Source organism: Enterobacter sp. 5-4, assembly GCF_000612205.1.
Classification (GTDB): domain Bacteria; phylum Pseudomonadota; class Gammaproteobacteria; order Enterobacterales; family Enterobacteriaceae; genus Enterobacter; species Enterobacter roggenkampii.
The window spans coordinates 1-56369 of sequence record NZ_JFHW01000024.1 but is presented as its reverse complement, the minus strand read 5'-3'; the positions used below and the strand labels follow the sequence as shown (position 1 = coordinate 56369).

The 56369-nt window shown below is 56.4% G+C and carries 59 protein-coding genes and 1 tRNA gene (1 of these 60 running past the window's edge); 46 read left to right on the top strand and 14 right to left on the bottom strand.

The features are described 5' to 3' along the window. The 6 genes from tssF to AA74_RS0115750 all read left to right on the top strand — a co-directional run. Window positions 1–243: the end of a type VI secretion system baseplate subunit TssF gene (gene tssF, locus AA74_RS0115775; protein WP_025912752.1), read on the top strand. 1512 nt of this gene lie to the left of the window's left edge; 243 of the gene's 1755 nt are visible here — the last part of the coding sequence; the start codon falls outside the window, past its left edge; its stop codon occupies window positions 241–243. Beyond that, entirely contained in the window at window positions 207–1292 is a 1086-nt protein-coding gene (gene tssG / locus AA74_RS0115770; RefSeq protein WP_025912751.1) for a type VI secretion system baseplate subunit TssG, read from the top strand. Before tssF ends, tssG begins: the two co-directional genes overlap by 37 nt. Then, a complete protein-coding gene (gene tssJ, locus AA74_RS0115765; RefSeq protein ID WP_025912750.1) occupies window positions 1270–1815 on the top strand; it encodes a type VI secretion system lipoprotein TssJ in 546 nt (181 codons plus the stop codon). Before tssG ends, tssJ begins: the two co-directional genes overlap by 23 nt. Next, window positions 1815–2270: a type VI secretion system baseplate subunit TssE gene (gene tssE, locus AA74_RS0115760; RefSeq protein ID WP_025912749.1), complete on the top strand. Its 456-nt coding sequence runs from the start codon at window positions 1815–1817 to the stop codon at window positions 2268–2270. The genes tssJ and tssE overlap by 1 nt, the downstream gene beginning before the upstream one ends. Window positions 2271–2284: 14 nt before the next feature. Beyond that, on the top strand, window positions 2285–2755 hold the full coding sequence (locus AA74_RS0115755) for a hypothetical protein (RefSeq protein WP_025912748.1): 471 nt from the start codon (window positions 2285–2287) through the stop codon (window positions 2753–2755). 104 nt (window positions 2756–2859) lie between these two features. Continuing rightward, entirely contained in the window at window positions 2860–4191 is a 1332-nt protein-coding gene (locus AA74_RS0115750; protein WP_025912747.1) for a VasL domain-containing protein, read from the top strand. Window positions 4192–4231: 40 nt separating this feature from the next. Here AA74_RS0115750 and AA74_RS0115745 read toward each other — a convergent pair. Both AA74_RS0115745 and AA74_RS0115740 read right to left on the bottom strand, forming a co-directional pair. Then, window positions 4232–4303 (bottom strand) — tRNA-Arg (locus AA74_RS0115745). Window positions 4304–4378: 75 nt separating this feature from the next. After that, window positions 4379–5308, bottom strand: coding sequence for a formate/nitrite transporter family protein (locus AA74_RS0115740; RefSeq protein ID WP_008502620.1), 930 nt, complete (start codon window positions 5306–5308; stop codon window positions 4379–4381). 315 nt (window positions 5309–5623) lie between these two features. Here AA74_RS0115740 and mlaA point away from each other — a divergent pair, with 315 nt between their 5' ends. Continuing rightward, complete coding sequence (mlaA, locus tag AA74_RS0115735; RefSeq protein ID WP_008502619.1) at window positions 5624–6376, top strand: phospholipid-binding lipoprotein MlaA; 753 nt, start codon at window positions 5624–5626, stop codon at window positions 6374–6376. Between the two features lie 44 nt (window positions 6377–6420). Here the strand turns inward: mlaA and fadL are convergent, their stop codons facing one another. Then, window positions 6421–7704 (bottom strand): long-chain fatty acid transporter FadL, encoded by a 1284-nt coding sequence (gene fadL / locus AA74_RS0115730; RefSeq protein ID WP_008502618.1) that lies wholly within the window; start codon window positions 7702–7704, stop codon window positions 6421–6423. 372 nt (window positions 7705–8076) lie between these two features. On the opposite strand from fadL, the gene AA74_RS0115725 reads away from it, so the two are divergent. The 4 genes from AA74_RS0115725 (at window position 8077) to sixA (ending at window position 12792) form a co-directional block, all read left to right on the top strand. After that, window positions 8077–8361: a YfcZ/YiiS family protein gene (locus tag AA74_RS0115725; RefSeq protein ID WP_023294142.1), complete on the top strand. Its 285-nt coding sequence runs from the start codon at window positions 8077–8079 to the stop codon at window positions 8359–8361. Window positions 8362–8639: 278 nt separating this feature from the next. After that, window positions 8640–9950 carry an acetyl-CoA C-acyltransferase FadI gene (gene fadI, locus AA74_RS0115720; RefSeq protein WP_021241580.1) on the top strand — a complete coding sequence of 437 codons (1311 nt, stop codon included), beginning with the start codon at window positions 8640–8642 and terminating at the stop codon, window positions 9948–9950. Beyond that, window positions 9950–12097, top strand: a complete 2148-nt coding sequence (gene fadJ, locus AA74_RS0115715) for a fatty acid oxidation complex subunit alpha FadJ (protein WP_025912746.1) — start codon at window positions 9950–9952, stop codon at window positions 12095–12097. The genes fadI and fadJ overlap by 1 nt, the downstream gene beginning before the upstream one ends. A 209-nt stretch (window positions 12098–12306) precedes the next feature. Beyond that, complete coding sequence (gene sixA, locus AA74_RS0115710; protein WP_014884683.1) at window positions 12307–12792, top strand: phosphohistidine phosphatase SixA; 486 nt, start codon at window positions 12307–12309, stop codon at window positions 12790–12792. Between the two features lie 46 nt (window positions 12793–12838). Here sixA and smrB read toward each other — a convergent pair whose 3' ends face one another. After that, window positions 12839–13390 (bottom strand): endonuclease SmrB, encoded by a 552-nt coding sequence (gene smrB, locus AA74_RS0115705; RefSeq protein WP_008502613.1) that lies wholly within the window; start codon window positions 13388–13390, stop codon window positions 12839–12841. A 145-nt stretch (window positions 13391–13535) separates the two neighbouring features. On the opposite strand from smrB, the gene prmB reads away from it, so the two are divergent. The 6 genes from prmB to AA74_RS0115675 are packed head-to-tail and all read left to right on the top strand — an operon-like array spanning window position 13536 to window position 18084. Then, on the top strand, window positions 13536–14468 hold the full coding sequence (gene prmB / locus AA74_RS0115700) for a 50S ribosomal protein L3 N(5)-glutamine methyltransferase (RefSeq protein WP_008502612.1): 933 nt from the start codon (window positions 13536–13538) through the stop codon (window positions 14466–14468). 60 nt (window positions 14469–14528) lie between these two features. Continuing rightward, window positions 14529–15614 (top strand): chorismate synthase, encoded by a 1086-nt coding sequence (aroC, locus tag AA74_RS0115695; RefSeq protein WP_025912745.1) that lies wholly within the window; start codon window positions 14529–14531, stop codon window positions 15612–15614. 2 nt (window positions 15615–15616) lie between these two features. Further along, window positions 15617–16441 carry a penicillin-insensitive murein endopeptidase gene (gene mepA, locus AA74_RS0115690; RefSeq protein WP_025912744.1) on the top strand — a complete coding sequence of 275 codons (825 nt, stop codon included), beginning with the start codon at window positions 15617–15619 and terminating at the stop codon, window positions 16439–16441. Beyond that, complete coding sequence (locus tag AA74_RS0115685; protein ID WP_025912743.1) at window positions 16441–17250, top strand: sulfite exporter TauE/SafE family protein; 810 nt, start codon at window positions 16441–16443, stop codon at window positions 17248–17250. The genes mepA and AA74_RS0115685 overlap by 1 nt, the downstream gene beginning before the upstream one ends. Then, entirely contained in the window at window positions 17250–17795 is a 546-nt protein-coding gene (locus AA74_RS0115680; RefSeq protein WP_008502608.1) for an elongation factor P hydroxylase, read from the top strand. Before AA74_RS0115685 ends, AA74_RS0115680 begins: the two co-directional genes overlap by 1 nt. Window positions 17796–17808: 13 nt before the next feature. Beyond that, on the top strand, window positions 17809–18084 hold the full coding sequence (locus AA74_RS0115675) for a YfcL family protein (RefSeq protein WP_008502607.1): 276 nt from the start codon (window positions 17809–17811) through the stop codon (window positions 18082–18084). A gap of 97 nt (window positions 18085–18181) precedes the next feature. Here the strand turns inward: AA74_RS0115675 and mnmC are convergent, their stop codons facing one another. Next, the gene (mnmC, locus tag AA74_RS0115670; RefSeq protein WP_025912742.1) at window positions 18182–20179 is read right to left on the bottom strand and encodes a bifunctional tRNA (5-methylaminomethyl-2-thiouridine)(34)-methyltransferase MnmD/FAD-dependent 5-carboxymethylaminomethyl-2-thiouridine(34) oxidoreductase MnmC; all 1998 of its coding nucleotides are present in this window, start codon (window positions 20177–20179) and stop codon (window positions 18182–18184) included. A 158-nt stretch (window positions 20180–20337) separates the two neighbouring features. On the opposite strand from mnmC, the gene fabB reads away from it, so the two are divergent. Both fabB and AA74_RS0115660 read left to right on the top strand, forming a co-directional pair. Then, entirely contained in the window at window positions 20338–21555 is a 1218-nt protein-coding gene (fabB, locus tag AA74_RS0115665; protein WP_008502605.1) for a beta-ketoacyl-ACP synthase I, read from the top strand. Between the two features lie 207 nt (window positions 21556–21762). Then, complete coding sequence (locus AA74_RS0115660; RefSeq protein ID WP_025912741.1) at window positions 21763–22941, top strand: MFS transporter; 1179 nt, start codon at window positions 21763–21765, stop codon at window positions 22939–22941. A gap of 90 nt (window positions 22942–23031) precedes the next feature. Here AA74_RS0115660 and flk read toward each other — a convergent pair whose 3' ends face one another. After that, window positions 23032–24036, bottom strand: coding sequence for a flagella biosynthesis regulator Flk (gene flk / locus AA74_RS0115655; RefSeq protein WP_008502603.1), 1005 nt, complete (start codon window positions 24034–24036; stop codon window positions 23032–23034). A gap of 113 nt (window positions 24037–24149) precedes the next feature. On the opposite strand from flk, the gene pdxB reads away from it, so the two are divergent. From pdxB to hisP, 15 genes are all read left to right on the top strand, one after another. Continuing rightward, window positions 24150–25286: a 4-phosphoerythronate dehydrogenase PdxB gene (gene pdxB / locus AA74_RS0115650; RefSeq protein WP_025912740.1), complete on the top strand. Its 1137-nt coding sequence runs from the start codon at window positions 24150–24152 to the stop codon at window positions 25284–25286. 67 nt (window positions 25287–25353) lie between these two features. Continuing rightward, entirely contained in the window at window positions 25354–26367 is a 1014-nt protein-coding gene (locus AA74_RS0115645) for an aspartate-semialdehyde dehydrogenase (RefSeq protein WP_023325776.1), read from the top strand. Then, window positions 26367–27179: a tRNA pseudouridine(38-40) synthase TruA gene (gene truA / locus AA74_RS0115640; protein ID WP_021241572.1), complete on the top strand. Its 813-nt coding sequence runs from the start codon at window positions 26367–26369 to the stop codon at window positions 27177–27179. The genes AA74_RS0115645 and truA overlap by 1 nt, the downstream gene beginning before the upstream one ends. A gap of 28 nt (window positions 27180–27207) precedes the next feature. After that, entirely contained in the window at window positions 27208–27867 is a 660-nt protein-coding gene (locus tag AA74_RS0115635; protein ID WP_008502599.1) for a DedA family protein, read from the top strand. A gap of 154 nt (window positions 27868–28021) precedes the next feature. Then, a complete protein-coding gene (accD, locus tag AA74_RS0115630) occupies window positions 28022–28927 on the top strand; it encodes an acetyl-CoA carboxylase, carboxyltransferase subunit beta (protein WP_008502598.1) in 906 nt (301 codons plus the stop codon). 70 nt (window positions 28928–28997) lie between these two features. Beyond that, on the top strand, window positions 28998–30266 hold the full coding sequence (gene folC, locus AA74_RS0115625) for a bifunctional tetrahydrofolate synthase/dihydrofolate synthase (RefSeq protein WP_023344599.1): 1269 nt from the start codon (window positions 28998–29000) through the stop codon (window positions 30264–30266). Continuing rightward, on the top strand, window positions 30256–30954 hold the full coding sequence (gene dedD / locus AA74_RS0115620) for a cell division protein DedD (protein WP_008502596.1): 699 nt from the start codon (window positions 30256–30258) through the stop codon (window positions 30952–30954). The genes folC and dedD overlap by 11 nt, the downstream gene beginning before the upstream one ends. A gap of 165 nt (window positions 30955–31119) precedes the next feature. Continuing rightward, entirely contained in the window at window positions 31120–31608 is a 489-nt protein-coding gene (cvpA, locus tag AA74_RS0115615) for a colicin V production protein (protein ID WP_000262116.1), read from the top strand. Window positions 31609–31641: 33 nt separating this feature from the next. After that, window positions 31642–33159 carry an amidophosphoribosyltransferase gene (purF, locus tag AA74_RS0115610; RefSeq protein ID WP_021241570.1) on the top strand — a complete coding sequence of 506 codons (1518 nt, stop codon included), beginning with the start codon at window positions 31642–31644 and terminating at the stop codon, window positions 33157–33159. Between the two features lie 89 nt (window positions 33160–33248). Further along, window positions 33249–33818 carry a UbiX family flavin prenyltransferase gene (locus tag AA74_RS0115605; protein WP_025912739.1) on the top strand — a complete coding sequence of 190 codons (570 nt, stop codon included), beginning with the start codon at window positions 33249–33251 and terminating at the stop codon, window positions 33816–33818. Window positions 33819–34109: 291 nt separating this feature from the next. After that, window positions 34110–34892, top strand: coding sequence for a lysine/arginine/ornithine ABC transporter substrate-binding protein ArgT (argT, locus tag AA74_RS0115600; protein ID WP_008502593.1), 783 nt, complete (start codon window positions 34110–34112; stop codon window positions 34890–34892). A 226-nt stretch (window positions 34893–35118) separates the two neighbouring features. After that, window positions 35119–35901 (top strand): histidine ABC transporter substrate-binding protein HisJ, encoded by a 783-nt coding sequence (hisJ, locus tag AA74_RS0115595; protein ID WP_008502592.1) that lies wholly within the window; start codon window positions 35119–35121, stop codon window positions 35899–35901. 88 nt (window positions 35902–35989) lie between these two features. Further along, on the top strand, window positions 35990–36676 hold the full coding sequence (locus AA74_RS0115590) for a histidine ABC transporter permease HisQ (RefSeq protein ID WP_008502591.1): 687 nt from the start codon (window positions 35990–35992) through the stop codon (window positions 36674–36676). Continuing rightward, a complete protein-coding gene (locus AA74_RS0115585; protein ID WP_025912738.1) occupies window positions 36673–37389 on the top strand; it encodes an ABC transporter permease in 717 nt (238 codons plus the stop codon). The genes AA74_RS0115590 and AA74_RS0115585 overlap by 4 nt, the downstream gene beginning before the upstream one ends. 8 nt (window positions 37390–37397) lie before the next feature. Then, the gene (gene hisP, locus AA74_RS0115580; RefSeq protein ID WP_014832781.1) at window positions 37398–38171 is read left to right on the top strand and encodes a histidine ABC transporter ATP-binding protein HisP; all 774 of its coding nucleotides are present in this window, start codon (window positions 37398–37400) and stop codon (window positions 38169–38171) included. Between the two features lie 98 nt (window positions 38172–38269). Here the strand turns inward: hisP and AA74_RS0115575 are convergent, their stop codons facing one another. From AA74_RS0115575 to yfcG, 4 genes are all read right to left on the bottom strand, one after another. Further along, on the bottom strand, window positions 38270–38779 hold the full coding sequence (locus tag AA74_RS0115575; protein WP_025912737.1) for a GNAT family N-acetyltransferase: 510 nt from the start codon (window positions 38777–38779) through the stop codon (window positions 38270–38272). A gap of 44 nt (window positions 38780–38823) precedes the next feature. Further along, window positions 38824–39717 carry a TIGR01777 family oxidoreductase gene (locus tag AA74_RS0115570; protein WP_021241567.1) on the bottom strand — a complete coding sequence of 298 codons (894 nt, stop codon included), beginning with the start codon at window positions 39715–39717 and terminating at the stop codon, window positions 38824–38826. A 13-nt stretch (window positions 39718–39730) separates the two neighbouring features. After that, a complete protein-coding gene (folX, locus tag AA74_RS0115565) occupies window positions 39731–40099 on the bottom strand; it encodes a dihydroneopterin triphosphate 2'-epimerase (protein WP_008502586.1) in 369 nt (122 codons plus the stop codon). A gap of 75 nt (window positions 40100–40174) precedes the next feature. Then, window positions 40175–40804 carry a GSH-dependent disulfide bond oxidoreductase gene (gene yfcG / locus AA74_RS0115560; RefSeq protein WP_008502585.1) on the bottom strand — a complete coding sequence of 210 codons (630 nt, stop codon included), beginning with the start codon at window positions 40802–40804 and terminating at the stop codon, window positions 40175–40177. A 140-nt stretch (window positions 40805–40944) separates the two neighbouring features. On the opposite strand from yfcG, the gene yfcF reads away from it, so the two are divergent. The 3 genes from yfcF to yfcD are packed head-to-tail and all read left to right on the top strand — an operon-like array spanning window position 40945 to window position 42807. Next, entirely contained in the window at window positions 40945–41589 is a 645-nt protein-coding gene (gene yfcF / locus AA74_RS0115555) for a glutathione transferase (protein ID WP_023325772.1), read from the top strand. 56 nt (window positions 41590–41645) lie between these two features. Further along, window positions 41646–42197 carry a phosphodiesterase gene (gene yfcE / locus AA74_RS0115550; RefSeq protein WP_023325771.1) on the top strand — a complete coding sequence of 184 codons (552 nt, stop codon included), beginning with the start codon at window positions 41646–41648 and terminating at the stop codon, window positions 42195–42197. Between the two features lie 55 nt (window positions 42198–42252). Next, complete coding sequence (gene yfcD / locus AA74_RS0115545; protein ID WP_008502582.1) at window positions 42253–42807, top strand: NUDIX hydrolase YfcD; 555 nt, start codon at window positions 42253–42255, stop codon at window positions 42805–42807. A gap of 3 nt (window positions 42808–42810) precedes the next feature. Here the strand turns inward: yfcD and AA74_RS0115540 are convergent, their stop codons facing one another. Beyond that, window positions 42811–43830 carry a LacI family DNA-binding transcriptional regulator gene (locus AA74_RS0115540; RefSeq protein WP_021241565.1) on the bottom strand — a complete coding sequence of 340 codons (1020 nt, stop codon included), beginning with the start codon at window positions 43828–43830 and terminating at the stop codon, window positions 42811–42813. 234 nt (window positions 43831–44064) lie between these two features. Here AA74_RS0115540 and AA74_RS0115535 point away from each other — a divergent pair, with 234 nt between their 5' ends. From AA74_RS0115535 to AA74_RS0115515, 5 genes are all read left to right on the top strand, one after another. Further along, window positions 44065–44508: a PTS sugar transporter subunit IIA gene (locus AA74_RS0115535; RefSeq protein WP_025912735.1), complete on the top strand. Its 444-nt coding sequence runs from the start codon at window positions 44065–44067 to the stop codon at window positions 44506–44508. 80 nt (window positions 44509–44588) lie between these two features. Then, the gene (locus tag AA74_RS0115530) at window positions 44589–44861 is read left to right on the top strand and encodes a PTS sugar transporter subunit IIB (RefSeq protein WP_003861447.1); all 273 of its coding nucleotides are present in this window, start codon (window positions 44589–44591) and stop codon (window positions 44859–44861) included. Between the two features lie 21 nt (window positions 44862–44882). After that, on the top strand, window positions 44883–46274 hold the full coding sequence (locus tag AA74_RS0115525; RefSeq protein ID WP_023336412.1) for a PTS ascorbate transporter subunit IIC: 1392 nt from the start codon (window positions 44883–44885) through the stop codon (window positions 46272–46274). Further along, on the top strand, window positions 46271–47101 hold the full coding sequence (locus tag AA74_RS0115520) for a transketolase (protein WP_025912734.1): 831 nt from the start codon (window positions 46271–46273) through the stop codon (window positions 47099–47101). The genes AA74_RS0115525 and AA74_RS0115520 overlap by 4 nt, the downstream gene beginning before the upstream one ends. After that, complete coding sequence (locus AA74_RS0115515; RefSeq protein WP_025912733.1) at window positions 47094–48047, top strand: transketolase family protein; 954 nt, start codon at window positions 47094–47096, stop codon at window positions 48045–48047. The genes AA74_RS0115520 and AA74_RS0115515 overlap by 8 nt, the downstream gene beginning before the upstream one ends. A gap of 111 nt (window positions 48048–48158) precedes the next feature. Here the strand turns inward: AA74_RS0115515 and pta are convergent, their stop codons facing one another. Together pta and ackA are read right to left on the bottom strand one after the other, a co-directional pair. After that, window positions 48159–50300: a phosphate acetyltransferase gene (gene pta / locus AA74_RS0115510; RefSeq protein ID WP_023294122.1), complete on the bottom strand. Its 2142-nt coding sequence runs from the start codon at window positions 50298–50300 to the stop codon at window positions 48159–48161. 76 nt (window positions 50301–50376) lie between these two features. Beyond that, window positions 50377–51579, bottom strand: coding sequence for an acetate kinase (gene ackA / locus AA74_RS0115505; protein ID WP_008502876.1), 1203 nt, complete (start codon window positions 51577–51579; stop codon window positions 50377–50379). A 337-nt stretch (window positions 51580–51916) separates the two neighbouring features. Here ackA and yfbV point away from each other — a divergent pair, with 337 nt between their 5' ends. The 4 genes from yfbV (at window position 51917) to AA74_RS0115485 (ending at window position 55537) form a co-directional block, all read left to right on the top strand. Further along, window positions 51917–52372, top strand: coding sequence for a terminus macrodomain insulation protein YfbV (gene yfbV, locus AA74_RS0115500; RefSeq protein WP_008502875.1), 456 nt, complete (start codon window positions 51917–51919; stop codon window positions 52370–52372). Window positions 52373–52463: 91 nt separating this feature from the next. After that, window positions 52464–52958 (top strand): YfbU family protein, encoded by a 495-nt coding sequence (locus AA74_RS0115495; protein WP_008502874.1) that lies wholly within the window; start codon window positions 52464–52466, stop codon window positions 52956–52958. Between the two features lie 11 nt (window positions 52959–52969). Beyond that, on the top strand, window positions 52970–53629 hold the full coding sequence (locus AA74_RS0115490) for a sugar phosphatase (RefSeq protein ID WP_021241560.1): 660 nt from the start codon (window positions 52970–52972) through the stop codon (window positions 53627–53629). A gap of 75 nt (window positions 53630–53704) precedes the next feature. Further along, window positions 53705–55537, top strand: a complete 1833-nt coding sequence (locus AA74_RS0115485; protein ID WP_023344589.1) for an SLC13 family permease — start codon at window positions 53705–53707, stop codon at window positions 55535–55537. A gap of 80 nt (window positions 55538–55617) precedes the next feature. Here AA74_RS0115485 and yfbR read toward each other — a convergent pair whose 3' ends face one another. Then, window positions 55618–56217, bottom strand: coding sequence for a 5'-deoxynucleotidase (gene yfbR, locus AA74_RS0115480; RefSeq protein WP_023344588.1), 600 nt, complete (start codon window positions 56215–56217; stop codon window positions 55618–55620). Window positions 56218–56369: the final 152 nt, after the last annotated feature.

Sequence of the window (56369 nt, the reverse complement as noted above, 5' to 3'; positions counted from 1 at the left end):
AAGCACAGTGAAACGGAACGCTTTGAGCAGGGATATCTGGTGCGCGGGGTGCAGATTGAGGTGACGCTTGAGAGCAACGGCTTTGCCGGGCGCGGCGATATCTGTCTGTTCGGCGAGATGCTGAGCCGCTTCTTTGCACTGTACACCGATATCTATCTGTTTAACCGCCTGATTATTATTCTGCAACCGACCGGAGAGCGCCTGGAATGGGAAGAGAAGCACAACCGCCGCATTCCCGGCTGACCCCGCGGCTGGAGGCCGAGCTTCACCGCATCAACTTTTATCGTTTATGCCAGCTACTGGAGAAGCGCCATCCGGACAGGCCGCTGATGGGCTCTACCAGCCATCCGGCGGATGACCCGGTACGCTTTGCGCCGCACCCTGGAATGGGGTTCCCGGCCAGTGAACTGAAGGCTGTCGAGTATGACGAGGATGATGACAGCAGACCACCGCTTATCCGCACGACCTTTATGGGGATGTACGGTGTTGATTCGCCTCTACCGACCGCCTATCTCGATGACATTTCCCAGCGCCGGGAAGGACATGAGGCGCTGCAGGGGTTTCTGGATATTTTCAGTCATCGCATCCTGACGCAGTTTTACCGCGTCTGGCGTAAATACTCGTATCCGGCCACGTTTGAGCCAGGGGGAACTGACTCCATTTCGCAGTCGCTGCTGGGTCTGGTGGGGCTGGGCATACCGGGCACCGCGAACCATATAGCCACGCCAGTGTCCCGCTTTCTGGCGCTACTGGGTGTGCTGCAGCAGCCGGGCAAAACTCAGGAAGGGATGCAGGCACTGGTGCGCCTGCTGGCCCCCGATACGACGGTGCAGGTGAGTCCGTATTGTCTCCGGCCTGTAGAGATTGACAGGCCGCTGGGTTTTTACGGTGACGAAGAGTTTCTGCTTGATGGCAATACGCCTCTGGGTGACGAAGCGATGGATGCCAGCAGTCAACTGCTGATTGCGCTCACGACGGATAACGAACAGGAAGCGCAGGGCTGGAAACCGGACGGTCTGTTGTATCAGGACTTTCTGGTGATGCTGCGGGTTTATCTCGGGTGGCGTTTTAAGGCAAAAATTACTCTGACCACCCGGACCTGCCTGCTGGCTGCGCCGCCGCTCGGTGAAGGTCGCTTCTGGCTGGGGATGAATGGCGTGCTGGGCGCGGAAGACGAATATCTCCTGGACGATATCCCGCAGACCTTCACGACGGAACTGGGCTATTACACCGGCCTGCAGCCCTCAACACCACAACAAGGAAACCGACGTGTTACGTACAAATTCAATTAAGACTTCGCGCTGGCTGCTACCGCTGCTGGCATTCAGCCTGACAGGCTGCGGGGTGACGCAGAGCATCACCGATGGCACTAAATCGGCGTTTAACGCCGTGTTCTACAAAAAAATCAAGGTGCTGCACCTCGATTTCACCGCTCGTGAGGCGCTGAACACCGACTCCCGTGAAAGTAACTCGCTGTCTCAGCCGGTGGTGATAAGGATTTACCAGCTCAAAGACCGCAAAACCTTTGATAAGACGGTGTATCAGCAGTTGCTTCAGGATGATAGCACCATTCTGAAAGACGACATGCTGGCCAGTCGTGATGTCGTGGTGAAACCGGGTGGCGATGCAAACCTTGATATGCCAATGGAAGAAAAGGCGCAGTTTGTCGCGGTGGTAGGGCTCTTCCGCCATCCGGATATGGACAACAACGCCTGGAAGCAGGTTATCAAACGCAGTGACCTGGATCCGGATAAACCACGTATCCTGGAAGCAGGTGATAACTCTCTGACGCTACAGCCGCTTAAGGAAGACTGATGCCCTACGGACATAACGCGCCTTCGCTGTATGAAATGTTAACGGGAAATTTTACAGGCGGACTCAACCTTAGTCAGGTCAGTGAAGAAAATCAGGTCATCCTCTCGGTGCTGGATAACATGCAGCGCGTTCTCAACTGTCGTGCCGGTACGCTGTCGCACCTGCCAGACTACGGGCTGCCGGATATGACCAAAATTCTGCAGGGTATGCCGGGAACGGCCCATGAGCTGATGGGCACATTATCTGCCGTCCTGCTCAAGTATGAACCCCGCCTGAAAAAAATAACCGTTGTCCTGCTGGAACAGAACGTCCCCGGCGAACTGCGTTATGCCATTGACGCTGAACTTAAAGGGATTGGTCTGGTGCGCTACGGGACTGAGTTTATGCCCGAAGGACGGGTCCTGTTGAGGCATCTCAGGCAACAACAATATCTCGATACGACCCTCCGTATATAAGGTTTGATAACATCATGTCAGTAAAATCACAGTTCCTGAAAAAGTTGCAGGCACGACAACCTGCACCAGTTCCTGCCATCAGCAAGAGTCAGGCTGATATTGCAGAGTTTCGCCAGCGGATGGCTCAGCTTCAGGAGCAAATGGACGCGTGGCTGACGGATACGGGACTGAATGTGGAGCCACTGACCGTATCCGTTCCGGATCTGCTGGTGGAGGGCGGAGCTTTTGAAATTTCCGGTATTGTTCTGCGTTATGACAGCCGGGCGGTCAACTTTATGCCGATCTTTCTGTATGGACAGGGCGTCGCTGGTTGTGTCGAGGTGACTTTCTGTTCCGGAGATAAGGTGATTTCTCAAGGACGCCTGTTCATGCGGGTGGGGAGCGCAAATGGCTGGATCTTTACTCCCCCTGATACCTCATCCCGATCCGGACAACTATTTGATGAAGGTGTGTTTTTCGGTCTGATTTTAGCGCTGCTGCCATAGCGATAACATTCATTCCTTTAATGCGTCATTGCATTTTAAATCGCCAAATAGCCCTACAGATCAACTAACGAAATTAACCGAAACGGATATGCAGGCCCTCCAGGATGACCACACATATAACGTTAAAAACCGGCGGCGACCCGCGCACGCTGCCAGATTACGCCGCCCTCCGCGATGAGCTCAGCAAGCTGACGCATCCTGCTCGCCCGGATGTAAACTGGCAATATGTCGAAAAACGCTCTCTCTCTCTGTTCGAACAGAACGGTGTGGAGTTGCAGACTGCAGCCTGGTACACCCTTGCCCGTATTCACCTGTCTGGATTAGCAGGCCTGAACGAAGGGCTGGCGATTCTGGAGGCCCTGATTAGCCATCAGTGGGACGTTTTCTGGCCTAAGACATTACACGCTCGTATGGAAATCCTTAGCGGCTTGAGCCAGCGCCTGCAGCAGCACATGCGTATGCTTCCACTCAACAAAAGCCATCTTAGTGAGCTTTATCGTGCTGAAGAATTGCTTACCCGACTGAGTGCCGTGCTACAGCGTCTTGAGCTGAAACACCTAAGCCAGTTCGATACGTTACGAACAATGATACGTTCGAATGCTGAACGGCTGGAAAGCAGTAATGACGCATCAGATCTGAATGCACTCATGATGCCCGGTTGCGAAATACCTCAGGAAAGGGCAGAGCCGGTTGACGAAGTGAAATGGGTCTATGTTGTGCAGCCGGAGAATCAGCCTGATGCAGAGGGTTTTACGACAGCGCACGGGGCGGTCAGACCATGGAAACCCTTTGTCGCCGGAATGTGTTCTATGCTGGTGGTCAGCCTCGCCGCGGCGTGGGGAGGGGGCTTTCTGTCCAGACCCGATCCCTTAACGATTCAGGCTAATGCATCTCTGGCGCCGTTACCTGAAGTGCTTACACCTGTTCAGCAAGACGCGTTAGCACAGCAAGGTACTTTACCGTCCACATTTATCACAGAAACGCAGCAGCAGCTTGCCCGACTGGATAAGCTGCCTCCTGACTGGAATATTTCCTACAGCCTTCAGTTGTTAGCGCAACTCCAGACAGTGCGGCCGGAGGAGGCGAAGCCGCTCACCTCACAGTGGCAGCAAAAATTTAACGCGGCAGCGTTGCCTGTCGACGCTATGAACAGTTGGTATGAAGGAATGATGAAGCTTCAGCAACTGAGTCATCGGCTGAGCAGTCTGGATGAGCAAAAAGGAAAATATATCACGGTGAGTGAGCTTAAATCGGTGGTTTTTTCGACTATACAGTCATTTAACCAAACAATACCGGCTGAAGAACAACTCCGACGCCTGTCACAGCATCCAGCCGGAGATGCGCTTCCTGAAGCCGAAAAGACCCAGCTGGAATTGCGCCTAAGACAGCTTGCTGCGCGTTACGCTCAAATAAAACAGGATTCTTCTGCTCAGTGAATTCTGGCGATAGACAGGTGAATGCGCGCGAAGGTCAAAGTGTCCCCTGCAGGAATCGAACCTGCAACTAGCCCTTAGGAGGGGCTCGTTATATCCATTTAACTAAGGGGACGAGGCGGCACGAGTATAGCGTCATTTACACTTTGCGTTAAGCGCATCGCCGCCTGACTGCTCAAAGAGTCACCATTCAGGACGATTTTTTTGTCGATTTATCATCATTTTCCCGCGCTTTAAGCTCCGCTTTGCGTTTGTTCGACATGTCGTTACGGATTTGGGCATGGCTTAACAGCGCGAAGATAAACGTTCCGCCGCAGATGTTTCCTGCTAGTGTCGGTAAGGCGAACGGCCAGAAAAAGTCGCTCCAGTGAAGCGTACCGTTAAAGACCAGATACAGTATTTCTACGGTACCGACCACAATATGCGTGGTGTCAGCCAGCGCAATCAGCCAGGTCATCAATATGATCACCACAATTTTGGCGCTCCCTGCTGAAGGAAACATCCAGACCATCGTGGCGATAATCCAGCCAGAGATGATGGCATTAGAGAACATTTCGATCGGGGTGTTTTTCATCACATCCATGCCGATTTTTACAAATGCGTCCCGGGTGGGTTCATCAAAGATCGGCATGTACTCAAACGCCCAGGCCGCGATGCCCGTGCCGATGATATTACCCAGCAGGACGACGCTCCACAGACGCATCAATAAACCGAAATTGCCGAGGGTAGGGTTTTGCATCACCGGCAGAACGGCGGTCACCGTGTTTTCGGTAAACAGCTGCTGGCGGGCCATGATGACAATCACAAAGCCGAAGGTATAGCCGAGATTCTCGAGTAAAAAACCGCCCGGCACACCTTCCAGCTGAACATGAAATATCCCTTTGGCGAGCAGAGACGCGCCCATTGAGAGCCCTGCGGCGATAGCTGACCAGAAGAGGGCCATGGCATCGCGCTCCATCTCTTTTTCACCGTCCTGGCGGATATGCTCATGGATGGCCATCGCGCGGGAAGGGAGGCGATCTTCATCAATTTCTATTTTCTCGCCACGCGCTTTCTCCTCGCTTTCAATTTCAAGTTCCTCATCGCTCTCGCCAATTTTTTCTTCGCCCACTTCTTTCATATCTGCTCCCGGAGGTTGATCTTTCTGTTAAGCGTAGCGGCTTTTATCGGGATGCCTGTGGGGATGCTCTTAAATTGGCGGCAATGACAACAAAGGTGATACATCTCTTTCAAAGACATTATAAAATTGCCAGCGAAACGAATTCCAAAAGCCAGGCTATGCTGAGATCAGAGTCACGGTGATTACTGCCCGTAATTGTGCTCATAGACATCGGTAAACGTGCTGTTACAATCGCTTGCACGTTTACAGACGGAGCATCAACGGCTCCGTTACGGATGGCAATCAACGATAGCCATACTGAACAGGGAGATATTTATGAAACTTCGGCTGTCGGCGCTTGCGCTTGGCGCGACGATGCTTGTGGGCTGCGCCAGCTCCGGGGAGCAAACGGGACGCTCCGATCCTCTCGAAGGATTTAACCGCTCCATGTATAACTTCAACTACAACGTGCTGGACCCGTATGTGGTGCGCCCGGTGGCCGTGGCATGGCGCGATTATGTTCCCCAGCCCGCGCGTAACGGGTTAAGTAACTTTACCAGCAACCTCGAAGAGCCTGCGGTAATGGTGAACTACTTCCTGCAGGGCGACCCGTATCAGGGGATGGTGCACTTTACCCGCTTCTTCCTTAACTCTATTCTGGGTATGGGCGGCTTTATTGACGTGGCAGGCATGGCGAATCCGAAACTGCAGCGTGAGCAGCCGCACCGTTTCGGCAGCACAATGGGACATTATGGCGTCGGGTACGGTCCGTACATGCAATTACCGTTCTACGGCAGTTTCACCCTTCGTGATGACGGCGGCGATATGGTTGATACGCTGTATCCGGTTCTGTCGTGGCTGACCTGGCCGCTGTCGGTGGGTAAATGGACGGTGGAAGGGATAGAAACCCGTGCGCAACTGCTCGACTCTGATGGCTTACTGCGCCAGTCTTCTGACCCGTATATTATGGTGCGAGAAGCGTACTTCCAGAATCATGACTTTATTGCTAACGGCGGTAAGCTGAAACCGGAAGAGAATCCAAACGCGAAGGCGATCGAGAACGAACTAAAAGATATCGATTCGGAGTAAATAAAAAAGGTGAGCAATGCTCACCTTTTTCAATTCCTGCGCGATTAGAACGCGTAGTTGAAGTTCGTACCGAACAGCCAGGCTTTACCTTCAGAGGTAAACTCGTAAGGGCCTTCCTGGAACGTCACTTTCTGACCGTGCATATAAGATACGCCCGCATCGATAGATGCATTCTCGTTGAACGCATAAGTCGCGCCTGCACTTATCCAGAAGCGGTCCTGATCCGGAATGGAAATGGAACGCTTGTCTGCCGGAACCGGGCTGTCGTCAAATGCGATACCGGAGCGGAAAGTCCAGTTTTTATCGTAGTAGTAGGTGGTACCCAACGCAATACGATAAGCGTCGTGGAAGCTTTCGTCCTTATAGAACAGCGTTTGACCATTGCTTCCGGTCGCTTTCAGCTCCTGGAACTGGCTCCAGCTGGTATAGGCCAGGCTGTAGTGGATCGCCCATTGCGGTGCAACGCGGTTATAACCGGAGACTTCCCACATTTCTGGCAAATGCAGTGACAGCGAACCTGGAACGGTCTGGTTTGACGTTCCCCAAGGAATGGTGGTACCCGCACCAGGAACCACGTTGTTCACAGGCTTCAGGATGCCGCTCTTGTAATCGCCGTCGAAGTCAATTTTCACTTCGGAGCGATAGGTCAGGCCCCAACGGTTGTTTTTGTCCAGCTCGTACAGGATACCGGCGTTCCAGCCATAGCCCCACTCATCACCTTCAAGGCTGGCAATTTTGTTGCTGTTTTTTGGCAGGCGAGCAGTTTGCTCCCCGGAGTAACGTTCAATTTTGGCATCGGCGTAGACGGCATCAAAGCCCAGACCAAAGCTCCAGTTGTCGTTCAGGCGATAAGCACCACTCAGGTTCAGGTTCAGCGTAGTAAGGTCTGTTTTACCGCCGTATTCACCAGCCGGGTAGTTGCTATTGAACTCGGTAGCAAGCCCGTAGTTAGAGGTTACGGATGCTCCCCAGCCAAACTGTTCATTGATAGGCGCAACGAAGTGCAGGTTAGGGACCCATGCTGTTGGGGCAATATTGTCCGCTTTAAGGCTCGCACCCGTGTAAGGCGACTTGCCAGAAATGTTGACATCAGGATCGATATAAACCGCACCGGCAGAGAAGGTCGGACGATCAAACATCATGATCAATGCGGGGTTACGACTTGCGTTACCCGCATCATCAGCAATAGCGCCTTCCCCTGAATACGCGCGGCCAAGGCCAGAGGAAGAAAATTCGTTTAACTGAAAGCCCGCTGACCATGCGGAAGTGGAGACGAGTGCCACTGCGACTGCCAGCGCAGTCTTGTTGAACAGGGTTTTCTGGCTCATGACCATAACCTCATTGAGTTATTTTTATTCAATAATTGTTACATACCGTAACAGGAGCGCGAAGTGTAGGGTCTGAGGTATGACAGACAAATCAGACCAGTGGCCAGAGTATAGGTCCGACCAGCCTGAATGTTGCAAGTTTGTTTATTAATATTTTCAAACATGTTTCGTGAAACGAGATCTGGTTGGCAAAATTGTGACCATCGCGACTCACCCAAAAGGGTGGTTTTTGTTTTAGATCATTTTTTAGTGTGATATTGGTCACTTATCCGATTTTGCGCCATTAACGGCTGGAGAGAGCCCGCGCCGGGGCGTAAAATATCAGCATCGTGTTTATCTCGCGCGCTGCGCGAATACAGAGGAAATTGAGCTATGAGTAAATGCAGTGCTGATGAAACCCCGGTTTGCTGCTGTATGGATGTTGGCACCATCATGGACAACTCCGATTGCACCGCGTCTTACAGCCGTGTGTTCACCAACCGCGCCGAAGCGGAAGAGACCCTGGCCGCGCTGAGCAAGCGTGCGCGTGATGTTGAATCCGATCCGTGTGAAATCAAGTCGACCTTTACCGAAGTGGAAGGCGGCGTGAAGCTAGACATCGACTTTGTTTTTGCCTGCGAAGCTGAAACGCTGATTTTCCAGCTGGGTCTGCGTTAATTTCTGCGGCCTGATGCCCTCACTCCGACCCTCTCCCACGGGAGAGGGCGTAAGCATTAAAAACGGTAACCTACGGGTTACCGTTTTGCTTTTACCTTGCGCACCCGGCAACATACCGCACAAATGCCCCTGCCATACAGGGGCATTTTCTTTTTCTTCTCTGTGTTTTAGCTCGCACTTTTTCGTTTCCCCGATTGGCTGAATGTAAAAAAATGGTTAAGACTATTATCAGGTCAGACCACTTAGTGTTTGCGAAAAATTTTTTACAGGGGAGTGTTATGAGTCAGGCATTACCGCTTATTACCCGTCAGGGCGATCGCATTGCCATAGTCAGTGGATTGCGCACGCCATTTGCGCGTCAGGCAACGGCGTTTCATGGCATACCGGCCGTCGACCTGGGGAAAATGGTAGTGGGGGAGATGCTGGCTCGCAGCGAAATTCCGCCGGAGGTCATCGAACAGCTGGTCTTCGGTCAGGTCGTGCAGATGCCTGAAGCCCCCAACATTGCGCGGGAAATCGTCCTCGGTACCGGGATGAATGTTCATACCGACGCCTACAGCGTCAGCCGCGCCTGCGCAACCAGCTTCCAGGCCGTGGCTAACGTCGCCGAAAGCCTGATGGCGGGCACCATTCGCGCCGGGATAGCGGGGGGAGCGGACTCCTCTTCGGTACTGCCAATTGGGGTCAGTAAAAAGCTGGCGCGCATCCTGGTGGATGCCAACAAAGCCCGTACGACGGGTCAGAAACTCAAACTCTTCTCGCGTTTACGTCTGCGCGACCTGATGCCTGTACCTCCTGCCGTCGCGGAATACTCCACCGGCCTGCGCATGGGCGACACCGCCGAGCAGATGGCCAAAACCTACGGCATTACTCGTGAACAGCAGGATGCGCTGGCGCATCGTTCACATCAGCTTGCGGCAAAAGCCTGGTCGGAAGGCAAGCTGACCGATGAGGTCATGACCGCCTATATTCCGCCCTATCGCGAACCGCTTGCGGAAGATAACAATATTCGTGGCACGTCAACGCTGGCGGATTACGCCAAACTGCGCCCGGCGTTTGACCGCAAGCACGGCACCGTGACGGCGGCGAACAGTACGCCGCTGACGGACGGGGCTGCCGCCGTGATCCTGATGACCGAATCCCGTGCAAAAGAGCTGGGCATTACTCCCCTGGGCTATTTACGCAGCTACGCCTTCACCGCCATTGACGTCTGGCAGGACATGCTGTTGGGTCCGGCATGGTCCACGCCGCTGGCGCTGGATCGCGCGGGGCTGACGCTGGCTGATTTAACCCTGATTGATATGCACGAAGCGTTTGCCGCGCAAACCCTGGCAAACGTCCAGCTGCTGGCAAGCGAGCGTTTCGCACGTGATGTGCTGGGCCGCGCGCATGCCACGGGTGAAGTGGATCAGAGTAAATTCAACGTGCTGGGTGGCTCTATCGCCTACGGTCATCCGTTTGCCGCTACAGGGGCGAGGATGATCACGCAAACATTACATGAACTCCGTCGCCGTGGCGGTGGGTTTGGCCTTGTTACCGCCTGTGCGGCGGGCGGCCTTGGCGCAGCAATGGTTCTGGAGGCTGAATAATGGATATGCCATCTGCATTTAATCTGACGGTTCGCCTCGATAACGTGGCCGTTATCACTATTGATGTGCCTGATGAAAAGATGAATACCCTGAAGGCCGAATTTGGTGTTCAGGTGCGCGCGATGCTAAAGCAGATCCGCGAGAACAAAGCCATTCGCGGCCTGGTGTTTATCTCTGCCAAACCCGACAACTTTATCGCCGGGGCGGATATCAACATGATTGCCCGGGCGCAAAGCGCGCTGGAAGCCGAAGAGCTGGCGCGTCAGGGCCAGCAGGTGATGTCGGAGATCAACAGTCTCCCAATCCCGGTCATCGCAGCGATCCACGGTGCGTGTCTGGGCGGTGGGCTGGAGCTGGCGCTGGCCTGCCACAGCCGCATCTGTACCGACGATGCGAAAACCATTCTGGGCCTGCCGGAAGTGCAGCTGGGCCTGCTGCCAGGTTCTGGCGGAACGCAGCGTCTGCCGCGGCTGGTGGGCGTCAGCACGGCGCTGGAGATGATCTTAACCGGTAAACAGCTGCGTGCCCGTCAGGCGCTGAAAGCCGGTCTGGTCGATGACGTCGTGCCGCAGTCTATTTTGCTGGAGGCCGCCGTTGAGCTTGCGCTGAAAGGGCGTCAGGCAAAACGTCCTCTGCCGGTTCGCGAGCGCGTGCTGGCCGGTCCGCTGGGGAGAACGCTCCTGTTCAATATGGTGGGCAAAAAGACCGAACAAAAAACCAAAGGCAATTACCCGGCGGCAAAGCGGATCCTCGACGTGATCGAAACCGGGCTGTCGCAGGGCAGCAGCAGCGGCTATGCCGCGGAGGCCAAAGCCTTTGGCGAACTGGCGATGACGCCGCAGTCACAGGCGCTGCGCAGCATCTTCTTCGCCAGCACAGAGGTGAAAAAAGACCCGGGCAGCGAGGCATCGCCTGCGCCGCTGCGTGCCATTGGCGTACTGGGTGGGGGGCTCATGGGCGGCGGTATCGCTTTTGTTACCGCCAGCAAAGGCAAATTGCCGGTACGCATCAAAGACATTAACCCTAAGGGAATCAACCACGCGCTGCAGTACAGCTGGCAGAACCTTGATCAAAAGGTCAAACGCCGCCATATCAAGGCAAGCGAGCGTGATAAAAACCTGGCGACGATCTCCGGTACGACGGATTACAGCGGTTTTGCGCACCGCGATCTGGTGATTGAAGCCGTGTTTGAAGATCTGGCGCTTAAGCAGCAGATGGTGGCAGACGTTGAGCAGCATTGCGCCCCGCATACTATTTTTGCCTCCAACACGTCGTCATTACCGATTGGCGATATCGCGGCGAAAGCCGCGCGTCCGGAGCAGGTGATCGGGCTGCACTTCTTTAGCCCGGTAGAAAAAATGCCGCTGGTGGAAGTTATTCCACACGCGACCACCAGTCCGCAAACCATCGCCACGGTAGTCAAACTTGCGAAGAAGCAGGGTAAAACGCCGATCGTGGTCGCAGATAAAGCCGGCTTCTACGTCAACCGTATTCTGGCGCCCTATATTAATGAAGCCATGCGGCTGCTGACGGAAGGGGAGAAGATCGAACACGTCGACGAGGCGCTGGTAAAGTTTGGTTTCCCCGTTGGCCCAATCCAACTTTTGGATGAGGTGGGAATAGACACCGGCACTAAAATTATACCTGTGCTGGAGGCGGCTTATGGCGATCGTTTTAGCCCGCCTGCAAACATTGTTTCTGCAATTTTGAAGGACGATCGCAAAGGCAGAAAAAATGACCGCGGTTTCTATCTTTACGGCGCGAAAGGGCGTAAAAGCAAGAAACAGGTCGACCCTTCGGTTTATGGGCTTATTTCGACCACCGGTCAGGGAAAACTGTCTGCCGTTCAGTGCGCTGAACGTTGCGTGATGATGATGCTCAATGAAGCGGCGCGCTGCTTTGGTGAGCAGGTGATCAAGAGCGCACGCGATGGCGACATCGGCGCGGTATTTGGTATTGGTTTTCCGCCGTTCCTTGGCGGCCCGTTCCGTTACATGGATACACTCGGCGCGGGTGAAGTGGTTGCCATTTTGCAACGTCTGGCCTCGCAATATGGCCCACGGTTTACACCGTGTGACGAATTATTGCAGATGGCGGAACGGGGCCAGACATTTTGGCCTGCACGGGAAACTGATTTCGTAAACTGAAGTCAAAGAAGGGTAAATCCTGAGGTGAATGAACCTGTTCTGGCGATTTTGTAAACAGAGATTGACTATACTTACGCCATTGAGGTAAAAAACAGCGTTTCATTCATCGAATGGATCAGGCACAATGCCCGGCCATCGGGTTTTCTACCTCTTAGCATTTATCGCGGGTAGTTAACGCCGGTGATTCTGGTTAACAAAAGCGGTGCAATATGCAAGTTTTCATCATGCGTCACGGCGACGCGGCACTCGATGCCGCCAGTGACTCAGTACGTCCTTTAACCGTCTGTGGCTGCGACGAATCCCGTCTGATGGCAACCTGGCTTAAAGGTCAAAAAGTGGACATTGAACGCGTTCTTGTGAGTCCGTTCCTGCGTGCAGAACAGACGCTGGATGTGGTAGGGGAGTGTATGAACCTGCCGTCCAGTGTGGATGTTCTCCCCGAACTGACACCATGCGGTGATGTCGGCCTTGTCAGCGCTTATCTTCAGGCGCTGTGCAATGAAGGTGTCGCTTCCGCACTGGTCATTTCCCACCTGCCGCTGGTCGGCTATCTGGTATCTGAGCTGTGCCCGGGCGAAACGCCGCCTATGTTCACCACTTCCGCGATTGCCAACGTCACCCTCGACGAAACCGGCAAAGGGGTCTTCAACTGGCAAATGAGCCCGTGCAACCTGAAGATGGCAAAAGCGATCTGACGTGACGTGTGACAGGGCGGGGTGCTATATCTTTCCCGCCCTTCTGTCAGGGCAACTCTGGCGGCTGCCACTCCTCAACTTCAATCAACACCAGCAAGGCGGCATCTCCGCCGTACTCTTTCGGTGCCTGATGAAACGCCATTACGTGTGGGTGCTGAGCCAGCCACAGCGGCGTCTGTTGCTTGAGGATATGTTTCCCGTGGCCATGCATCACGCAGGCGCAAAAAACATGTTCGCGGCGACAGGCGGCAATCAACGCCCCCAGCTCCTGTTTCGCCTGCATTTGCGTTAAGCCGTGCAGATCCAGAAACAGCTCCGGCGAATAATCTCCCCGGCGTAACTTTTTCAGTTCGAAATGGCTGACGTCCTCGCGCACGTATTTCACAGCGCCCTGGGTATTAAGCAGCGGCTGAAACTCGTCTGAAAAGTAGTGGCTGTTATCGGCCTGCTCCTGCAGCAGCCGCTTGACCGGGACTTCGCTGATTTTTTTACGCTGCGGGCGATGAACAATCGTGTCCTGCGCGATTTTCCGCGTCCCGGTCATCAGCTGTCGGAAGAGCGCCTGATCCTCCTCGCTGAGCGATGTTTTCTTTTTCATTCGTCATTCTCATCTCGTATTTCCGATAGTGTACCCGACTAAACGCATTTTTTAACCTCAAGCGGTACGCGTCATTGCTGATTTATCGCCGTCTTCATGGCAAACTAGCCGCCGAAAATTATGCGAGCATGCCCTGGAGGAGAGAGTGGATAAAATATTTGTCGATGAAGCAGTAAACGAGCTGCATACCATACAGGACATGTTGCGCTGGTCGGTTAGCCGCTTCAGCGCCGCCAATATCTGGTACGGACACGGTACCGACAACCCGTGGGATGAAGCCGTGCAGCTGGTGCTGCCGTCCCTCTACCTTCCGCTGGATATTCCGGAAGACATGCGCACCGCGCGCCTGACCTCGAGCGAAAAACACCGCATCGTTGAGCGCGTAATCCGTCGCGTGAACGAGCGTATTCCGGTCGCCTACCTGACCAACAAAGCCTGGTTCTGCGGCCACGAGTTCTATGTCGATGAACGCGTGCTGGTGCCGCGCTCGCCGATTGGTGAGCTGATCAACAACCACTTTGAAGGCCTGATCGGCCATCAGCCGCAGCACATTCTGGATATGTGTACCGGGAGCGGCTGTATCGCCATTGCCTGCGCTTACGCCTTCCCGGAAGCGGAAGTGGACGCGGTTGATATCTCCACCGACGCGCTGGCCGTGACCGAGCACAACATAGAAGAGCACGGCCTGATCCATCACGTTACGCCAATTCGCTCTGACCTGTTCCGCGATCTGCCGACGCTGCAGTACGATCTGATCGTCACCAATCCGCCGTACGTCGATGCGGAAGACATGTCCGATCTGCCGAACGAATACCGCCACGAGCCGGAGCTGGGTCTGGCGTCAGGCTCTGACGGCCTGAAGCTGACCCGCCGCATTCTGGCCTGCGCGCCAGATTATCTGACCGACGACGGCGTTCTGATTTGTGAAGTGGGCAACAGCATGGTACATCTGATAGAGCAGTATCCGGATGTGCCGTTCACCTGGCTTGAGTTCGACAACGGCGGTGACGGCGTCTTTATGCTGACCAAAGCGCAGCTGCTCGACGCGCGCGAACACTTCAGCATCTATAAAGATTAATCCAGCGGGCTTCGGCCCGTTTCACAACGCTCAAACACAAACAACAACATCGGAGCCGTGATGGCAGGAAACAGTATTGGACAGGTATTCCGCGTGACCACCTTTGGCGAGTCGCACGGGCTGGCGCTGGGCTGTATCGTTGATGGCGTACCGCCAGGCATCGAACTGACCGAAGCCGATTTGCAGCATGACCTCGACCGTCGTCGTCCGGGCACCTCTCGCTACACCACGCAGCGTCGCGAGCCGGACCAGGTCAAAATTCTCTCCGGCGTCTTTGAAGGCCGTACCACCGGCACCAGCATTGGCCTGCTAATTGAAAACACCGATCAGCGCTCCCAGGACTACGGCACCATCAAGGACGTGTTCCGTCCAGGCCATGCCGACTACACCTACGAACAAAAGTACGGCTTCCGCGACTATCGCGGCGGCGGACGTTCCTCCGCGCGTGAAACCGCGATGCGCGTGGCGGCTGGCGCCATTGCTAAGAAATACCTGCAGCAGAAATTTGGCATCGTGATCCGCGGCTGTCTGACCCAGATGGGCGACATTCCGCTGGCGATCAAAGACTGGGATCAGGTCGAGCAAAACCCGTTCTTCTGTGCGGATGCCGACAAGCTGGACGCGCTGGACGAACTGATGCGCGGTCTGAAAAAAGAGGGCGACTCCATTGGGGCGAAAGTCACCGTCGTGGCCGACGGCGTCCCGCCAGGCTGGGGCGAGCCGGTATTTGACCGTCTCGATGCCGACATCGCGCACGCACTGATGAGCATCAACGCGGTGAAGGGCGTTGAGATTGGCGACGGTTTTGACGTGGTATCCCTGCGCGGCAGCCAGAATCGCGACGAAATCACGAAAGCGGGCTTCCAGAGCAACCACGCGGGCGGCATTCTGGGCGGGATCAGCAGCGGGCAGCAGATTATTGCCAATATCGCGCTGAAACCAACTTCAAGCATTACCGTGCCGGGCCACACGATTAACCGCGATGGCGAAGAAGTTGAGATGATCACTAAAGGACGTCACGATCCGTGCGTGGGGATCCGCGCGGTGCCGATCGCAGAAGCGATGCTGGCGATCGTGCTGATGGATCACTACCTGCGCCAGCGCGCGCAGAATGCGGATGTGACGACCACCATTCCACGCTGGTAAACATGAAAAAAACCGCAATTGCTCTGCTGGCGCTGCTTGCCAGTGGAGCCAGTCTGGCCGCCACGCCGTGGCAAAAAATCACCCATCCGGTGGCGGGGAGCGCGCAGTCCATCGGCGCCTTTTCCAACGGCTGTATCGTGGGGGCTCAGGAACTTCCGCTGCAATCGGATACCTATCAGGTGATGCGTACCGACCAGCGTCGTTACTTCGGCCACCCGGATCTGGTGCTGTTCATCCAGCGGCTGGGAAACCAGGTGCATAATCTGGGGTTGGGCACGATGCTGATCGGCGATATGGGGATGCCTGCGGGCGGGCGTTTTAACGGTGGACACGCCAGTCACCAGACCGGACTGGATGTCGATATCTTCCTGCAGCTGCCTAAAGCACGCTGGAGTTCAGCCCAGTTGCTGAAACCGCAGGCGCTGGATCTGGTGTCGAGCGGCGGTAAGCGCGTTGTGCCCTCACTGTGGACGCCGGATATCTTCAGCCTGATTAAGCTGGCGGCAAAAGATAACGACGTTACGCGGATCTTCGTCAACCCGGCTATCAAGCAACAGCTCTGCCTCGATGAGGGAACCGATCGCGACTGGTTGCGCAAAGTGCGCCCGTGGTTCCAGCATCGTGCGCACATGCACGTTCGTCTGCGCTGCCCGGCGAACAGCCTGGAATGCGAAGATCAGCCGCTACCGCCGCCAGGCGATGGTTGTGGTGCGGAACTGCAAAGCTGGTTTGAACCGGCAAAACCTGGAACCTCTAAGCCTGAGAAGAAGACACCGCCTCCGTTGCCGCCTTCCTGCCAGGCGCTACTGGATGAGCATGTACTTTAATGGATAATTTCGTCAATCTGTTTATGGTGTCACCGCTGCTGCTGGTGGTGCTGTTCTTTGTGGCTATGCTGGCCGGTTTTATTGATGCCCTTGCGGGCGGCGGCGGGCTATTAACCGTACCCGCGCTGCTGGCGGCGGGCATGAGCCCGGCGCAGGCGCTTGCCACCAACAAGCTGCAGGCCTGCGGCGGCTCGCTCTCAGCGTCGCTCTATTTTATCCGCCGCAAGGTGGTGAGCCTGGCCGACCAGAAGCTCAATATCCTGATGACCTTTATCGGCTCCACGTCGGGCGCGCTGCTGGTTCAGCACGTGCAGTCGGATATTTTGCGCCAGATCCTGCCGGTTCTGGTCATCTGCATCGGGCTTTATTTCCTGCTGATGCCGAAGCTCGGCGAGGAAGACCGTCAGCGTCGTCTGCACGGCCTGCCGTTTGCGCTGATTGCCGGGGGCTGCGTCGGTTTTTACGACGGTTTCTTCGGCCCGGGGGCAGGCTCGTTTTACGCGCTGGCGTTCGTGACGCTGGCCGGGTTTAACCTCGCCAAATCGACCGCCCATGCCAAAGTGCTCAACGCGACCTCGAACGTCGGCGGCCTGCTGCTGTTTATCATTGGCGGCAAGGTCATCTGGGCAACCGGGTTTGTGATGATGGCAGGGCAGTTCCTGGGCGCACGCGCGGGCTCGCGTCTGGTATTAAGCAAAGGGCAAAAGCTGATCCGGCCGATGATCGTTATCGTCTCGGCCGTGATGAGCGCCAAACTTCTTTATGACAGCCATGGACAGGAGATCCTCACCTGGTTGGGGATGCACTAATGAACAGTACGCATAAATATGAACAGCTGATTGAGATCTTTGACGGCTGTTTTGCTGACGATTTTAATACCCGTCTGATTAAAGGCGACGACGAACCGATCTATCTTCCTGCTGATGACGAGGTTCCGTATAACCGCATCGTCTTTGCGCACGGCTTTTACGCCAGCGGTTTGCACGAAATTTCGCACTGGTGCATCGCCGGAAAAGCGCGTCGCGAGCTGGTGGACTTCGGTTACTGGTATTGCCCGGACGGGCGAGACGCCGCGACGCAGGGGCAGTTTGAGGATGTAGAAGTGAAGCCGCAGGCGCTGGAATGGCTGTTCTGCGTGGCGGCGGGTTTCCCGTTCAACGTCAGCTGCGACAACCTCGAAGGCGACTTCGAGCCAGACCGTATTGTCTTCCAGCGCCGCGTGCATGCGCAGGTGATGGAATACCTTGAGAAAGGCATCCCGGCACGTCCGGCGCGCCTGATCGAGGCCTTACAGAATTATTACCACACGCCGGCGATTGCGGCGGAAAGCTTCCCTTGGCCGGAAGATCTTTAACAGAGGAAAGAAGATGATCGCAGAATTTGAATCACGCATTCTGGCGTTAATTGATGACATGGTGGAACACGCCAGCGATGATGAGCTGTTCGCCAGCGGTTATCTGCGTGGTCACCTGACGCTCGCGGTAGCCGAGCTGGAAGCAGGTGACGATCACTCTGCCGACGCTGTTCATGAGGAAGTGACCCGCAGTCTGGAGAAAGCCATTCAGGCCGGGGAGCTCTCTCCGCGCGACCAGTCACTGGTGCTGGGCATGTGGGACAACCTGTTCCAGCAGGCTAAACGCTAAGTCATCGTTTTTCGCCCGGTGGCGCTGCGCTTACCGGGCCTACTAATTTTCCCTCTCCCTGTGGGAGAGGGTTAGGGTGAGGGCACCAGGCCGCACCTTACTTAATCATTTTCCCCTTCAGCAGTTTCCTTACCCACAAGCGATTCGGATTCAGTCCCGCAAGCGTAACCCTGTCCAGCGGAATTGGCTCGTCGCTCATTTGCGCGGCTAATACTTCAGCCAGCAGCGGCGCAGAGCACAGCCCACGGGAACCCAGCCCGCCGAGCATAAACAGCTCCGGATACACCGGTGCGGCCACCGCCGTTTCCTTGTTTTCAGCCAGATCTTCATAGGCCGCAAGCGTCGCGTCATAGTCCGGCGCGTTGCCCGCCATCGGCAGATGATCGCGGGTGGCACAGCGCACGCCGCAGCGCGCGTCACCCTCGCTAACGTCGACCTCTTTCGCCCACGCCGCATCCGGGAAACAGTCAATCAGGCGCTGGCGGTTTTGCGCCTGATCCGCTTCGCTATAGCGCATATCCGTTTCGCCACGATGATAGCTGGCCCCGATGCAGTGATGGCCGTTAGACGGATTTTGCGGTGTCAGATAGCCGTCATAGCACAGCACCTGGCGCAGTTTGCCGAGCGCAGGCGCGGTGGGGATATGGCTTACCTGGCCGCCGACCGGATAAACCGGCAACGCTGCCGTCTGGATAAACTGGCTGATGTGATGCCCGTTGGCCAGCACAACGCTGGCATGGCTCGCCTCCTTGCCATCAGCAAAACGCAGATCCCAGCGTTCTGTCCGGCTGAGCGATTCCACCTTGTGGGCATACCGCACCGTCAGCCCTTGCGACTGCGCCAGGGCAATGACCGCCGCGGTCAGTTCGGCCGGGCACAGCCAGCCGCCGAGCGGGTACTGAATGCCCCCACACCCGGTTTCTACGCCAGCGGTGTCCGCCACCTCCTGAGTACTTACCGCGCGGGCAATCTCCTCCGGCAGGCCCAGCGACAGCATCTGCGCGATCTTCTGCTGGCTCTTCTCATCCCAGCCGAGCTGCGTCACGCCACACCAGTCGTGGTCGAATGCCACTGGCAGCGCGTCGTACAAGCGGCGGGCGAAGGTAAAGGCCGCGGGGAAAAACTGGAACAGGGCCGGATCGTGTGCGCTTAAAAGTGGATAGAGCGCCCCCTGACGGTTGCCGGATGCGCCGCTGGCGGGCGCGTCGTCAGCGCAGTAGAGCGTGACCTGCCAGCCACGATGGAGAAGGGCGAGCGAGAGCAGGGCGCTGGCGATCCCGCCGCCAACGATCGCCACGTCGCGCGATGCGCTGGCGCGGCGCGCAAACCAGGGCGTCTGAGCGGGGATCTCCAGCGTCTGCTCCATCCTGCCGACCAGCATGTCGCGCTTGCGGCCAAAGCCTTTGGTCTTCTGCATGGTAAAGCCCGCCTCCTGCAGCCCACGGCGGACAAAGCCCGCCGAGGTGAAGGTGGCAAGGGTAGCCCCAGGGCGCGCCAGCCGCGCCATCGCGTTAAACAGATGCTGGCTCCACATGTCCGGGTTTTTGGCAGGGGCAAAACCGTCCAGAAACCACGCGTCGACCTTCTGATTCATCGAATCATCGAGCCTGTCGGTCAGGTCGTTGATGTCGCCGAGCCATAAGTCCAGCATGACGCGTCCACCGTCCAGAATCAGACGGTGACAGCCGCCGATGTGGGGCGGCCACTGCGCCTGAAGCTGTTCTGCCCAGGGCGCAAGCTCCGGCCAGCGCTGGTGGGCAAGCCGCAGATCGTGCGCGGTGAGCGGGAATTTTTCGAAACTGATGAAATGTAATCTTTGTAGCGTAGCCTCAGGGTGAGCAGCGTGGAACTGATTAAACGCCTGCCAGAGGGTTAAAAAATTCAGACCGGTGCCGAATCCACTTTCCGCGACCACAAACAGGCTCCGCGGGTGCGCCGGGAAGCGGGTGCTGAGCTGGTTTCCGTCGAGGAAAACATAGCGAGTTTCTTCGAGTCCGTTATCATTAGAAAAATAGACGTCATCAAAATCTCGGGAAACAGGTGTACCCTCAGCGTTGAATTCGAGGTTGGCGGGTTGTATAGCGTTTTGTTTCACGTAAGTTACTCGTCTGACAGGCAGTGGCACGATCTTAACGATGTGAGTCCATCGGTGCAAATTTCCGCAGAAAATGTCTGATCGGACTTGTTCGGCGTACAAGTGTACGCTATTGTGCGACTCGAAACTTACTATAGTGCGACTTACAGAGGTATTGAATGAAACGTGCAGTGATTACTGGCCTGGGCATTGTTTCCAGCATCGGTAATAACCAGCAGGAAGTCCTGGCATCTCTGCGTGAAGGACGCTCCGGGATCACTTTCTCTGAAGAGTTTAAAGATTCAGGTATGCGTAGCCACGTATGGGGTAACGTCAAACTGGACACCACCGGTTTGATCGACCGCAAAGTGGTTCGTTTCATGAACGATGCCTCTATTTATGCTTATCTCTCCATGCAGGAAGCGATCAAAGATTCTGGCCTGAGCGAAGAGGTTTATCAGAACAACCCGCGCGTGGGTCTGATCGCCGGTTCCGGCGGCTCATCTAAAGCGCAGGTATTCGGTGCTGACGCCATGCGTAGCCCGCGTGGTCTGAAAGCGGTAGGTCCGTACGTGGTCACGAAAGCCATGGGTTCTGCGGTTTCCGCGTGTCTGGCGACCCCGTTCAAAATCCACGGTGTGAACTACTCCATCAGCTCCGCGTGTGCGACCTCCGCACACTGTATCGGTAACGCTGTTGAGCAGATCCAGCTGGGTAAACAGGACATCGTATTTGCTGGCGGCGGCGAAGAGCTGGGCTGGGAAATGGCCTGTGAATTCGACGCGATGGGCGCATTGTCCACCAAGTACAATGAGACCCCGGACAAAGCTTCCCGTACCTATGATGCGCACCGTGACGGTTTCGTTATCGCGGGCGGCGGCGGTATGGTTGTGGTTGAAGAGCTGGAGCACGCTCTGGCGCGCGGCGCGCACATCTATGCTGAGATCGTGGGCTACGGCGCAACGTCTGACGGCGCCGACATGGTTGCGCCATCCGGCGAAGGCGCGGTGCGCTGCATGAAGATGGCGATGCACGGCGTTGATACCCCAATCGACTACCTGAACTCTCACGGTACTTCTACGCCGGTAGGCGACGTGAAAGAGCTGGGTGCGATCCGTGAAGTCTTCGGCGACAACAGCCCGGCAATCTCCGCGACCAAAGCCATGACCGGTCACTCTCTGGGTGCGGCTGGCGTACAGGAAGCGATCTACTCTCTGCTGATGCTGGAAAACGGCTTTATCGCGCCAAGCATCAACATCGAAGAGATGGACGAGCAGGCTGCTGGCCTGAACATCGTGACCAAACCAACGGACGCGACGCTGACTACCGTCATGTCCAACAGCTTCGGTTTCGGCGGCACCAACGCCACGCTGGTCATGCGTAAGCTGAAAGCATAAGTTTTATGTTTGATTCGAAAGGGGAGCCATAAGGCTCCCTTTTTTATGCATTGACAAGCGGCTGATCTCACAGGCAAACTTCACCACTCAACATTATCCTCACGATAATGCGTAAGCGTTTAACGTCAACCAACGCACCTTAATCCTGATAATCAGGTAGAGGGGGCGTGGCATTTCCCCGCCTTACTCTTCATTTCGGAGTAAAGCATGACTGCAGTAACTCAAACAGAAACAACCCCTTCAGCGAACGTCTCGCTGTTCCGTATCGCCTTTGCGGTATTCCTGACCTATATGACCGTTGGCCTGCCGCTGCCGGTGATCCCGCTGTTCGTACACCAGGAGCTGGGCTATGGCAACACCATGGTCGGCATCGCCGTGGGCATTCAGTTTTTAGCCACGGTATTAACCCGCGGCTACGCCGGACGTCTGGCGGACCAGCACGGTGCCAAACGCTCGGCGCTGCAGGGGATGTTTGCCTGCGGGCTGGCGGGCGGCGCATGGCTGCTGGCGGCTCTATTGCCGGTCGATGCCGCGTATAAATTTGCGCTGCTGGTGCTGGGCCGTTTAATCCTGGGCTTTGGTGAAAGCCAGCTGCTGACCGGCACCCTGACCTGGGGAATGGGGCTGGTAGGGCCAGCACGTTCCGGCAAGGTGATGTCCTGGAACGGCATGGCCATCTACGGCGCGCTGGCCGCCGGGGCACCGCTTGGTCTGCTGATCAACAGCCAGTTCGGTTTTGCGGCGCTGGCTGCCACCACCATGGCGCTGCCGCTGGTGGCATGGGCGTTTAACGGCTCGGTGCGTAAGGTGCCCGCGCACAAAGGCGAGCGTCCTTCCCTGTGGAGCGTGGTCGGCCAAATCTGGCAGCCGGGCCTGGGCCTGGCGTTGCAGGGCGTGGGTTTTGCGGTGATTGGGACGTTCGTCTCGCTCTATTTTATGAGCCGCGGCTGGGCGATGGCCGGTTTTACGCTTACCGCGTTTGGCGGCGCGTTTGTGCTGATGCGCGTCTTCTTCGGCTGGATGCCGGATCGCTTTGGCGGCGTGAAGGTGGCGGTGGCGTCGCTGGTCATTGAAACCATCGGTCTTCTGCTGTTGTGGAATGCACCCGTGGCATCCGTTGCGCTGCTTGGTGCGGCGCTGACCGGCTGCGGCTGTTCTCTGATTTTCCCGGCACTCGGTGTAGAAGTGGTGAAGCGCGTGGCTCCGCAGGTGCGCGGGACGGCGCTCGGCGGCTATGCGGCGTTTCAGGATATCTCATACGGGGTAACCGGGCCGCTGGCCGGGGTGTTAGCCACCTCGTTTGGCTATCCGTCCGTCTTCCTGGCCGGTGCGGTTTCCGCGGTGGTGGGGATCGTGGTGACGCTGGTGGCGTTTCGCAGAACGTGAGTCGTTGTTGCCGGGTGGCGGCTGCGCCTTACCCGGCCTACGGTTCGAGCCGTTGTAGGCTAGGTAAGCGCAGCGCCACCGGGCAAAATATCAGGCAACCAGCCAGAAAATCGCCAGCGCAATCAGTAATGCAATAAACATCAATCCCGGACGCGCAGAAAGTGTTCTGAAGGTCTCCACGACCGGCGCAAACAGCGGGCTGTAGATCGGCTGAATATTTCTCACCTCCGGTACGCCGCCTTCGCGCTCGGCGCGGCGAACGAAGATCTGGTTGAGCAGATCCTGCACCTGCGCGGTAGTCAGTACCGTTTGCGGCGTGGCCTGCCAGTTCTGCTGGGCATAATCCCGAATCACCTCGAACTCGTGTGGCTCAAGCGGCTGTTTCAGTGCGGCCTGCACAGTATGCAGGGTAGGGGCGCTCTGGGTGCTGAGCGTCTGGCGTGCCTGGAGCCAGGTCACCAGATGGGTAAACTGTTTGGCCGGGATCAGCTCGCCTGCCTTCACGCCCGACAGTTCCAGCATGGATTGCCAGATAAGCTTCGTCGGCTCGCCGGTGGCCGCGGCCAGCTTCGTCACCATCTGCTTGAGCGTATTGTGCTCGGCGGGCAGCAGCGGACGCTCGGTCGCCGGGCGCACCTGCGGCTGCGGAATCGACAGCTCATTGTTCTGCAGCAGCGTCAGCACGGTTTTGAGCTGGTCGGGCGTAAGCTGGCCCAGCGCGGTCTGACCATACTGCTGGCGAATAAAATCACTCACAGCCTGGCGGTTATTTCCCTGGCCCAGCAGCTCCGTCAGCTGAGAAACAATCTGGCGCGTGGTGTGGTTCTGCTGCGCGGTCGTAATACGCTGGTTCAGATTTTGCTCGGCAGCGGGGAAATGACGCGACTGCAGCGGTGCGTCGTTCCTCACGCCTAAATCATGCTTCACCCCGGCCCAGACTTCCGCGTTTTGCTGCGAAGTCAGCGCAATCAGGCGCGTGATCAGTCGCTCCAGCACGGTGCGCTGTTGCGTGGATAGCGGTTGTTCACCGGCAACGTTTGGCGTGACAGGGCCTTCACCCGGAGGGCGTGGCGGCGTACCTGAAATGGGCTGCATCGTCAAAAATCCTTAAAGTCAAAACTCAGCGTAAACCTGGCAGACGTATATGCCTGGCGGCCAGATTATGGCACACTTGGCAGGTTTTCTTCCTCTCAAACAGGTACTCAGACGTGAAAATCCTCGTTGATGAAAATATGCCTTACGCCCGTGAGCTGTTTAGCCGCCTGGGTAACGTTAAGGCTGTTCCTGGTCGCCCGATCCCGGTCAACGAACTGGACGATGCCGACGCCCTGATGGTGCGCTCGGTGACCAAAGTAAATGAGGCGTTGCTCGCCGGTAAGGCGATTAAGTTCGTTGGGACCGCAACGGCAGGGACCGATCATGTGGATGATAAATGGCTGAAGCAGGCCGGAATCGGTTTCTCCGCCGCGCCGGGCTGTAACGCGATTGCCGTCGTGGAATACGTTTTCTCCTCGCTGCTGATGCTGGCCGAGCGCGACGGGTTTGCGCTGAAAGACCGCACCGTGGGGATTGTCGGCGTGGGTAACGTCGGCGGACGCCTGCAAAAGCGCCTGGAAGCGTTAGGGATCCGCACGTTGCTGTGCGATCCGCCGCGCAAAGACAACGGCGATGACGGGGATTTCCGTTCGCTGGACGAGCTGGTTGAACAGTGCGACGTGCTGACGTTCCACACGCCGCTGTTTAAAGAGGGGCCATATAAGTCTCTGCATCTGGCCGATGAGGCGTTAATTCGCCGTCTGAAGGCTGGCACTATTCTGATAAATGCCTGCCGTGGTCCGGTAGTCGATAACGCCGCGCTGCTGACGTGTCTAAACGAAGGACAAAACCTCAGCGTGGTGCTGGACGTCTGGGAGCCGGAGCCGGACCTCAACGTTGAACTGCTAAATAAGGTTGATGTGGGCACGGCGCATATCGCTGGTTATACCCTCGAAGGGAAAGCCCGCGGTACGACGCAGGTCTTCGAAGCCTACAGCGCCTTTATCGGCCATCCGCAGCAGGTGGCGCTGGATACCTTACTCCCCGCGCCTGAATTTGGCCGCATTACCCTTCACGGCCCGCTCGATCAGGCAACGCTGAAAAGGCTGGTGCATTTGGTGTATGATGTGCGCCGCGATGATGCGCTGCTGCGTAAAGTGGCGGGGATCCCGGGTGAGTTTGATAAGCTGCGCAAGAACTACGTTGAGCGCCGCGAGTGGTCTTCCCTCTATGTGATGTGCGACGACGCGTCGGCGGCGACGCTGCTGCACAAGCTGGGGTTTAACGCCGTTCATCACCCGGCGCATTAATGTCTTCTTAATGCTCCCTGTCGGATACTCCGACAGGGACGCTTTTTTATTTCTGGAGTAAACCACCATGTCTGAAGGCTGGAACATTGCCATTTTAGGTGCCACGGGTGCCGTGGGCGAAGCCCTGCTCGAAACGCTTGCTGAGCGTCAGTTCCCGGTGGGCGATATCTATGCGCTGGCGCGAACGGATAGCGCGGGTGAGCATCTGCGTTTTAACAATAAATCCGTCATGGTTCAGGATGCGGCGGCGTTCGACTGGACGCAGGCGCAGCTGGCGTTTTTCGCCGCGGGCGCTGAAGCCACTGCGGCGTACGTTGAAGAGGCGACCAACGCAGGCTGTCTGGTCATCGATCTGAGCGGTCTGTTCTCCATGGAGCCGGATGTGCCGCTGGTGGTGCCGGACGTGAACCCGTTTGTACTGGCTGACTACCGCAACCGTAACGTCATTGCGGTACCGAACAGCCTGACCAGCCAGCTGCTGACCGCCCTGAAACCGCTGATCGACGACGGCGGCCTGTCGCGCATTACCGTGACCAGCCTGCTGTCCGCGTCCGCAAACGGCAAAAAGGCCGTTGACGCGCTGGCCGGGCAGAGCGCGAAGCTGCTGAACGGTATCCCGATTGACGAAGATGATTTCTTTGGCCGCCAGCTGGCGTTCAACATGCTGCCGCTGCTGCCGGACCGCGAGGGCTCCGTGCGCGAAGAGCGTCGTATCGTTGATGAGGTGCGTAAAATTCTGCAGGACGATGGCCTGATGATCTCCGCAAGCGTCGTGCAGTCCCCGGTCTTCTACGGTCACGCGCAGATGGTCGGCTTTGAAGCGCTGCGTCCCCTGGCGGCAGAAGAGGCGCGCGATGCGTTTGGCCGCGGGGAAGACATCGTCCTCTCTGAAGAGAGCGAGTTCCCGACGCAGGTAGGCGACGCCACCGGTAGCGCGCATCTTTCCGTTGGCTGCGTGCGTAACGACTACGGTATGCCGGAGCAGGTTCAGTTCTGGTCCGTTGCCGACAACGTTCGTTTTGGCGGCGCGCTGATGGCGGTCAAGATCGCCGAGAAACTGGTGCAGGAGTACCTGTACTGATGTCAGACGTGGAACAAAAGCCGGTTCATAAAATTGCCCTCGGTATTGAGTACGATGGCAGTAAATATTATGGCTGGCAGCGTCAGAATGAGGTGCGCAGCGTCCAGGAGAAACTGGAGAAAGCGCTCTCTCAGGTGGCAAACGAGCCGATTAACGTCCTGTGCGCAGGCCGGACGGACGCGGGCGTTCACGGCACGGGGCAGGTGGTGCACTTTGAGACCACTGCCGTGCGTAAGGATGCCGCCTGGACGCTGGGTGTAAATGCGAATTTGCCTGGTGACATTGCGGTGCGTTGGGTGAAAGCTGTGCCGGATGATTTTCATGCGCGTTTCAGCGCCACCGCGCGTCGTTACCGTTATGTCATCTACAACCAGCGTCTGCGTCCGGCGGTGTTAAGCCAGGGCGTGACGCATTTTTATGAACCGCTCGATGCGGAACGCATGCATCGCGCGGCGCAGTGTCTGATTGGTGAAAATGACTTTACCTCGTTTCGTGCGGTGCAGTGTCAGTCCCGCACGCCGTGGCGTAATGTCATGCACATTCACGTCAGCCGTTTTGGCGCGTATGTGGTGGTGGATATCAAAGCCAATGCCTTTGTACATCATATGGTGCGGAATATTGTGGGCAGCCTGATGGAAGTGGGTGCCGGACACCAGCCGGAGAGCTGGATTGCAGACCTGCTGGCAGCGAAGGACAGAACGCTTGCGGCAGCCACGGCGAAAGCGGAAGGGCTGTATCTGGTCTCGGTAGACTATCCGGATCGGTTTGACCTGCCGAAACCGCCAATGGGGCCGCTGTTTTTAGCGGACTAAACAAAGGTGCAATTAAGGCTTAGACAATATGGACGTAATTCGTTTTTTGATTGATTTCATCCTGCATATTGATGTTCACCTGGCAGAGCTGGTCGCGCAGTATGGCGTCTGGGTTTATGCCATTCTGTTCCTCATTCTGTTCTGTGAAACCGGGCTGGTTGTCACGCCGTTCCTGCCGGGCGATTCACTGCTGTTTGTCGCCGGGGCTTTATCGGCGCTGCCCACCAACGATCTGAATGTGCATCTTATGGTGGTGCTGATGGTGATTGCCGCCATCGTCGGTGATGCGGTCAACTACACGATTGGACGCGTATTCGGTGAGCGGCTGTTCAGCAATCCCGATTCAAAAATTTTCCGTCGCAGCTATTTAGATAAAACTCATGCGTTTTATGAACGCCATGGCGGAAAAACCATTATCCTTGCGCGCTTTGTGCCTATTGTGCGTACATTTGCACCGTTTGTGGCGGGAATGGGACATATGTCCTATCGTCATTTTGCCATGTATAACGTCGTGGGGGCGCTGCTTTGGGTACTGCTGTTTACCTATGCGGGTTACCTGTTTGGCGATCTCCCGGTGGTTCAGGAAAATCTTAAGTTACTGATTGTAGCGATTATTGTGCTTTCCGTACTGCCGGGCGTTATCGAAATCATTCGTCACAAACGTGCGGCGGCAAAGCAAGCGAAGTAAATGCACGCTGGCGGTTCGACCACTTTTTTATCCAAAGTTTCGGGCTGTTATGTTTTAATGTGCAACATTCATGGTCTGTTGGAGGCAAAAATGGCATTATTCGCCTCTTATAGCAAAACTGGCATACGACCAGGTTCAGGCAGAAAGGTTATCAATGAGCTGGATTGAACGAATTAAAAGCAACATTACCCCAACGCGTAAAGCGAGCATTCCTGAAGGGGTATGGACGAAGTGTGATAGCTGCGGCCAGGTTCTGTATCGCGCAGAGCTGGAGCGCAACCTTGAGGTGTGTCCGAAGTGTGACCATCATATGCGTATGTCGGCGCGCAACCGCCTGCATAGCCTGCTGGACGAAGGTTCTCTGGTAGAACTGGGCAGCGAGCTTGAGCCAAAAGACGTGCTGAAGTTCCGCGACTCCAAAAAATATAAAGATCGTCTGGCCTCCGCACAGAAAGAGACCGGCGAGAAAGACGCGCTGGTCGTCATGAAAGGCACCCTGCATGGGATGCCGGTTGTTGCCGCTGCGTTTGAGTTCTCCTTTATGGGCGGCTCAATGGGCTCCGTGGTCGGTGCGCGCTTCGTGCGTGCCGTTGAGCAGGCGCTGGAAGACAACTGTCCGCTGATCTGCTTCTCTGCCTCCGGCGGAGCACGTATGCAGGAAGCCCTGATGTCCCTGATGCAGATGGCTAAAACCTCTGCAGCGCTGGCGAAGATGCAGGAGCGCGGTCTGCCGTACATCTCCGTGCTGACCGACCCAACCATGGGCGGCGTCTCCGCGAGCTTCGCGATGCTGGGCGACCTGAACGTCGCTGAGCCAAAAGCGCTGATCGGCTTTGCGGGTCCTCGCGTTATCGAGCAGACCGTTCGTGAAAAACTGCCGCCGGGATTCCAGCGCAGTGAGTTCCTCATTGAGAAAGGCGCCATCGACATGATCGTCCGCCGTCCGGAAATGCGCCTGAAGCTGGCGCGCATCCTGGCGAAGCTGATGAATCTGCCAGCGCCGAACCCGGATGAGCCGCGTGAAGGCGTGGTGGTACCGGATCAGGAACCCGAGGCCTGATAACTGAAAAGGGCAGGGCCGGTTGGCGCTGCCCTTTTGCTTTCTAATCTGTTAATGACAACCGGGCATTATGGAAAATAAAAGCATTCCCCAAGCCACGTCGCCCCTGGCCGCGTGGCTTTCTTATCTGGAAAACCTGCACAGTAAAACCATCGATATGGGGCTTGAGCGCGTAAGCCAGGTTGCTGCGCGTCTTGATGTGCTGAAACCGGCGCCTTTCGTGTTCACCGTCGCAGGCACCAACGGCAAAGGTACCACCTGCCGCACGCTGGAATCCGTCCTGATGGCGGCGGGCTACAGGGTCGGCGTGTACAGCTCGCCACATCTGGTACGCTACACCGAGCGGGTTCGTGTGCAGAACCGCGAGCTGCCGGAGTCGGCGCATACGGCATCGTTCGCGGAAATTGAAGCCGCGCGCGGAGAGACCTCATTAACCTATTTTGAATACGGCACTCTGTCGGCCCTGTGGCTGTTCAAACAGGCCCAGCTGGACGTGGTGATCCTTGAGGTTGGTCTTGGCGGACGTCTTGATGCGACCAATATCGTCGATGCAGACGTGGCGGTAGTGACCAGCATCGCGCTGGATCATATCGACTGGCTGGGGCCCGATCGTGAAAGCATTGGCCGCGAGAAGGCCGGTATTTTCCGGGCAAATAAACCTGCCGTGGTGGGCGAGCCGGACATGCCGCACACCATTGCTGACGTGGCGAACGAAAAGGGCGCACAGCTGCTGCGCCGCGGCGTTGACTGGCAGTATGAGGTTCAGGACAACGGCTGGCGCTTTAGCGACGCGCAGGGGGCGCTGGATAACCTGCCGCTGCCGCAGGTCCCGCAGCCAAACGCGGCAACCGCGCTGGCGGCACTGCGCGCCAGCAGTCTCATGGTCAGCGAACAGGCGATCCGCGAGGGTATACAAAACGCGATTCTGCCAGGACGTTTCCAGATTGTGAGCGAGTCACCGCGCCTGATTCTGGATGTGGCGCACAACCCCCACGCGGCGGCGTATCTCGCGGGACGTCTCAAATCGCTACCAAAAACCGGGCGCGTGCTGGCGGTTATCGGTATGCTTCATGATAAAGATATCGGCGGGACGCTGGCCTGCATGGAGAGTGTGGTCGATAGCTGGTATTGTGCTCCTCTGGAGGGGCCACGCGGCGCGACGGCTGAGCAGCTGATGGAACATCTCGGCAAAGGCGCAATCTACAGTAGCGTGGCGCAGGCCTGGCATGCCGCGATGGCGGAGGCTAAACCAGAAGATACCGTGCTGGTGTGTGGTTCATTCCACACGGTGGCACATGTCATGGAAGTGATGGACGCGGGGAGAACCGGTGGCGAGTAAGTTTCAGAACCGTTTAACAGGAACCATTGTGCTGGTCGCGCTCGGGGTGATTATTCTTCCCGGGCTGCTCGACGGGCAGAAAAAGCATTATCAGGATGAGTTTGCCGCGATTCCGCTGGTGCCGAAACCGGGCGACCGCGATGAGCCGGATATGCTGCCCGCGGCGACGCAGGCGCTGCCTGCTCAGCCTCCGGAAGGGGCGGCGGAAGAGGTGCGCGCGGGCGATGCCGCCGCACCGTCGCTCGATCCATCTCGCCTGGCGGCCACGAGCAACAGCGATATCGATCCTGTGCCGGTCGAGCAGCCTAAACCGGTTGAAAAACCGAAGCCGGTTGAGAAGCCGCAGCCGAAACCGCAGCGTGATAAAGCGGCAGAACAGCTCGCCGCAGCGTCAGAGACGCCTCCGCCAGCAAAACCGACGCAGCAGGACGCTGCTGCCCCAACGGGCAAAGCCTACGTGGTGCAGCTCGGTGCGCTGAAAAATGCGGACAAGGTGAATGAGGTGGTGGGTAAACTGCGCAGTGCGGGATATCGTGTTTACACTTCACCTTCCACGCCGGTGCAGGGTAAAATTACCCGTATCCTCGTGGGGCCAGAAGCGTCTAAAGACAAACTGAAAGGGTCGCTGGGTGAGCTGAAGCAGATCTCCGGCCTGAGCGGTGTGGTGATGGGCTACAGCGCGAACTAAGTACGACCTGCTCCTGTAAGAGAGAGGCGATAAGCCACGGCGTTGAACATTTTTTCAGCGCCTTTTTTATTTACGCGCGGGAAGGAAATCCCTACGCAAACGTTTTCTTTTTCTGTTAGAATTCGCCCCGAACTGGATGACAGGGCGTTTAATCGTGGGACACATATGGTCTGGATTGATTACGCCATCATTGCGGTGATTGGTTTTTCCTGTCTGGTTAGCCTGATCCGTGGCTTTGTTCGTGAAGCGTTATCGCTGGTGACCTGGGGTTGTGCTTTCTTTGTCGCCAGTCATTACTACACTTACCTGTCTGTCTGGTTCACGGGCTTTGAAGATGAACTGGTCCGAAATGGAATCGCCATCGCGGTGCTGTTTATCGCGACGCTGATTGTTGGCGCTATCGTCAATTACGTGATAGGTCAGCTGGTCGAGAAAACCGGTCTGTCAGGAACGGACAGGGTACTCGGGATCTGTTTCGGGGCGTTGCGAGGCGTGCTGATTGTGGCCGCGATCCTGTTCTTCCTGGATACCTTTACCGGGTTCTCCAAAAGTGAAGACTGGCAGAAATCGCAGCTCATTCCAGAGTTCAGCTTCATCATCAGATGGTTCTTTGACTATCTGCAAAGCTCGTCGAGTTTTTTGCCCAGGGCATAAACCCTGAGATGTGGCTTAACGAGGAAAAGACGAATGTGCGGTATTGTCGGTATCGCCGGTTTCATGCCGGTAAACCAGTCGATTTATGACGCGTTAACGGTGCTTCAGCACCGTGGGCAGGATGCTGCGGGTATCATCACCATTGATGCAAACAACTGCTTCCGTTTACGCAAGGCGAATGGCCTGGTAAACGATGTGTTTGAAGCCCGCCATATGCAGCGTCTGCAAGGTAATATGGGGATCGGTCACGTTCGTTATCCTACCGCTGGCAGTTCCAGCGCCTCTGAGGCACAGCCTTTCTACGTCAACTCACCGTATGGCATCACCCTTGCCCATAACGGCAACCTGACCAACGCGCATGAACTGCGCAAAAAGCTGTTCGAAGAGAAACGTCGCCACATTAACACCACCTCTGATTCTGAAATCCTGCTCAACGTGTTCGCCAGCGAGCTGGATAACTTCCGTCACTATCCGCTGGAAGCGGACAACATTTTTGCCGCGATTGCCGCGACAAACCGTCAGATCCGCGGCGCGTACGCCTGCGTGGCGATGATCATCGGTCACGGCATGGTGGCCTTCCGCGATCCAAACGGCATTCGTCCGCTGGTGCTCGGCAAGCGCGACCTCGGCGATGGCCGTACCGAATATATGGTTGCCTCTGAAAGCGTGGCGCTGGATACCCTGGGCTTCGAATTCCTGCGCGACGTTGCGCCGGGCGAAGCGGTGTATATCACCGAGAAGGGCCAGCTGTTTACCCGCCAGTGTGCCGACAACCCGGTCAGCAACCCGTGCCTGTTTGAATACGTCTATTTCGCCCGTCCGGACTCGTTTATCGATAAGATCTCCGTCTACAGCGCCCGCGTGAACATGGGAACCAAGCTGGGTGAGAAGATTGCCCGCGAGTGGGACGATCTCGACATCGACGTGGTGATTCCTATCCCGGAAACCTCCTGCGATATCGCGCTGGAGATCGCCCGCATTCTGGATAAGCCATACCGTCAGGGCTTCGTGAAGAACCGCTACGTTGGCCGCACCTTCATCATGCCGGGGCAGCATCTGCGCCGTAAGTCCGTGCGCCGCAAGCTGAACGCTAACCGCGCGGAATTCCGCGACAAGAATGTTCTGCTGGTGGATGACTCCATCGTTCGCGGTACCACCTCTGAGCAGATTATCGAGATGGCACGCGAAGCGGGTGCGAAGAAAGTCTATCTGGCCTCTGCTGCGCCGGAGATTCGCTTCCCGAACGTGTACGGTATTGATATGCCAACCGCCAACGAGCTGATCGCTCATGGCCGTGAAGTGGATGAAATTCGCCAGATCATCGGTGCTGACGGCCTGATTTTCCAGGACCTGAACGATCTCATCGACGCGGTGCGTGCCGAGAATCCGGAAATTCAGCAGTTTGAATGCTCCGTGTTCAACGGCATTTACGTGACCAAAGACGTTGACCAGCAGTACCTCGACTATCTTGATTCGCTGCGCAACGACGACGCCAAAGCCGTTCAGCTGCAAAACGATCTCGAAAGCCTAGAGATGCACAACGAAGGTTGATGTTCCGGCAGGTGAGGGCGTATGCCCTCACTTGCAACTCCCCGCAAAATCCTGCACAGTCTGCCCTGAAATCAGTAAGGGCGAAAATCATGAAACGACTCATAGTTGGGCTCAGCGGTGCCAGCGGTGCGATTTACGGCGTACGTTTGCTACAGGTTCTGCGTAACGTGGCGGACGTCGAAACCCATCTGGTGATGAGCCAGGCGGCGCGGCAGACCCTCTCTCTGGAAACCGATCTCACCCTGCGCGATGTTCAGGCGCTTGCGGATATCGTTCACGATGCCCGTGATATCGCCGCCAGCATCTCCTCAGGCTCGTTTAAAACCGCCGGCATGGCGATCCTGCCCTGTTCAATTAAAACGCTCTCCGGCATTGTGAACAGCTATAGCGACACCCTGGTGACGCGTGCGGCGGATGTGGTGCTGAAGGAGCGGCGTCCTCTGGTGCTGTGCGTGCGGGAAACGCCGCTGCACCTGGGCCATCTGCGCTTAATGACGCAGGCTGCTGAGCTGGGGGCTGTCATCATGCCGCCGGTGCCCGCGTTCTACCATCGTCCGCAAACGCTGGACGACATTATCAACCAGACCGTTAACCGCGTACTCGATCAGTTCGACATCGACCTGCCCGAGGATCTCTTCACCCGCTGGCAGGGTGCCTGAATCTGTGCACATAGCCGGTGCATGAAAAGACACGTTGCCCTGTTTCAGGGCAATTATGCAACGGCGATCATATCCTCGACATTTAATTCGTTTTTTCCCTTTTTCTCTCTCCGGTTCGTTCGGCAGACCTGCTATCTTTCACCATTAAGGCAGTATCGCAACGTTTTATTAACATATTTAACGTCGAAGTTTTAACCAGACGGCAATGTGGCATAAGACCTGCAAGATGAAGCCTGCAACACAACACACAACACAATACATAATAAAATCACGGTACTTGAGGGTAAATGTATGAAGAAGACGGTTCTGGCTCTGTCTTTGCTGGTGGGGTTAAGTGCGGCAGCAGGTAGCTACGCAGCGCTTCCACAGACGGTTCGTATCGGTACAGACGCAACCTACGCGCCATTCTCTTCCAAGGATGCGAAAGGCGATTTCGTGGGGTTTGATATCGATCTGGGTAATGAAATGTGCAAACGCATTGCGGTGAAATGCACATGGGTGGGCAGCGACTTTGACGCGTTAATCCCGTCGCTGAAAGCCAAGAAAATCGACGCCATTATCTCTTCTCTTTCCATCACTGAAAAACGCCAGCAGGAGATTGCCTTCTCTGACAAGCTCTACGCCGCGGATTCTCGCCTGATTGCGCCTAAAGGCTCCCCGATTAAGCCCACCATCGACTCGCTGAAGGGCAAGCATGTCGGCGTGCTTCAGGGCTCGACGCAGGAAGGCTATGCCAATGCTAACTGGCGTGAGAAGGGCGTAGACGTGGTGGCTTACCAGAACCAGGATCTGATTTACTCTGACCTGGCGGCAGGCCGTCTGGATGCGGCATTCCAGGATGAAGTCGCTGCGAGCGAAGGCTTCCTGAAGCAGCCTGCGGGTAAAGACTACGCGTTTGCAGGCCCGTCGGTGAAAGATAAAAAGTACTTTGGCGACGGCACCGGGATTGGCCTGCGTAAGGATGATACCGAGCTGAAAGCCGCCTTCGACAAAGCCTTTGCAGAGCTGCGTAAAGACGGTACTTACGACAAACTGGCGAAGAAATACTTCGACTTCAACGTATACGGTGAATAACACCTGGCGGTGACGCACCGGAAAGGTGCGTTACGGGAGCGGTTGACCCAATACGGTGCATTTGATGCACTGTATTGGGTCGCTGTGTGCATACTTACGCATTAATAATGCAAAAATTCCCGCTGGAAAGGCATTAATCTTTGCCTGACTGAGGGGATTAATGGCACATTAGCACCACCCCGTCGTCGTAAAAATCCCGTATGAAGACAGTTTGTTGAGGACAAATATGAAAAAACTCGTGTTGTCATTATCACTGGTACTGGCCTTTTCCAGCGCCACCGCGGCATTCGCAGCTATTCCGCAGAAAATTCGAATTGGTACCGACCCTACCTATGCGCCGTTCGAATCGAAGAATTCAAAGGGTGAACTGGTCGGTTTTGACATCGATCTGGCCAATGAGCTGTGCAAACGCATCAAAGCACAGTGTACCTACGTTGAGAACCCGCTGGATGCGCTAATCCCATCCCTGAAAGCGAAAAAAATCGACGTAATCATGTCCTCCCTCTCCATCACTGAAAAACGCCAGCAGGAGATTGCCTTCACCGACAAACTCTACGCGGCCGATTCACGTCTGGTGGTGGCGAAATCGTCTGATATTCAGCCAACGCTGGAATCGCTGAAGGGCAAACGCGTGGGCGTGCTGCAGGGTACCACTCAGGAAACCTACGGCAACGAGCACTGGGCACCGAAGGGGATTGAAATTGTCTCCTATCAGGGCCAGGAAAATATCTACGCTGACCTGACGGCAGGCCGTATTGATGCCGCATTCCAGGATGAAGTCGCGGCTAGCGAAGGCTTCCTGAAAACGCCGGTAGGTAAAGATTACAAGTTTGGCGGCCCGTCTATTAAGGACGTGAAGTTGTTTGGTGTGGGCACCGGTATGGGCCTGCGCAAAGAAGACAACGAACTGCGTGAGGCGCTGAACAAGGCGTTCGCTGAAATGCGCGCAGACGGCACGTACGACAAGCTGGCGAAAAAATACTTTGATTTTAATGTTTACGGCGGCTAATCGCCCCGTCATATAACGTGCGGCCCCTCCCACGGCGGGAGGGGAAAAGACACGGTTCCACCACTCACGATACGACAGGGCTCGCGGTATGCTGTACGGATTTTCTGGCGTTATTTTACAGGGCGCGCTTGTCACCCTTGAGCTGGCTATCAGCTCCGTGGTGCTGGCGGTGCTGATAGGTCTGGCAGGCGCAGGGGCGAAGCTTTCAGCTAACAAACCGCTGGCGCTAATCTTTGAAGGCTACACCACGCTCATTCGCGGCGTTCCCGATCTGGTGCTGATGCTGCTGATCTTTTACGGTCTGCAGATTGCGCTTAACGGCATTACTGACGCGATGGGCATGGGACAAATTGATATCGACCCGATGGTGGCCGGTATTATTACCCTCGGTTTTATCTACGGCGCCTACTTCACTGAAACCTTCCGCGGTGCTTACATGGCCGTGCCGAAAGGTCACATTGAGGCGGCAACCGCATTTGGTTTTACCTCATCACAAACGTTTCGTCGGATTATGTTCCCGGCCATGATGCGCTACGCGCTGCCGGGCATCGGGAACAACTGGCAGGTTATCCTCAAAGCGACAGCGCTGGTCTCGCTGCTCGGTCTGGAAGACGTCGTGAAAGCGACTCAGCTGGCGGGTAAGAGCACCTGGGAGCCGTTCTATTTTGCGGTGGTCTGTGGCGTGATTTATCTGGTCTTTACGACCGTCTCCAATGGTGTGCTGCTTCTGCTGGAGCGTCGCTACTCCGTGGGTGTGAAGAGGGCTGACCTGTGATTGAGATTATTCAGGAATACTGGAAATCGCTGCTGTGGACAGATGGCTACCGCTTTACCGGCGTGGCGATTACGCTCTGGCTGCTGATCTCCTCCGTGGTAATGGGCGGTATTCTGGCGGTGTTTCTCGCCATTGGCCGCGTCTCGAACAATAAATTTATCCAGTTCCCGATCTGGCTGTTCACCTACATCTTTCGCGGTACGCCGCTGTACGTGCAGCTGCTGGTGTTCTACTCGGGAATGTACACGCTTGAGATCGTAAAAGGCACTGAGATGCTGAATGCGTTCTTCCGCAGCGGTCTGAACTGTACGGTGCTGGCGTTGACGCTCAACACCTGCGCCTACACCACGGAGATTTTCGCGGGGGCGATTCGTTCTGTTCCTTACGGTGAAATTGAAGCAGCCCGGGCCTACGGCTTCTCGTCGGTGAAACTCTACCGCTGCATCATTCTGCCATCGGCCCTGCGTATCGCGTTACCGGCCTACAGTAACGAAGTGATTTTGATGCTGCACTCGACTGCGCTCGCCTTTACCGCGACGGTGCCGGACCTGCTCAAAATAGCGCGCGATATTAACTCCGCAACCTATCAGCCGTTTACCGCGTTTGGCATTGCGGCGGTGCTCTATTTAATTATCTCTTATGTTCTGATTAGCCTGTTCCGTAAGGCTGAAAAACGCTGGTTGCAGCATATAAAACCTTCTTCGACGCACTGAGAAAGATGATGGCTGAGAACAAATTAAACGTAATTGATTTGCACAAACGCTACGGCGAACATGAAGTGCTGAAAGGGGTGTCGCTGCAGGCGAATGCGGGCGACGTGATCAGTATCATCGGCTCATCCGGCTCGGGAAAAAGTACCTTCCTGCGCTGCATCAATTTCCTCGAAAAGCCGAGTGAAGGCTCAATTGTGGTGAGCGGGCAGAATATCAACCTGGTGCGTGACAAAGACGGCCAGCTGAAGGTGGCAGACAAGAACCAGCTGCGCCTGCTGCGTACTCGCCTGACGATGGTATTCCAGCACTTTAACCTCTGGAGCCACATGACGGTGCTGGAGAACGTGATGGAAGCACCGGTTCAGGTGCTGGGCCTGAGCAAGCATGAAGCCCGCGAGCGCGCGGTGAAATACCTGGCGAAAGTGGGTATCGACGAACGCCAGCAGATGAAATACCCGGTGCATCTCTCCGGCGGTCAGCAGCAGCGTGTCTCTATCGCCCGCGCGCTGGCGATGGAGCCCGAGGTGCTGCTGTTCGACGAACCGACCTCCGCGCTGGACCCTGAACTCGTTGGCGAAGTGCTGCGCATCATGCAGAAGCTGGCCGAAGAGGGCAAAACGATGGTGGTGGTGACGCACGAGATGGGCTTCGCCCGTAACGTCTCGAACCACGTGATTTTCCTGCATCAGGGGAAAATTGAAGAGCAGGGCCACCCGGACGAGGTGCTGGCAAACCCGCAAAGCCCGCGTTTGCAGCAGTTCCTTAAAGGCTCTCTGAAGTAAGAGGGCATCAGACCGCAGTGCAGCCCAATCGCCCGGTGGCGCTTCGCTTACCGGGCCTACAAAACCGTAGGCCGGGCAAACGCAGTGCCGCCCGGCATTCAGGCCGCGCCACACTCCAGCCGGTACACCCAGTCGTCATAGCGCACGCCATCAATCTCATACGCTTTTTCCAGTACCTGAGTGCGCACAAACCCGGCTTTCTCCAGCACCCGTATCGACCCGCCGTTGTCCGCCAGCACGTACGCATTAATCGCCTTCACGCCGGTCTGGTTAAAGGCGTAATCACACACCGCGCGCAGCGCCTCGCTGGCGATACCTTTCCCCTGCGCGGCAGGCACAACCGTATAGCCGATATCCGCCTCTTCACGATTCTCAGCGCTGATTTGCAGGCCGATATCGCCCAGCGGCGTATCATCATCCCGGGCGCGAATGACAAACACATGAGCAGCAGCGAGTCGCGCGGCAAACACGCGTCGGGTCTCTTTTTCCGGGGCGATGGCGGCCATATAGCGCATGATGCGGCGATCTTCACGCAGCGAGCGGAAGAAGGCCCAGTCAGTGGGTTCAAAAGGGGTGAGGTAAAGCCGGGGAGTGGTGATGGTTGCCATTGTTACGCCATTTCTTCGGAACATGGCCTGTCACTGTACCATATTCACCGCACCACATCCCCCAGTGCCTCTTCTAATTCATACCAGCGGAACGCAAACCCGGCCGCTTCCAGCCGTTTTGGCAGCGCTCTCTGTCCGCCCAGTACCAGAACAGACGCTTCACCCATCAGCAGCCGAATCGCCGTCGCAGGCACGCGCAATATCGCCGGGCGGTGCAGGGCATGTCCCAGCGCGTGGGCAAACTGTTCATTTCGCACCGGATACGGCGCAACCATGTTAAACGGCCCGCGCAGATCGTTATCCAGCAGCCAGAGAATCCCGTTGACCATATCGTCGATATGGATCCACGCCATATACTGACGGCCATTACCGATCGGGCCGCCAAGGCCGAGTCGGAATGGCGGGAGCATCTTCGCCAGAATGCCGCCTTTCGGCGCGAGGACGACACCGGTCCGCAGCAGGCAGACGCGGGTCCGATCGCTCTGCGCCGCGCAGGCGATACGCTCCCACTGGGCGCAGAGCTTATGGGTGAACTCGTTATGGGGAGGCTCTTCCTCGGTCACCACCACCTCGCCAAGATCGCCGTAATAGCCTACTGCGGAACCCGAAATCAGCACGGAAGGCGGCGTATGGCTGTTGCGGATCAGCTCGACCAGCTTTTCGGTAATGTTCCACCGGCTGCTGCATAACAGCTGTTTTTGCTCTTCCGTCCAGCGCTTATCGGCGATGGGTTCTCCCGCGAGGTTAATAACGGCGTCGAAACCGTCCAGATTTTGCTGCTCGGCCAGATTTTTCCAGATATCAACACCTGCCCCCAGCACCTGACGCGCTTTTTCCGGGCTGCGCGAGACCACGGTGATGTCGTGGTGCAAGGCCTGCAGACGCGCAATGAGGTGACGACCAATCAGGCCAGTACCGCCGGTCAGCAAAATCTTCATACAACCTCCAGGTTTACGCCTGGCGTTTCCAGCTTAACGTCATAGAGACGGAGTCGGCGTAACGCAGGGCGTGAAGTTTATCGATCTCAACTTCAGCATAAGTGACCCAGTGATGTTCGCGTGCGATATCGAGCACATCCTGAGTTAATTTTTCCAGCAGAGAGAAACGGTTATTCTCCACAAACTGGATAATGTTCTTGGTGATTGTGCGGTAGTTCAGCGCATCATTGATGTCTTCGCTGGCGCGCGCTTTGTCTGCGGGGTAGTGAATCACCACGTTAATAACAATATCCTGACGGTTGGCGATCTCTTCCTCTTTGATACCGATGAAGGTACGCAGGCGTAAATTTTTTATACGAATAATGGCGTCTGGCTGTGACATTGCAGGTCTTCTCCGTGTCAGTATTTCCTGCCCATAATACCTGAGAGCCTCACAGGCACCCAGCCTCATACCGGGTTAAATTTGCTGGATTTTTTGCATCGCTCGCTCGGTCGCCGGGCGGGTCCGGATGCGCTCAAACCAGTTGTTCACCGCTGGGTAAGCGGCCAGGTCAATTCGGTGTTTTTCATGCGTATTCACCCACGGCCAGCAGGCGATGTCGGCAATACTGTAATGATCGCCCCCGAGCCACGGCGTTTTCTCCAGCCGACGGTTCAGAACGTCGTAGAGCCGCTGCGTCTCAACCTGATAGCGCTCTATCGCATAAGGAATGGGTTGCGGGGCGTAAGCGGTAAAATGATGATTTTGTCCCAGCATGGGGCCCAGCCCGCTTGCCTGCCAGAAAAGCCATTGCAGCGTATGGTGGCGCTCGCGCAGTTCGCCGCTCAGCAGCTTGCCGGTTTTCTCCGCCAGGTAGAGCAAAATTTCACCGGATTCAAACAGGCTCAACGGTCTGCCCCCGTCCGCCGGCTGGTTATCAATGATGGCCGGGATTTTATTATTCGGCGAGATAGCCAGAAAGAGAGGGCTGAACTGCTCGCCTTTGCTGATATCCACGCGAATGATCCTGTAATCCAGCTCGGCTTCTTCAAGAAAGAGGGTGATCTTATGGCCGTTTGGGGTAGGGGCATAATAAAGGTCGATCATTCTCAACTCCTGTCCATGCGAATAGTGGTGCCATGACAAATGAGTATAGGTGGTTGTTGTAAATCGTGAGTTTTCATCAAGTGACAGCGAGGCCAAGAGGTTATATGTTGAGTAAAAACCGATCAGCCTATGAGGATGTTATGAACCAGCCCGTCATCACGTTGTGGTCCGATGCGAACTTCTTTTCTCCCTATGTCATGAGCGTTTACGTTGCGCTGGCCGAAAAAGGACTCGCTTTTACCCTGAAGACCGTTGATCTCGACGGCGGTGAACATCTCAAGCCGCAGTGGCAGGGTTACGACCTGACCCGTCGCGTGCCGGTGCTGGAGATTGACGGATTTGCCCTGAGCGAATCGTCGGCGATCGATGAATACCTGGAAGATCGGTTCGCCCCCCCGGAGTGGGAGCGTATCTATCCTCACGATCTGCAAAAGCGCGCCCGGGCGCGGCAGATCCAGGCGTGGCTGCGCAGCGATCTGGTGCCGATTCGCGTGGAACGCTCGACGGACGTCGTGTTTGCCGGGGTGAAAAAGCCCGACCTCAGCGCAGAAGGCCAGGAAAGCGCGCAGAAGCTGATTGAAACCGCCTCCTTACTGCTCGCCCATGGCAACCCAAACCTGTTCGGCGAGTGGTGCATTGCGGATGCCGATCTGGCGTTGATGCTAAACCGCCTGATCCTCAACGGTGATGAGGTGCCGCAGCTGCTGGTGGATTATGCCGCATTCCAGTGGCAGCGTGCCTCCGTACAGCGCTATGTGGCACTCTCGGCCAAGCGCGCGGGCTGATAAGCCCTGACGCTTCAGGTATGATGGGGGCAGTCTGTTTTCCCGAGGAGTGACTGATGAAACTGATGTTTGCGTCGGATATCCATGGATCGCTGCCCGCGACCGAGCGTGTCCTTTCTCTGTTTGAGAAAAGCGGTGCGAAGTGGCTGATTATTCTGGGTGACGTGTTGAATCACGGCCCACGCAACGCGCTGCCGGAAGGCTATGACCCTGCGCAGGTCGCGGAAAAACTCAACCCGTATGCCTCGCGCATCATCGCCGTTCGCGGCAACTGTGACAGCGAAGTGGACCAGATGCTGCTGCATTTTCCCATTACCGCGCCGTGGCAGCAGGTGCTGCTCGAACAACACCGTCTGTTCCTGACCCACGGGCATCTTTTCAGCCCGGATAATCTCCCGGCCCTCGCGGCTGGCGATGTCCTGGTTTACGGTCATACTCATATTCCGGTTGCGGAAAAACGCGGTGAGATTTATCACTTTAATCCGGGCTCGGTCAGCATTCCAAAAGGCGGGTATCCTGCGAGCTACGGCATGCTGGAAGGAAATACCCTGAGCGTTATCGCACTTAATGATCAGCAAGTTATTGCGCAGGTAGCGATTAATCCGTAAGTTACACCTCAACTGCAAACGCGCCGAAAGAGCGCTTAGAAAAGAAGGTTTCCCGATGGTGGAGCAGAGTCATTTGGCAAGTACAGAGTGGGTTGACATTGTCAACGAAGAGAATGAAGTGATCGCGCAGGCCAGCCGCGAGCAAATGCGTGCGGAGCGCCTGCGTCACCGTGCGACATATATCGTTGTGCATGACGGTATGGGTAAAATTCTGGTTCAGCGCCGCACGGACACCAAAGATTTTCTCCCGGGTATGCTGGATGCCACTGCAGGCGGTGTCGTCCAGGCGGATGAAGTGCTGCTGGATTCTGCGCGTCGTGAAGCGGAAGAAGAGTTAGGCATCGCCGGCGTGCCGTTTGCCGAGCACGGTCAGTTCTATTTCGAAGACGAGAACTGCCGCGTCTGGGGCGGGCTGTTTAGCTGCGTCTCCCACGGCCCGTTCGCCCTGCAGGAAGAAGAAGTGAGTGAAGTCAGCTGGATGACGCCGGAAGAGATCACTGCGCGCTGCGACGAGTTCACGCCGGATTCGTTAAAAGCGCTGGCGCTGTGGATGACCCGCAACGCCAAAAACGAATCGACCAAATCAGAAAAAGAGGAAGAGGCTGAGTAAGCGTCAGCAGCTCTCTCTCAGACACAGGCTGGACGCGATGGGCTTTTGATCGCGCCAGTCTCCGCCATTCAGGCGCTCCAGTAGCGCTTTCCCGGCTTCGATGCCAATCTTACGATGCGGCACCGCCATGGTCGTCAGCGGCGGCTGACAGACGCGGCTCACGTCGCTATCGCCAAACCCTACCACTGCCAGATCGTCCGGCACTTTGATTCGCCTGCGCTGGCACTCGTACAGCGCGCCGCAGGCCAGCTCGTCAGAGACGCACACCAGCGCATCCAGCTCAGGCCACGCCAGCAGGAATTCGGGCAGCTGCGCCGCGCCGGTCGAGAAGCTCGGCGGCATCGCCGCGTTAATGACCCGGTTAGGCGACATATGGTGGCGAAGCATGGCTTTATACCAGCCCTGCAGATGCTGCTGGAAAATCCACTGCTCCTGGTTGGCGCACAGCAGGCCAATGTTTTGATAGCCGCGCTTAATCACCATTTCCGTGAGCTCAAACATGGCCGCCACGTTATCAATCCCGATGTTCATATCAATCGGATCGGCGCGCATGGCGCCCATCTCCATCACCGGAATCGAGGCGTTTTTCAGCCAGTGGCGAACGGTGTCGGTATGTTCAACGCTGAGCAAAATCGCTGCGGCGATATTTGACGCCAGCAGCGTCTCCAGCAACTTCTCCTCCTGCTCAAGACGATGCTGGGATTCTGCCAGCATGATCTGATATCCGGCAGGCTGCAGCACCTGCTGTAGCCCGGCGAACATCTCCGAGCAGCCGGCTTCGGAGAGGTTGGGCACCACCATGGCTATTGTCCATGACGAGGCCGAGGCAAGGGCACTGGCTGCAAGATTGGGCATATAGCCTAACTCTTGTACCGCGGCTTCTATTTTTTCTCGTAGTTTATCGGAAACCTGTTCGGGCGTGCGAAGCGCACGGGACACGGTCATCGTGCCCACACCGGCAAGCTGTGCGACATCGGCGAGTGTCACTTTACCAGTACTGCGCCGTTTTCGGGTTAGAGACATACACCTTCCTGCTGACCAGACGCGTTCTTTTTTTCCTTCGTTTCACGTGACAGGCAGTATACGCCTTAAATCCCTTTTTTTGCTGTGATTTAGCAACGTGATTGCAATTTGATAGCGCTATCACATTTCTGCATGTTAACGATTGGTAGCGCTATCTTTGTGATCGCGATCGCAGTCAATCCGCGATGCGTTGAATAAAGTTTGCTCATCTTAAACGTGTGGCGGGAGTGAAAAGTGCTCAAAAAATGGATATATGATACAACCATCACGCTGCAGGAGAGCGTGGAAGACTGGCCGCAGGCGCTGAAGCTGTGCGCGAAGCCGCTGCTGGATTTGCAGGTGATTGAGCCTGAATACGTCACTGCCATCATCAAGCAGCACCACGCGTTAGGACCTTATTATGTGCTGGCACCAGGGCTGGCGATGCCGCATGCGCGGCCGGAGGAAGGCGCCAAAGGACTGGGGTTGTCGTTATTAAAACTAAAACAGGGCGTCTCGTTTGGTGCCGGTGAGTTTGACCCTGTCGATGTGATTATCATGCTCGCGGCACCAGACAAACATAGCCATATCGAAATGATATCCGCACTCGCAGAATTATTTTCCAGCGACGAGGAGATGGAGAAACTGCATCAGGCGAATACCCTGGAGGAAATTAAAACAATTATTAACCGCTTCTGATTTAATTCTGTAATCCGGTTTTTCACTACATTACGCGTCAGCGTGATGGGGCGTACTCTACTCAAAATAAGGGGACAACAATGAAAATCATGGCTATTTGCGGTTCTGGCCTGGGCAGCAGCTTTATGGTCGAAATGAATATTAAAAAGGTGCTCAAAAAGCTGGAGATCGAGGCTGAGGTTGAACACTCCGATCTCTCCTCGGCGACGCCGGGCGCGGCCGATCTGTTCGTGATGGCAAAAGACATTGCGGCCAGCGCCAGCGTGCCGGAGAGCCAGCTGGTGGTGATCAACAACATCATCGACATCAACGAACTTGAAGCGCAGCTGCGCGCCTGGTTCGAAAGACAATAACCCTGATAAGGCGAGGTGGATATGTTTATCCTTGAAACGCTGAATTTCGTTGTTGATATTTTAAAAGTCCCTTCGGTGCTGGTGGGCTTAATTGCGTTAATCGGTCTGGTTGCGCAAAAAAAAGCGTTTTCAGACGTGGTGAAAGGGACCATTAAAACTATTCTGGGCTTTATTGTACTGGGCGGCGGTGCCACCGTGCTGGTGGGATCATTAAATCCGTTAGGCGGCATGTTTGAACACGCCTTTACTATTCAGGGCATTATTCCAAACAATGAAGCCATTGTGTCCATTGCGCTCGAAAAATACGGTGCAGCGACCGCGCTGATTATGGCCTTCGGGATGGTGGCGAATATTATCGTCGCCCGCTTTACCCGCCTGAAGTATATCTTCCTGACCGGACACCACACGTTTTATATGGCGTGCATGATTGGCGTGATCCTGACGGTGGCGGGCTTTGAAGGCGTAGGGCTGGTCTTTACCGGGTCGCTGATCCTCGGCCTGATCATGGCTTTCTTCCCGGCGATTGCGCAGCGCTACATGAAGCGCATTACCGGCAACGATGAGATTGCCTTCGGCCACTTCGGCACGCTGGGCTACGTGCTGTCCGGCTGGATTGGCAGCAAGGTCGGTAAGGGCTCCCGCTCAACGGAAGAGATGAACCTGCCGAAGAACCTGAGCTTCCTGCGCGACAGCTCAATCTCCATCTCCCTGACCATGATGATTATCTACCTCATCCTGGCGGTGAGCGCCGGACGTGAGTACGTCGAGGCGACCTTCAGCGGCGGCCAGAACTACCTGGTCTACGCCATCATCATGGCGATAACCTTTGCGGCAGGTGTGTTCATCATCCTTCAGGGCGTACGCCTGATTCTGGCGGAAATCGTCCCGGCCTTTACCGGCTTCTCGGAAAAACTGGTGCCGAACGCGCGTCCTGCGCTGGACTGCCCGGTGGTATATCCCTATGCACCTAACGCGGTGCTGATTGGCTTCCTGTTCAGCTTCCTCGGCGGGATTGTGGGGTTGTTCATCTGCGGTCAGTTTAGCTGGGTGCTGATCCTCCCGGGCGTGGTGCCGCACTTCTTCACCGGCGCAACCGCGGGCGTGTTCGGTAACGCCACCGGCGGACGTCGCGGGGCGATGATTGGCGCCTTTGCCAACGGCCTGCTGATTACCTTCCTGCCGGTCCTGCTGCTGCCGGTACTGGGCGCCATTGGCTTTGCCAACACCACCTTCTCTGACGCCGACTTCGGCGCGGTTGGGATTGTGCTCGGCAACCTGGCGCGCTTCCTGTCGCCGCTGGCTATCACCGGGCTGGTCGTGGCGCTGTTCGCGCTGCTGGTGGCGTACAACGTCTTCGCGAAAAACAAACCTGCGGGCGGTAACGCGCAGGAAAACACCGGAGCCAAATCATGAATGAGAAAGAGATAACCGAACTCGCGCGTCAGATCCGCCTGGAGACGCTGAAATCCCTGACGCAGCTGGGCTTTGGCCACTACGGGGGCAGCATGTCGGTGGTTGAAACCCTGGCCGTGCTGTACGGCGCGGTGATGAAAATCGACCCGGCGGACCCGGACTGGCCGGAGCGAGACTATTTCGTGCTGTCAAAAGGCCATGCGGGCCCCGCGCTCTACAGCACCCTGGCGATCAAGGGCTACTTCCCGACAGAAGAGCTGAGCACGCTCAACCAAAACGGGACGCGCCTGCCGAGCCACCCGGACCGTCTGAAAACGCGCGGCGTAGATGCTACCACCGGTTCGCTGGGGCAGGGGATTTCCATCGCCGGCGGCATGGCGCTGTCGCACAGACTGGCCGGGCGGCCGAATCGGGTCTTCTGCATCGTCGGCGACGGCGAGCTGAACGAAGGTCAGTGCTGGGAAGCGTTCCAGTTTATTGCCCACCATCGCCTGAACAACCTGACGGTATTTGTCGACTGGAACAAACAGCAGCTCGACGGCGAGCTGGACGAGATCATCTGCGCGTTCGACCTCGAGGGCAAATTCCGCGCCTTTGGCTTTGACGTGGTGACGGTGAAAGGGGACGACATTCCTGCGCTGCTGGAGGTAACGTCCCGGGTGCCTGCCGCGGACGCTCGCCCGCGGGTGGTGATCCTTGACAGCATCAAAGGCCAGGGGGTGCCGTATCTGGAGCAGCTCAGCAACTCGCATCACCTGCGATTGACCGCGGAGAGTAAAGCGGCCCTCAACGAGACGATTCGCCAACTGGAGGCTTCACATGATTAAGGTTGCACCGGCAGGACAGAAAGACGCCGTTGAGATGCGTAAAGTTTACGCGGGCTTCGTGGCAAAGCAGATTGAGGCCGGAAGCGACATCATTGCGCTTGAAGCCGACCTGATGAGCTCGATGGCGATGGACGGCGTGGCGCGCGACTATCCGCAGCACGTGATTAACTGCGGCATTATGGAAGCTAACGTCATCGGCACGGCAGCCGGGCTGTCGCTTACCGGCCGCAAGCCGTTCGTTCACACCTTCACCGCCTTTGCCAGCCGCCGCTGCTTTGACCAGCTGTTTATGTCCCTCGACTATCAGCGCAACAACGTGAAGGTGATTGCCTCAGACGCGGGCGTGACGGCCTGCCACAACGGCGGAACGCATATGTCGTTTGAGGATATGGGCATTGTGCGCGGGCTGGCGCATTCGGTGGTGCTGGAGGTGACCGACGCGGTGATGTTTGAGGACGTGCTGCGCCAGCTTATCGATCTCGACGGCTTCTACTGGGTGCGGACCATTCGTAAGCAGGCGCCGAGCATGTATGCGCCGGGCTCCACCTTCACCATTGGAAAAGGTAACGTGCTGCGCGAGGGGAGCGATATTACGCTGATTGCCAACGGCATCATGGTTGCAGAAGCCCTTGAGGCGGCGCGGCAGCTTGAGCAGGAGGGCGTCAGCGCGGCGGTCATCGACATGTTTACCCTGAAGCCCATCGACCGGATGCTGGTGAAAAACTACGCCGAGAAAACCGGGCGCATCGTGACCTGTGAAAACCACAGCATTCACAACGGGCTGGGGTCGGCGGTAGCGGAAGTGCTGGTGGAAACCTGTCCGGTGCCGATGCGGCGGGTCGGGGTCAAGGAGCGTTACGGCCAGGTGGGAACGCAGGATTTCCTGCAGAAAGAGTATGGCCTGACGGCACATGACATTGTATCGGCGGCGCGCGAACTGCTGTAAATAAAAAAGGCGACCGGTTAAGTGGTCGCCTTTTTGTTGCCCGGTGGCGCTAGCGCTTACCGGGCCTACGGTTTTGTAGACCGGATAAGCGAAGCGCCATCCGGCAGTACATTACTGCTGCTGCGAAGACTGGATCGCTGTCAGCGCGATGGTGTAAACGATATCGTCTACCAGTGCGCCACGAGACAGGTCGTTCACAGGTTTGCGCATGCCCTGCAGCATTGGCCCGATGGAGATCAGGTCGGCAGAACGCTGTACCGCTTTGTAGGTGGTGTTACCGGTGTTCAGATCCGGGAAGATGAACACGGTAGCGCGACCTGCAACCGGCGAGTTCGGCGCTTTGGATTTTGCAACGTCAGCCATGACTGCGGCATCGTACTGCAGCGGGCCGTCGATCATCAGATCAGGGCGTTTTTCCTGCGCAATACGGGTCGCTTCACGCACTTTCTCTACGTCGCTACCTGCACCAGATGTGCCGGTGGAGTAGGAGAGCATCGCCACGCGTGGCTCGATACCGAAAGCGGTCGCGGAGTCTGCGGACTGGATAGCGATCTCAGCCAGCTGCTCTGCGGTTGGATCCGGGTTGATCGCGCAGTCGCCGTAAACGTAAACCTGTTCAGGCAGCAGCATGAAGAACACGGAAGACACCAGAGAGCTGCCTGGCGCGGTTTTGATCAGCTGCAGCGGTGGACGGATGGTGTTCGCCGTGGTGTGAACCGCACCGGAAACCAGGCCGTCAACTTCGTCCTGCTCCAGCATCAGCGTGCCCAGCACCACGTTGTCTTCCAGCTGCTCACGCGCAACGGCTTCGGTCATGCCCTTGTTCTTACGCAGCTCAACCAGACGGGCAACGTAGCTTTCGCGAACCACTTCCGGGTCAACGATTTCGATGCCAGCGCCCAGCTCAACGCCCTGAGAGGCCGCTACGCGGTTGATCTCATCCGGGTTACCCAGCAGCACACAGGTCGCGATGCCGCGCTCTGCACAGATAGCCGCCGCTTTAACGGTACGTGGTTCGTCGCCTTCTGGCAGAACAACGCGTTTGCCCGCTTTACGCGCCAGCTCGGTCAGCTGGTAGCGGAAGGCTGGCGGAGACAGACGGCGGCTGCGCTCGGAGGTCGCGGTCAGGGATTCGATCCAGTCTGCGTTGATGTAGCCCGCAACGTATTCCTGAACTTTCTCGATACGCTCGTGGTCATCAACCGGCACTTCCAGGTTGAAGCTCTGCAGGCTCAGGGAGGTCTGCCAGGTGTTGGTGTTCACCATGAAGACCGGCAGGCCGGTAGCGAACGCGCGTTCGCACAGCTTGCTGACGCGTGGGTCCATCTCGTAGGCACCGGTCAGCAGGATCGCACCGATTTCCACGCCGTTCATTGCGGCCAGGCAGGCTGCAACCAGCACGTCAGGACGGTCTGCGGAGGTCACCAGCAGGGAACCTGCGCGGAAGTGTTCCAGCATGTGCGGAATGCTACGCGCACAGAAGGTCACGGACTTCACGCGACGGGTGTTAATGTCGCCTTCGTTAATCACGGTCGCGTTCAGGTGACGCGCCATGTCGATTGCACGGGTGGCAATCAGATCGAAGCTCCATGGCACCGCGCCCAGAACCGGAAGCGGGCTCGACTCCTGCAGCTTAGCCGGGTCAACTTTGATGACTTTCGCTTTGGACGAGTCGTCGAAGATCTCGGACAGGTCAGGGCGAGTACGGCCCTGCTCATCCACTGGCGCGTTCAGTTTGTTGACGATCACGCCGGTGATGTTGGTATTTTTCGCGCCGCCGAAGCTGCTGCGCGTCAGTTCGATACGCTCGTTCAGCTGTTCCGGGGTATCAGTGCCCTGAGACATCACGAAAACGATCTCTGCGTTCAGGGTTTTCGCGATTTCGAAGTTCAGAGACTGGGCAAACTGGTGTTTGCGGGTTGGAACCAGACCTTCAACCAGCACCACTTCTGCGTCTTGCGCGTTAGCATGGTAGTTGGCGATGATCTCTTCCATCAGCACGTCTTTCTGGTTGCTGGAGAGCAGAGACTCAACATGGCTCATCTTCAGCGGTTCAGCCGCCGGCAGATTGGAGTTCTTGCGAACGATGGTGGTGGTCTGGTCTGGTGCATCGCCACCGGCACGTGGCTGGGCGATTGGCTTAAAGACGCTCAGACGAACGCCTTTGCGTTCCATAGCACGGATAACGCCAAGGCTGACGCTGGTCAGGCCGACGCTGGTTCCGGTAGGGATCAGCATAATAGTACGGGACACGGTTTATCCTCTTTCGTTACCGCCCAAATCGGGCGGGTTACAAAACAGCACCGCCAGCATTGCTGGCGGTGTGGAATCAGGCAGTCAGGCGGTGCGCGTCTTGCGCGATGACCAGTTCTTCGTTAGTTGGGATAACGAGAGCAGGGCGGGTGCCTTCTTTGTTGATGAAGCCAGACTTGCCGAAGCGGGCAGCCAGGTTACGCTCGTGATCAACGTCGAAGCCCAGAACGCCCAGTTTGCCCAGGGACAGTTCACGAACCATTGCCGCGTTCTCACCGATACCACCGGTGAAGATAACCGCGTCCAGACGGCCTTCCATCAGCGCAGTGTAAGAGCCGATGTATTTCGCCAGACGGTGGCAGTAAACGTCCATTGCACGTTTAGCGTCTTCTTTCTCTGCGTAGTTGTCTTCAACGTAACGGCAGTCGCTGGTGACTTCGGTCAGACCCAGCAGGCCAGACTCTTTGGTCAGCATTTTGTTGATCTGGTCAACGCTCATGCCCAGGGTGTCGTGCAGGTGGAAGATGATCGCCGGGTCGATGTCACCGGAACGGGTACCCATCACCAGACCTTCCAGCGGGGTCAGACCCATGGACGTATCAACACATTTACCGTTGCGGATAGCAGAAACAGAACCACCGTTGCCCAGGTGGCAGGTGATGATGTTCAGTTCTTCAACCGGCTTGTTCAGCACTTTTGCCGCTTCCTGAGTCACATAGAAGTGGCTGGTGCCGTGCGCGCCGTAACGACGTACGCCGTGCTCTTTGTACAGGCTGTATGGCAGGGCATAGAGGTAAGACTCTTCCGGCATGGTCTGATGGAACGCGGTGTCGAATACGGCCACGTTTTTGTCTTTCAGATTCGGGAAGGATTTCAGCGCTTCAGCGATACCGATCAGGTGAGCCGGGTTGTGCAGCGGTGCGAAAGAGGCAGAGTCTTTGATGCCCTGGATCACAGAGTCGTCGATCACCACGGAGCTGGTGTATTTTTCGCCGCCGTGGACGATACGGTGACCAATCGCAGTCAGCTGAGCAGACAGTTCTGGTTTTTGTGCCAGAATAGTGTTAACGATAAAGTTCAGCGCTTCACTGTGAGCGGCGCCTGCACCTAAAGCCGCTTCTTGTTTGCTGCCGTCCATCTTCCACTTGATACGTGCTTCAGGCAGATGGAAACATTCGGCCAAACCAGAGAGGTATTCGTCACCGTTGAGCGCATCGATGATGGCGAATTTCAGTGAGGAGCTACCGCAGTTCAGAACCAGTACTAACTTACTCGACATGGAAGTACCTATTATTGATACGTGGCTAAAAAAACGTCAGTGAGTCTAACAGCGTAACGCATGATGACCCGGACATTTATGATTAACATCATGCCAAACGAACATTGTGGCATGATGGAAGAAATAACTATGATTTTATGCCATTTTGCACAATTTTCAGCCAAAGGCATAATATGCAATAATTTGACGAGCTAATGATTCTCGTCTAAGGCCCTATCAGGCTGGCACAGGATACCCGATACGGGGTAGTGATGACAAAATATTTTGAACGTTGTCATAGCTTGTTGTGGTTTTGCACGAAAATTTTAATTTTTATATGTGAAGTTGAGGTACAGCCATGTCGACACCAGAGAACCCGTCCGTTAATTTCTTTAGCCTGTTTCGTCGGGGACAGCATTACGCAAAGACGTGGCCGATGGAAAAGCGCCTTGCGCCGATGTTTATTGAGAATCGCACCATCCGCGCTACGCGCTATGCGATTCGCTTTATGCCGCCTGTCGCTATCTTTACGCTGTGCTGGCAGATTGCGTTGGGTGGACAGCTTGGTCCTGCCGTTGCCACGGCGCTCTTCGCATTAAGCCTGCCAATGCAGGGCCTGTGGTGGTTAGGTAAACGGTCCATCACGCCACTTCCCCCTTCTATTTTACACTGGTTTTATGAAGTGCGCGGTAAACTGGAAGAGGCCGGGCAGGCGCTCGCCCCGGTGGAAGGCAAGCCGGATTACCAGGCGCTGGCGGACACGTTAAAGCGTGCATTTAAGCAACTGGATAAAACATTCCTCGATGACTTGTGATTGATCATCGAAACGACCAAGAAAAGAGGGCACAGTAACAATCAGTTACCGTGTCTTTTTTTTAAGTGCAATGCGCTACAGGAGTCGAAAGATGGAAATGACCCATGCCCAACGTCTGATTTTGTCTAACCAGTACAAGATGATGACTATGCTTGATCCCGATAACGCTGCGCGCTACAGCCGCCTGCAAACCATCGTCGAACGCGGCTTTGGTCTACAAATGCGCGAACTGGACCGCGAGTTTGGCGAGCTGAAAGAAGAAACCTGTCGCATCGTGATCGACATTATGGAGATGTATCACGCCCTGCATGTGTCCTGGACGAATCTCAAAGATCAGCAGTCCATTGACGAGCGCCGCGTGACCTTCTTAGGCTTTGATGCCGCAACGGAAGCGCGTTATCTGAGCTATGTTCGCTTTATGGTGAATACAGAAGGGCGTTATACCCACTTTGACGCGGGCACCCACGGCTTCAACGCGCAGACCCCGATGTGGGATAAATATCAGCGTATGCTGAGCGCGTGGCACGCCTGCCCGCGTCAGTACCATTTAAGCAGCAACGAAATTCAACAAATCATTAATGCCTGACGGAGGTGCGTGTGCAGTGTAGAGGTTTTCTGTTTGATCTGGACGGTACGCTGGTGGACTCGCTGCCGGTTGTGGAACGTTCCTGGTGCCATTGGGCTGACAGACATGGCATCGACCATCAGGACGTGCTGAATTTTATCCATGGCAAACAGGCCATTACCTCGCTACGGCACTTCCTGGCCGGACGCTCTGAGGAGGACATTCAGGCGGAGTTCAAGTACCTGGAACACATTGAAGCCACCGATACGGACGGCATCACCGCGTTACCGGGCGCGCGCGAACTGCTTGAGCATCTGAACGAGGCGCAGATCCCGTGGGCTATTGTCACCTCCGGTTCCGTGCCGGTGGCCCACGCCCGGCACAAGGCTGCAGGGTTGCCAACGCCGGACGTGTTTATCACGGCGGAGCGCGTGAAGCGGGGTAAACCGGAGCCTGACGCATTTTTACTGGGCGCTGAACTGCTGGGCCTGGACCCTGCAGAGTGCGTGGTGGTCGAAGATGCGGCGGCTGGCGTACTGGCCGGGCTGAACGCAGGAAGCCACGTCATCGCCGTTAACGTTCCGGCGGAATCTCCCCGCCTGGACGAGGCAGACCTGGTGCTGGATTCACTGACGGCACTGTCTGTTTCAAAAGCCTCTGACGGAGTTGTAACCGTCTCGCTAAAAATGTAATCCCATGATATGGCCCCACATTGCTGGGGCTTTTTTATGGCAAAATTCCTCATCTTCCACTGACAAGGATAGGTTGTGAACGGTGAACTGATTTGGGTCCTGAGCCTGCTTTTAATCGCCATCATTCTTTTTGCCACGGGCAAGGTACGCATGGACGCCGTCGCCCTGTTTGTCATCGTCGCGTTTGTGCTCAGCGGAACGCTGACGCTGCCGGAAGCCTTCTCCGGATTTAGCGATCCCAACGTTATCCTGATTGCCGCCCTGTTTATTATCGGTGATGGGCTGGTGCGCACCGGCGTAGCGACCATCATGGGGTCGTGGCTGGTGAAGGTGGCGGGCAGCAGCGAAACCAAGATGCTAATCTACCTGATGGTGACCGTCGCCGGGCTGGGGGCGTTTATGAGCTCCACGGGCGTGGTCGCTATCTTTATCCCGGTGGTGCTGAGCGTCTCCATGCGGATGCAGAGCTCGCCGTCGCGCCTGATGATGCCCCTGAGCTTTGCCGGGCTTATCAGCGGCATGATGACCCTGGTGGCCACGCCGCCGAACCTGGTGGTCAACAGCGAACTGATCCGGGAAGGATTTGAGGGCTTTAGCTTTTTCAGCGTCACCCCGCTTGGGCTGGTCATTCTGGTCATGGGCGTGGTCTACATGCTGCTGACCCGTTTTGCCCTGAAAGGTGAAAAACAGGACAAAAATAAAGAAGGATGGAAGCGACGCACCTTCCGCGATCTGATTAAAGAGTACCGCCTTACCGGGCGCGCGCGCCGTCTGGCGATCCGGCCCGGCTCGCCGATGGTGGGGCAGCGGCTGGATGACCTGAAGCTGCGTGAGCGCTATGGCGCGAATGTGATCGGCGTAGAGCGCTGGCGACGGTTTCGCCGGGTGATCGTCAACGTCAACGGGGTGTCGGAATTCCGCGCGCGTGACGTCCTGCTGATTGATATGTCCACCGCGGATGTGGACCTGCGCGAGTTCTGCAGCGAACAGCTGCTGGAGCCGATGGTGCTGCGCGGGGAGTATTTCTCCGATCAGGCGCTGGATGTCGGCATGGCCGAGGTGTCGCTGATCCCGGAGTCGGAACTGCTGGGTAAAACCGTGCGGGAGATGGGGTTCCGCACCCGCTATGGCCTGAACGTCGTGGGGCTGAAGCGCGATGGCGTGGCGATGGAAGGGGCGGTGGTGGATGAGCCGATCCTGCTGGGCGATATTTTTCTCGTCGTCGGTAACTGGAAGCTGATTAGCCAGCTCGGGCAAAAAGGGCGTGATTTTGTGGTGCTCAACATGCCCGTTGAGGAGAGCGACGCGTCGCCCGCGCACAGCCAGGCGCCCCATGCGATTTTTTGCCTGGTATTGATGGTGGCGCTGATGCTGACCGATGAGATCCCCAATCCGGTCGCCGCAATCATCGCCTGCCTGTTGATGGGTAAATTCCGCTGCATTGACGCCGAAAGCGCCTATAAGGCCATTCACTGGCCGAGCATCATTCTCATTGTCGGGATGATGCCTTTTGCCCTGGCGCTGCAAAAAACCGGCGGGGTAGATCTGATCGTTAAAGGCTTAATGGACGTGGGCGGCGGGTATGGGCCATACATGATGATGGTCTGCCTGTTTATCATGTGCGCCACCATCGGCCTGTTTATCTCGAACACCGCAACGGCGGTACTGATGGCACCTATCGCCCTGGCGATGGCGAAGTCCATGGGCGTATCGCCGTATCCGTTTGCGATGATGGTGGCGATGGCCGCTTCCGCGGCGTTTATGACGCCGGTCTCTTCACCGGTAAACACGCTGGTGCTGGGACCGGGGAACTATCGATTCAGCGATTTCGTGAAGCTGGGCGTGCCGTTCACCGTGCTGGTGATGGTGGTGTGCGTGGTATTGATACCGGTCCTGTTTCCGTTCTGAGCATTTTGCCGGGTGGCGGCTGCGCCTTACCCGGCCAACAAGCCAGCAGGCCCTGCAAGCGCAGCGCCGCTGGGCGTAAATCAGAGGGGAGAATCCTGGCTGATCTCATCCAGCGATAAATGGAAGCTCGGTACAAACACCTGCATAAAGTAATCCATCTCTTCGCTGCGGCGGGATTCCAGCGTTTTTTCCAGGCGCGTTTTCGCCAGCAAGAATTCGTTATTCCCTGCGGACAACTCTTCGAGACACTTCAGATAGGCACACAGCGCGTCGGCCTGTTTAACCAGCGACTTCTCCTCTTCCGTGTATTGATGCTCGTTGATAAGCGGCTCGAAAATATCACGAAGCTCTTCGGGCACCATCTCAATCAGCTTCTGCTGGGCAATTTTCTCAATGGCCTTATATTCCTGCGCAATCTGCGAATTGAAATATTTCACCGGCGTAGGCAGGTCGCCGGTGAGCACTTCTGACGCATCGTGGTACATCGCCAGCAGGGCAATGCGTTCCGCATTAACCTGACCGTTGAATTTGCGATTTTTAATCGCGGCAAGCGCGTGAGCGACCATCGCAACCTGCAGACTGTGCTCTGACACATTTTCCGTGCGGACATTGCGCATCAGCGGCCAGCGGTTGATGAGTTTCAGGCGGGAGAGGTGGGCAAAGAAATGACTCTGACTCATAGGTTACCTTTTGTCTTCACTGCGACAGGCGTTCATTGTGCGGGGAGGGGAGGCAAGATGCAAATTTGCGGATTTTGTAGGCCGGGTAAGCGCAGGGTATGAACCGGAAACATGGGTAACACTTTAGACCGGATACATGGGTAACAGTTATA

Bases quoted from the DNA above. Each gene is read 5' to 3' on its own strand.
- AA74_RS0115645 (WP_023325776.1), top strand. From the start codon at position 25,354: ATGTCTGAAGGCTGGAACATTGCCATTTTAGGTGCCACGGGTGCCGTG.
- mlaA (WP_008502619.1), top strand. From the start codon at position 5,624: ATGAAACTTCGGCTGTCGGCGCTTGCGCTTGGCGCGACGATGCTTGTG.
- AA74_RS0115590 (WP_008502591.1), top strand. From the start codon at position 35,990: ATGCTGTACGGATTTTCTGGCGTTATTTTACAGGGCGCGCTTGTCACC.
- accD (WP_008502598.1), top strand. From the start codon at position 28,022: ATGAGCTGGATTGAACGAATTAAAAGCAACATTACCCCAACGCGTAAA.
- AA74_RS0115635 (WP_008502599.1), top strand. From the start codon at position 27,208: ATGGACGTAATTCGTTTTTTGATTGATTTCATCCTGCATATTGATGTT.
- flk (WP_008502603.1), bottom strand. From the start codon at position 24,036: ATGCAGCCCATTTCAGGTACGCCGCCACGCCCTCCGGGTGAAGGCCCT.
- AA74_RS0115685 (WP_025912743.1), top strand. From the start codon at position 16,441: ATGGATAATTTCGTCAATCTGTTTATGGTGTCACCGCTGCTGCTGGTG.
- AA74_RS0115530 (WP_003861447.1), top strand. From the start codon at position 44,589: ATGAAAATCATGGCTATTTGCGGTTCTGGCCTGGGCAGCAGCTTTATG.
- tssE (WP_025912749.1), top strand. From the start codon at position 1,815: ATGCCCTACGGACATAACGCGCCTTCGCTGTATGAAATGTTAACGGGA.
- AA74_RS0115605 (WP_025912739.1), top strand. From the start codon at position 33,249: ATGAAACGACTCATAGTTGGGCTCAGCGGTGCCAGCGGTGCGATTTAC.
- yfbR (WP_023344588.1), bottom strand. From the start codon at position 56,217: ATGAGTCAGAGTCATTTCTTTGCCCACCTCTCCCGCCTGAAACTCATC.
- AA74_RS0115660 (WP_025912741.1), top strand. From the start codon at position 21,763: ATGACTGCAGTAACTCAAACAGAAACAACCCCTTCAGCGAACGTCTCG.
- fadI (WP_021241580.1), top strand. From the start codon at position 8,640: ATGAGTCAGGCATTACCGCTTATTACCCGTCAGGGCGATCGCATTGCC.
- smrB (WP_008502613.1), bottom strand. From the start codon at position 13,390: ATGAAAAAGAAAACATCGCTCAGCGAGGAGGATCAGGCGCTCTTCCGA.
- AA74_RS0115540 (WP_021241565.1), bottom strand. From the start codon at position 43,830: ATGTCTCTAACCCGAAAACGGCGCAGTACTGGTAAAGTGACACTCGCC.
- AA74_RS0115740 (WP_008502620.1), bottom strand. From the start codon at position 5,308: ATGAAAGAAGTGGGCGAAGAAAAAATTGGCGAGAGCGATGAGGAACTT.
- mepA (WP_025912744.1), top strand. From the start codon at position 15,617: ATGAAAAAAACCGCAATTGCTCTGCTGGCGCTGCTTGCCAGTGGAGCC.
- folC (WP_023344599.1), top strand. From the start codon at position 28,998: ATGGAAAATAAAAGCATTCCCCAAGCCACGTCGCCCCTGGCCGCGTGG.
- AA74_RS0115515 (WP_025912733.1), top strand. From the start codon at position 47,094: ATGATTAAGGTTGCACCGGCAGGACAGAAAGACGCCGTTGAGATGCGT.
- hisJ (WP_008502592.1), top strand. From the start codon at position 35,119: ATGAAAAAACTCGTGTTGTCATTATCACTGGTACTGGCCTTTTCCAGC.
- ackA (WP_008502876.1), bottom strand. From the start codon at position 51,579: ATGTCGAGTAAGTTAGTACTGGTTCTGAACTGCGGTAGCTCCTCACTG.
- AA74_RS0115680 (WP_008502608.1), top strand. From the start codon at position 17,250: ATGAACAGTACGCATAAATATGAACAGCTGATTGAGATCTTTGACGGC.
- yfcG (WP_008502585.1), bottom strand. From the start codon at position 40,804: ATGATCGACCTTTATTATGCCCCTACCCCAAACGGCCATAAGATCACC.
- AA74_RS0115675 (WP_008502607.1), top strand. From the start codon at position 17,809: ATGATCGCAGAATTTGAATCACGCATTCTGGCGTTAATTGATGACATG.
- fadJ (WP_025912746.1), top strand. From the start codon at position 9,950: ATGGATATGCCATCTGCATTTAATCTGACGGTTCGCCTCGATAACGTG.
- yfbV (WP_008502875.1), top strand. From the start codon at position 51,917: ATGTCGACACCAGAGAACCCGTCCGTTAATTTCTTTAGCCTGTTTCGT.
- cvpA (WP_000262116.1), top strand. From the start codon at position 31,120: ATGGTCTGGATTGATTACGCCATCATTGCGGTGATTGGTTTTTCCTGT.
- AA74_RS0115755 (WP_025912748.1), top strand. From the start codon at position 2,285: ATGTCAGTAAAATCACAGTTCCTGAAAAAGTTGCAGGCACGACAACCT.
- sixA (WP_014884683.1), top strand. From the start codon at position 12,307: ATGCAAGTTTTCATCATGCGTCACGGCGACGCGGCACTCGATGCCGCC.
- yfcE (WP_023325771.1), top strand. From the start codon at position 41,646: ATGAAACTGATGTTTGCGTCGGATATCCATGGATCGCTGCCCGCGACC.
- purF (WP_021241570.1), top strand. From the start codon at position 31,642: ATGTGCGGTATTGTCGGTATCGCCGGTTTCATGCCGGTAAACCAGTCG.
- AA74_RS0115570 (WP_021241567.1), bottom strand. From the start codon at position 39,717: ATGAAGATTTTGCTGACCGGCGGTACTGGCCTGATTGGTCGTCACCTC.
- fabB (WP_008502605.1), top strand. From the start codon at position 20,338: ATGAAACGTGCAGTGATTACTGGCCTGGGCATTGTTTCCAGCATCGGT.
- hisP (WP_014832781.1), top strand. From the start codon at position 37,398: ATGGCTGAGAACAAATTAAACGTAATTGATTTGCACAAACGCTACGGC.
- aroC (WP_025912745.1), top strand. From the start codon at position 14,529: ATGGCAGGAAACAGTATTGGACAGGTATTCCGCGTGACCACCTTTGGC.
- fadL (WP_008502618.1), bottom strand. From the start codon at position 7,704: ATGAGCCAGAAAACCCTGTTCAACAAGACTGCGCTGGCAGTCGCAGTG.
- AA74_RS0115520 (WP_025912734.1), top strand. From the start codon at position 46,271: ATGAATGAGAAAGAGATAACCGAACTCGCGCGTCAGATCCGCCTGGAG.
- truA (WP_021241572.1), top strand. From the start codon at position 26,367: ATGTCAGACGTGGAACAAAAGCCGGTTCATAAAATTGCCCTCGGTATT.
- AA74_RS0115495 (WP_008502874.1), top strand. From the start codon at position 52,464: ATGGAAATGACCCATGCCCAACGTCTGATTTTGTCTAACCAGTACAAG.
- AA74_RS0115525 (WP_023336412.1), top strand. From the start codon at position 44,883: ATGTTTATCCTTGAAACGCTGAATTTCGTTGTTGATATTTTAAAAGTC.
- AA74_RS0115725 (WP_023294142.1), top strand. From the start codon at position 8,077: ATGAGTAAATGCAGTGCTGATGAAACCCCGGTTTGCTGCTGTATGGAT.
- yfcD (WP_008502582.1), top strand. From the start codon at position 42,253: ATGGTGGAGCAGAGTCATTTGGCAAGTACAGAGTGGGTTGACATTGTC.
- yfcF (WP_023325772.1), top strand. From the start codon at position 40,945: ATGAACCAGCCCGTCATCACGTTGTGGTCCGATGCGAACTTCTTTTCT.
- AA74_RS0115575 (WP_025912737.1), bottom strand. From the start codon at position 38,779: ATGGCAACCATCACCACTCCCCGGCTTTACCTCACCCCTTTTGAACCC.
- tssG (WP_025912751.1), top strand. From the start codon at position 207: ATGGGAAGAGAAGCACAACCGCCGCATTCCCGGCTGACCCCGCGGCTG.
- folX (WP_008502586.1), bottom strand. From the start codon at position 40,099: ATGTCACAGCCAGACGCCATTATTCGTATAAAAAATTTACGCCTGCGT.
- argT (WP_008502593.1), top strand. From the start codon at position 34,110: ATGAAGAAGACGGTTCTGGCTCTGTCTTTGCTGGTGGGGTTAAGTGCG.
- AA74_RS0115750 (WP_025912747.1), top strand. From the start codon at position 2,860: ATGACCACACATATAACGTTAAAAACCGGCGGCGACCCGCGCACGCTG.